48 protein-coding genes, 7 tRNA genes and 1 pseudogene (1 of these 56 cut by a window edge) are annotated in these 56,122 nt (G+C 69.0%); 19 read left to right on the top strand and 37 right to left on the bottom strand.

The genetic code is table 11. The features are described 5' to 3' along the window. Positions 1-85: 85 nt before the first annotated feature. From ACYVIO_RS03290 to ACYVIO_RS03300, 3 genes are all read right to left on the bottom strand, one after another. A complete protein-coding gene (locus tag ACYVIO_RS03290) occupies positions 86-505 on the bottom strand; it encodes a hypothetical protein (protein ID WP_460649136.1) in 420 nt (139 codons plus the stop codon). A 175-nt stretch (positions 506-680) separates the two neighbouring features. Beyond that, positions 681-756: transfer RNA gene (locus ACYVIO_RS03295), tRNA-Thr, on the bottom strand. Positions 757-827: 71 nt separating this feature from the next. Next, positions 828-1,607 (bottom strand): SDR family oxidoreductase, encoded by a 780-nt coding sequence (locus tag ACYVIO_RS03300; RefSeq protein ID WP_460649137.1) that lies wholly within the window; start codon positions 1,605-1,607, stop codon positions 828-830. A 589-nt stretch (positions 1,608-2,196) separates the two neighbouring features. On the opposite strand from ACYVIO_RS03300, the gene ACYVIO_RS03305 reads away from it, so the two are divergent. From ACYVIO_RS03305 to ACYVIO_RS03340, 8 genes are all read left to right on the top strand, one after another. After that, positions 2,197-2,272 (top strand) — tRNA-Pro (locus ACYVIO_RS03305). A gap of 44 nt (positions 2,273-2,316) precedes the next feature. After that, positions 2,317-2,390, top strand: a tRNA-Arg gene (locus ACYVIO_RS03310). 2 nt (positions 2,391-2,392) lie between these two features. After that, positions 2,393-2,466, top strand: a tRNA-His gene (locus tag ACYVIO_RS03315). A gap of 80 nt (positions 2,467-2,546) precedes the next feature. Beyond that, positions 2,547-2,993, top strand: a complete 447-nt coding sequence (locus ACYVIO_RS03320; RefSeq protein WP_425827906.1) for an HNH endonuclease — start codon at positions 2,547-2,549, stop codon at positions 2,991-2,993. Between the two features lie 31 nt (positions 2,994-3,024). Beyond that, a tRNA-Gln gene (locus ACYVIO_RS03325) sits at positions 3,025-3,097 on the top strand. A 101-nt stretch (positions 3,098-3,198) separates the two neighbouring features. Next, positions 3,199-3,290: transfer RNA gene (locus tag ACYVIO_RS03330), tRNA-Ser, on the top strand. A 27-nt stretch (positions 3,291-3,317) separates the two neighbouring features. Further along, on the top strand, positions 3,318-4,511 hold the full coding sequence (locus ACYVIO_RS03335; protein ID WP_460649138.1) for an RtcB family protein: 1,194 nt from the start codon (positions 3,318-3,320) through the stop codon (positions 4,509-4,511). 114 nt (positions 4,512-4,625) lie between these two features. Next, positions 4,626-4,713, top strand: a tRNA-Ser gene (locus tag ACYVIO_RS03340). A gap of 337 nt (positions 4,714-5,050) precedes the next feature. On the opposite strand, the gene ACYVIO_RS03345 is transcribed toward ACYVIO_RS03340, so the two are convergent. The 8 genes from ACYVIO_RS03345 to ACYVIO_RS03380 are packed head-to-tail and all read right to left on the bottom strand — an operon-like array spanning position 5,051 to position 16,342. Further along, on the bottom strand, positions 5,051-5,755 hold the full coding sequence (locus tag ACYVIO_RS03345; protein WP_460649139.1) for a class I SAM-dependent methyltransferase: 705 nt from the start codon (positions 5,753-5,755) through the stop codon (positions 5,051-5,053). A 54-nt stretch (positions 5,756-5,809) separates the two neighbouring features. Continuing rightward, positions 5,810-7,174, bottom strand: coding sequence for an FAD-binding oxidoreductase (locus ACYVIO_RS03350; RefSeq protein WP_460649140.1), 1,365 nt, complete (start codon positions 7,172-7,174; stop codon positions 5,810-5,812). Further along, positions 7,174-8,034 carry a hypothetical protein gene (locus tag ACYVIO_RS03355; RefSeq protein ID WP_460649141.1) on the bottom strand — a complete coding sequence of 287 codons (861 nt, stop codon included), beginning with the start codon at positions 8,032-8,034 and terminating at the stop codon, positions 7,174-7,176. The genes ACYVIO_RS03350 and ACYVIO_RS03355 overlap by 1 nt, the downstream gene beginning before the upstream one ends. Next, the gene (locus ACYVIO_RS03360) at positions 8,031-9,341 is read right to left on the bottom strand and encodes a nickel pincer cofactor-dependent isomerase, group 22 (RefSeq protein ID WP_460649142.1); all 1,311 of its coding nucleotides are present in this window, start codon (positions 9,339-9,341) and stop codon (positions 8,031-8,033) included. The genes ACYVIO_RS03355 and ACYVIO_RS03360 overlap by 4 nt, the downstream gene beginning before the upstream one ends. Continuing rightward, positions 9,341-11,209 carry an IlvD/Edd family dehydratase gene (locus tag ACYVIO_RS03365; RefSeq protein ID WP_460649143.1) on the bottom strand — a complete coding sequence of 623 codons (1,869 nt, stop codon included), beginning with the start codon at positions 11,207-11,209 and terminating at the stop codon, positions 9,341-9,343. Before ACYVIO_RS03365 ends, ACYVIO_RS03360 begins: the two co-directional genes overlap by 1 nt. After that, complete coding sequence (locus tag ACYVIO_RS03370) at positions 11,206-12,660, bottom strand: aldehyde dehydrogenase (NADP(+)) (protein WP_460649144.1); 1,455 nt, start codon at positions 12,658-12,660, stop codon at positions 11,206-11,208. Before ACYVIO_RS03370 ends, ACYVIO_RS03365 begins: the two co-directional genes overlap by 4 nt. Further along, a complete protein-coding gene (locus ACYVIO_RS03375; protein WP_460649145.1) occupies positions 12,657-13,547 on the bottom strand; it encodes a fumarylacetoacetate hydrolase family protein in 891 nt (296 codons plus the stop codon). Before ACYVIO_RS03375 ends, ACYVIO_RS03370 begins: the two co-directional genes overlap by 4 nt. 11 nt (positions 13,548-13,558) lie before the next feature. Beyond that, positions 13,559-16,342 (bottom strand): UxaA family hydrolase, encoded by a 2,784-nt coding sequence (locus tag ACYVIO_RS03380; protein ID WP_460649146.1) that lies wholly within the window; start codon positions 16,340-16,342, stop codon positions 13,559-13,561. Positions 16,343-16,494: 152 nt separating this feature from the next. On the opposite strand from ACYVIO_RS03380, the gene ACYVIO_RS03385 reads away from it, so the two are divergent. Next, positions 16,495-17,178: a GntR family transcriptional regulator gene (locus ACYVIO_RS03385; protein WP_460649147.1), complete on the top strand. Its 684-nt coding sequence runs from the start codon at positions 16,495-16,497 to the stop codon at positions 17,176-17,178. Here the strand turns inward: ACYVIO_RS03385 and ACYVIO_RS03390 are convergent, their stop codons facing one another. From ACYVIO_RS03390 to ACYVIO_RS03455, 14 genes are all read right to left on the bottom strand, one after another. Beyond that, positions 17,179-18,801 (bottom strand): phosphodiester glycosidase family protein, encoded by a 1,623-nt coding sequence (locus tag ACYVIO_RS03390; RefSeq protein WP_460649148.1) that lies wholly within the window; start codon positions 18,799-18,801, stop codon positions 17,179-17,181. Positions 18,802-18,914: 113 nt separating this feature from the next. Next, a complete protein-coding gene (locus ACYVIO_RS03395) occupies positions 18,915-20,105 on the bottom strand; it encodes a Gfo/Idh/MocA family protein (RefSeq protein ID WP_460649149.1) in 1,191 nt (396 codons plus the stop codon). A gap of 73 nt (positions 20,106-20,178) precedes the next feature. Then, complete coding sequence (locus ACYVIO_RS03400) at positions 20,179-20,835, bottom strand: glycerophosphodiester phosphodiesterase (RefSeq protein WP_460649150.1); 657 nt, start codon at positions 20,833-20,835, stop codon at positions 20,179-20,181. A gap of 73 nt (positions 20,836-20,908) precedes the next feature. After that, on the bottom strand, positions 20,909-22,231 hold the full coding sequence (locus ACYVIO_RS03405) for an ABC transporter substrate-binding protein (protein ID WP_460649151.1): 1,323 nt from the start codon (positions 22,229-22,231) through the stop codon (positions 20,909-20,911). Beyond that, positions 22,228-23,043, bottom strand: a complete 816-nt coding sequence (locus tag ACYVIO_RS03410) for a carbohydrate ABC transporter permease (protein WP_460649152.1) — start codon at positions 23,041-23,043, stop codon at positions 22,228-22,230. Before ACYVIO_RS03410 ends, ACYVIO_RS03405 begins: the two co-directional genes overlap by 4 nt. Beyond that, positions 23,040-23,990, bottom strand: coding sequence for a carbohydrate ABC transporter permease (locus ACYVIO_RS03415; protein ID WP_460649153.1), 951 nt, complete (start codon positions 23,988-23,990; stop codon positions 23,040-23,042). The genes ACYVIO_RS03410 and ACYVIO_RS03415 overlap by 4 nt, the downstream gene beginning before the upstream one ends. Next, the gene (locus ACYVIO_RS03420) at positions 23,987-24,787 is read right to left on the bottom strand and encodes an inositol monophosphatase family protein (protein WP_460649154.1); all 801 of its coding nucleotides are present in this window, start codon (positions 24,785-24,787) and stop codon (positions 23,987-23,989) included. The genes ACYVIO_RS03415 and ACYVIO_RS03420 overlap by 4 nt, the downstream gene beginning before the upstream one ends. A gap of 69 nt (positions 24,788-24,856) precedes the next feature. Next, the gene (locus ACYVIO_RS03425) at positions 24,857-25,549 is read right to left on the bottom strand and encodes an MgtC/SapB family protein (RefSeq protein WP_460649155.1); all 693 of its coding nucleotides are present in this window, start codon (positions 25,547-25,549) and stop codon (positions 24,857-24,859) included. Next, positions 25,546-26,532 (bottom strand): 2-hydroxyacid dehydrogenase, encoded by a 987-nt coding sequence (locus tag ACYVIO_RS03430; RefSeq protein ID WP_460649156.1) that lies wholly within the window; start codon positions 26,530-26,532, stop codon positions 25,546-25,548. Before ACYVIO_RS03430 ends, ACYVIO_RS03425 begins: the two co-directional genes overlap by 4 nt. Positions 26,533-26,611: 79 nt before the next feature. Beyond that, positions 26,612-28,063 (bottom strand): FGGY family carbohydrate kinase, encoded by a 1,452-nt coding sequence (locus tag ACYVIO_RS03435; protein ID WP_460649157.1) that lies wholly within the window; start codon positions 28,061-28,063, stop codon positions 26,612-26,614. Between the two features lie 10 nt (positions 28,064-28,073). Next, positions 28,074-28,868 carry a DeoR/GlpR family DNA-binding transcription regulator gene (locus tag ACYVIO_RS03440; protein WP_460649158.1) on the bottom strand — a complete coding sequence of 265 codons (795 nt, stop codon included), beginning with the start codon at positions 28,866-28,868 and terminating at the stop codon, positions 28,074-28,076. A 115-nt stretch (positions 28,869-28,983) separates the two neighbouring features. Beyond that, complete coding sequence (locus tag ACYVIO_RS03445) at positions 28,984-29,601, bottom strand: histidine phosphatase family protein (protein WP_460649159.1); 618 nt, start codon at positions 29,599-29,601, stop codon at positions 28,984-28,986. After that, positions 29,598-31,040: an FGGY-family carbohydrate kinase gene (locus tag ACYVIO_RS03450; RefSeq protein WP_460649160.1), complete on the bottom strand. Its 1,443-nt coding sequence runs from the start codon at positions 31,038-31,040 to the stop codon at positions 29,598-29,600. The genes ACYVIO_RS03445 and ACYVIO_RS03450 overlap by 4 nt, the downstream gene beginning before the upstream one ends. 63 nt (positions 31,041-31,103) lie before the next feature. Beyond that, on the bottom strand, positions 31,104-31,370 hold the full coding sequence (locus tag ACYVIO_RS03455; protein WP_460649161.1) for a hypothetical protein: 267 nt from the start codon (positions 31,368-31,370) through the stop codon (positions 31,104-31,106). Between the two features lie 240 nt (positions 31,371-31,610). Here ACYVIO_RS03455 and ACYVIO_RS03460 point away from each other — a divergent pair, with 240 nt between their 5' ends. After that, positions 31,611-32,459 (top strand): hypothetical protein, encoded by an 849-nt coding sequence (locus ACYVIO_RS03460; protein ID WP_460649162.1) that lies wholly within the window; start codon positions 31,611-31,613, stop codon positions 32,457-32,459. A 61-nt stretch (positions 32,460-32,520) separates the two neighbouring features. Next, complete coding sequence (locus tag ACYVIO_RS03465; RefSeq protein WP_460649163.1) at positions 32,521-33,951, top strand: family 43 glycosylhydrolase; 1,431 nt, start codon at positions 32,521-32,523, stop codon at positions 33,949-33,951. On the opposite strand, the gene ACYVIO_RS03470 is transcribed toward ACYVIO_RS03465, so the two are convergent. The 6 genes from ACYVIO_RS03470 to ACYVIO_RS03495 are packed head-to-tail and all read right to left on the bottom strand — an operon-like array spanning position 33,948 to position 43,294. Further along, a complete protein-coding gene (locus ACYVIO_RS03470; protein ID WP_460649164.1) occupies positions 33,948-34,793 on the bottom strand; it encodes a galactose-binding domain-containing protein in 846 nt (281 codons plus the stop codon). The genes ACYVIO_RS03465 and ACYVIO_RS03470 overlap by 4 nt on opposite strands. Beyond that, complete coding sequence (locus ACYVIO_RS03475) at positions 34,790-36,406, bottom strand: alkaline phosphatase D family protein (RefSeq protein ID WP_460649165.1); 1,617 nt, start codon at positions 36,404-36,406, stop codon at positions 34,790-34,792. Before ACYVIO_RS03475 ends, ACYVIO_RS03470 begins: the two co-directional genes overlap by 4 nt. A gap of 4 nt (positions 36,407-36,410) precedes the next feature. Continuing rightward, positions 36,411-40,241 (bottom strand): hypothetical protein, encoded by a 3,831-nt coding sequence (locus ACYVIO_RS03480; protein WP_460649166.1) that lies wholly within the window; start codon positions 40,239-40,241, stop codon positions 36,411-36,413. A 4-nt stretch (positions 40,242-40,245) separates the two neighbouring features. Continuing rightward, positions 40,246-41,073 carry a carbohydrate ABC transporter permease gene (locus ACYVIO_RS03485; protein WP_344182579.1) on the bottom strand — a complete coding sequence of 276 codons (828 nt, stop codon included), beginning with the start codon at positions 41,071-41,073 and terminating at the stop codon, positions 40,246-40,248. After that, on the bottom strand, positions 41,070-41,999 hold the full coding sequence (locus ACYVIO_RS03490) for a carbohydrate ABC transporter permease (RefSeq protein WP_460649167.1): 930 nt from the start codon (positions 41,997-41,999) through the stop codon (positions 41,070-41,072). Before ACYVIO_RS03490 ends, ACYVIO_RS03485 begins: the two co-directional genes overlap by 4 nt. Then, on the bottom strand, positions 41,996-43,294 hold the full coding sequence (locus ACYVIO_RS03495) for an ABC transporter substrate-binding protein (protein WP_460649168.1): 1,299 nt from the start codon (positions 43,292-43,294) through the stop codon (positions 41,996-41,998). Before ACYVIO_RS03495 ends, ACYVIO_RS03490 begins: the two co-directional genes overlap by 4 nt. A gap of 194 nt (positions 43,295-43,488) precedes the next feature. On the opposite strand from ACYVIO_RS03495, the gene ACYVIO_RS03500 reads away from it, so the two are divergent. The 3 genes from ACYVIO_RS03500 (at position 43,489) to ACYVIO_RS03510 (ending at position 45,570) form a co-directional block, all read left to right on the top strand. Beyond that, on the top strand, positions 43,489-44,100 hold the full coding sequence (locus tag ACYVIO_RS03500; RefSeq protein WP_460649169.1) for a thiaminase II/PqqC family protein: 612 nt from the start codon (positions 43,489-43,491) through the stop codon (positions 44,098-44,100). Continuing rightward, the gene (locus tag ACYVIO_RS03505) at positions 44,097-44,795 is read left to right on the top strand and encodes a hypothetical protein (RefSeq protein ID WP_460649170.1); all 699 of its coding nucleotides are present in this window, start codon (positions 44,097-44,099) and stop codon (positions 44,793-44,795) included. Before ACYVIO_RS03500 ends, ACYVIO_RS03505 begins: the two co-directional genes overlap by 4 nt. 70 nt (positions 44,796-44,865) lie before the next feature. After that, a complete protein-coding gene (locus tag ACYVIO_RS03510) occupies positions 44,866-45,570 on the top strand; it encodes a hypothetical protein (RefSeq protein WP_460649171.1) in 705 nt (234 codons plus the stop codon). On the opposite strand, the gene ACYVIO_RS03515 is transcribed toward ACYVIO_RS03510, so the two are convergent. Beyond that, entirely contained in the window at positions 45,562-45,684 is a 123-nt protein-coding gene (locus ACYVIO_RS03515) for a hypothetical protein (RefSeq protein ID WP_344182591.1), read from the bottom strand. The two genes, ACYVIO_RS03510 and ACYVIO_RS03515, sit on opposite strands and share 9 nt — an antisense overlap. 96 nt (positions 45,685-45,780) lie before the next feature. Further along, a complete protein-coding gene (locus tag ACYVIO_RS03520; protein ID WP_460649172.1) occupies positions 45,781-47,286 on the bottom strand; it encodes a serine/threonine-protein kinase in 1,506 nt (501 codons plus the stop codon). A 106-nt stretch (positions 47,287-47,392) separates the two neighbouring features. Here ACYVIO_RS03520 and ACYVIO_RS03525 point away from each other — a divergent pair, with 106 nt between their 5' ends. From ACYVIO_RS03525 to ACYVIO_RS03545, 5 genes and pseudogenes are all read left to right on the top strand, one after another. Further along, positions 47,393-47,950: an RNA polymerase sigma factor gene (locus tag ACYVIO_RS03525; protein WP_460649173.1), complete on the top strand. Its 558-nt coding sequence runs from the start codon at positions 47,393-47,395 to the stop codon at positions 47,948-47,950. Between the two features lie 203 nt (positions 47,951-48,153). Continuing rightward, complete coding sequence (dhaK, locus tag ACYVIO_RS03530; protein ID WP_460649174.1) at positions 48,154-49,158, top strand: dihydroxyacetone kinase subunit DhaK; 1,005 nt, start codon at positions 48,154-48,156, stop codon at positions 49,156-49,158. 2 nt (positions 49,159-49,160) lie between these two features. Continuing rightward, positions 49,161-49,781 (top strand): dihydroxyacetone kinase subunit DhaL, encoded by a 621-nt coding sequence (gene dhaL, locus ACYVIO_RS03535; protein ID WP_460652056.1) that lies wholly within the window; start codon positions 49,161-49,163, stop codon positions 49,779-49,781. Positions 49,782-49,853: 72 nt separating this feature from the next. Then, positions 49,854-50,264, top strand: a pseudogene (dhaM, locus tag ACYVIO_RS03540) (dihydroxyacetone kinase phosphoryl donor subunit DhaM); the annotation flags it as partial. Between the two features lie 54 nt (positions 50,265-50,318). Then, positions 50,319-52,229 carry an HPr family phosphocarrier protein gene (locus ACYVIO_RS03545; RefSeq protein ID WP_460652057.1) on the top strand — a complete coding sequence of 637 codons (1,911 nt, stop codon included), beginning with the start codon at positions 50,319-50,321 and terminating at the stop codon, positions 52,227-52,229. On the opposite strand, the gene ACYVIO_RS03550 is transcribed toward ACYVIO_RS03545, so the two are convergent. The 4 genes in view from ACYVIO_RS03550 to ACYVIO_RS03565 are tightly spaced (at most 60 nt apart) and all read right to left on the bottom strand, a layout consistent with a single transcriptional unit that may run on beyond the window. After that, a complete protein-coding gene (locus tag ACYVIO_RS03550) occupies positions 52,214-52,870 on the bottom strand; it encodes a cupin domain-containing protein (RefSeq protein ID WP_460649175.1) in 657 nt (218 codons plus the stop codon). The genes ACYVIO_RS03545 and ACYVIO_RS03550 overlap by 16 nt on opposite strands. Before the next feature lie 17 nt (positions 52,871-52,887). Further along, a complete protein-coding gene (locus tag ACYVIO_RS03555) occupies positions 52,888-53,421 on the bottom strand; it encodes a GNAT family N-acetyltransferase (RefSeq protein ID WP_460649176.1) in 534 nt (177 codons plus the stop codon). 60 nt (positions 53,422-53,481) lie between these two features. Continuing rightward, complete coding sequence (locus ACYVIO_RS03560) at positions 53,482-54,105, bottom strand: helix-turn-helix domain-containing protein (RefSeq protein WP_460649177.1); 624 nt, start codon at positions 54,103-54,105, stop codon at positions 53,482-53,484. A 19-nt stretch (positions 54,106-54,124) separates the two neighbouring features. Then, positions 54,125-56,122, bottom strand: the 3' portion of a protein-coding gene (locus ACYVIO_RS03565) for a beta-L-arabinofuranosidase domain-containing protein (protein ID WP_460649178.1). It continues 306 nt past the right edge of the window; only the last 1,998 of its 2,304 coding nucleotides appear in the window; its start codon lies off the right edge, out of view; the stop codon is at positions 54,125-54,127.

The following is a 56,122-nucleotide window of genomic DNA, read 5'->3' on the forward strand; positions in this document are numbered from 1 at the left end:
CGACCTTCCAGCCCGACGCGGTCGAGCTGCATGGATCCGCCGGCAAGCGAATCTTCTGAGGGGCCTTGCGTCCAGCAGGTTCAAGCTAGCCGTGCGGGCGTTCGGGCTCGCTGATCACGACGTCGCCCTGTTCGTCGACGGTGAACTGGAACGTTGGGCGCCAACGCGGCATCTTGCGCTGAATGCTCCGCAGCCGGCCGATGCTGTCAGCGTCCGAGATCCCTGTCGTCGTCGACCAGTCCAACCCGGAGCCGACAACATCGCTGACGAACGCGACCTCGGTCGCCAGCAGGACGCGCCGCCAATCTTCGATCGACAACGGCTCTCCAGCCTTCAGCGCCTCCCGAAGACGTTCAACATCTACGTCGAACTGGTCCCGACCTTCGAACCCCATCCCGATCGCGAGCTGGTCGGTGCATCGAGCGGGACCTCCCCACTCACCAAGCCCTCTCAGAAGGAACCTTCGCTCCTCGGTGGTCAGGCTGACCTGCACGGCATCGGGCATGGCGGCAGTCTCCCATCCTGGTCGTCAGCCAGCCATCTGCACGACCAGAGCCTTCGGGAGGCGACTAGAAGGTGACCGAACAGACCGGGGGCCTCTCGGGGGCCCCGAACCCGACGGCCTCCGGAAATACAAAACCCCCACGGTCGGAGAGTTGCCTCTGACCTGGGGGTTTGTGTGGAGCCGCCTGTCGGAATCGAACCGACGACCTTCTCATTACGAGTGAGACGCTCTGCCGACTGAGCTAAGGCGGCGTGGCCCCGGAGGGCCGAGGAAGAGTGTAGCGGGAAGGGGCGGGGGAAGCCGAATCGGATTGGGGACGCGCTCAGGTCCAGGCGGGGGTGGCGTGCTCGGCGTACGTGCGGAAGGGGGTGGCGGGGCGGCCTGTGAGGCGTTGGACGGTGTCTGTGGGGACCGAGTCGCCTAGGGAGAGTTGGTTGAGGAAGAAGTTGAGGGTTTCCTCCGTGGCGCCTGGGGTGGCTAGGTAGGCCTTGGGGGTGCCGTCGTACTCGATGTGGCGGCCGGTGGTGGTGGAGATGATGGCGCAGGCTTCGGCGAAGGTTAGGGCCTCGGGGCCGGTGACTTCGTAGGTTTGGGTGTGGTGGGCGTCACCTAGTAGCGCTTCTACGGCTACGGCGGCGAGGTCGGTGGCGTCTACGAAGGCTTGGCGCTGGTCGGCCAGTGGGACGACCAGGCGGCCGGCCTGGATGGAGGGGAGGAAGAAGCCTTCGTCGAAGTTCTGGTTGAACCAGTGGGCTCGGACGACGGTCCACTCGACGCCTGAGTTGCGGACGGTCGTCTCGGCGGCGATGAGGCGGTCGTCGCCGATTTCCTCGGGGTGCATGGTCGAGAGGAGGACCAGGCGTTCTACGCCGGCCTCTGTGGCCTGGGTGATGAAGGCTGGGTCGACTGGTACGCCGTCGGGGGCCATCACGTAGATCGCGGTGATGCCGTCGAGGGCGGCGGCCCAGGTGTCTGGACGAGTCCAGTCGAAGACGGCGGGGCCTGCGCGGGAGGCAGCGCGTACGGCGATGTCGCGGGAGCGCAACTGGTCGGCGACGCGGCGTCCGGTCGAACCGGTGGATCCGAGTACGAGAACAGTCATCGGTCCAGGCAAGCACACGGCACCGACAGGTCGGCGGAGCCGGGGGCGGCGGAGCCGGGGTCAGCGGGCGGCGGAGCCGGGGTCGGTGGGGGTCGGCGGAGCCGGGGTCGCGGGGCGCGGGGGCAGGGTCGCGGGGCGCGAGGGCAGGACGCGGGACGCGAGGCGGCACCACATTCGCCGGAACCATCCCCGCGCGAACACCGTCGAAAAGCACGGTGGAATAAATTCGCCGGGAAATGCATTGACGTAGCTACGAGCCATGGGTGAAACTTGTGCCCGCAAGCCAACCACGACCATCAGGGAGTACGAAGTGTTCGGGACGATGCAGAAGATTCAGCGGGGCGTCAGCCCGTTGTTCTGCCTGCGACCCCTGACCTCGAACTCCCACCGCTATGAGCTCAGTGCAGTGCTGAGCCCGGCGTACGGCGGCCCGCCCGACTGATCGACAGCGATCAGCGAGCAGCCGCCCGTCGGGGGAGAACCCGATCAGGGCGGCTTTTTTGTTGCCTGCGACAACCTGCAACAACTTCGCTCCGACCACGGTCGGGGATTCGTATTATTGACAATTTCATCTGCATTCTTTTAATGCCGAGCTGTAGGCCAGTGGCCAGGCCACCTCATTTGGGATGAGGACATCGGGAGTTCGAATCTCTCCAGCTCGACCAGGCGCCCGCGGGAAGCTCTGCTACCGGCCGAGCGGGCGCCCCATACGCCCGTGGCTCAACCGGAGAGAGCACCTGCCTACGAAGCAGGAGGTTGCAGGTTCGAATCCTGCCGGGCGTGCTGTGTCCGAAGCAGAAGCGGGCGATGCACCGGGACGTGACCCCGGAGAAAGCGGGTTCGAGCCCCGCCGGACACCCTGACCGCGCAGTAACGACGTACCGATTCAACCGACCCGGCAACCAACTGTCGGGCACACTGGAGAGAGGAGGAACCACCATGAGCGGTGTCATCGTGCTCAATGCCTCATATGAGCAGCTCCACGTCGTGTCGATCCAGCACGCCATCCGGATGCTCGTCCGGGAGGTCGCAGTCGTCGAGGAAGCGCACGACGGCGCCAGCATCGGTCCGTTCCCCTTGCCGCGTGTCCTGCGTCTGGTCCGGTACGTCGTGACCAAGTGGCGCTACGCGACCGGCCGGTTGCAGTACACCCGGGCCGGAGTCCTGAAGCGGGACAAGTTCACCTGCGCGTACTGCGGCAAGCCCGGCGCGACGACGATGGACCACGTGGTTCCACGGTCGCGCGGTGGTCGCGGCGAATGGCTGAACGCGGTCGCCGCGCACGCGTCGTGCAACGAGAAGAAGGGGTGCCGTACCCCCGAGGAAGCCGGGATGCCGCTGCTGTGGCAGCCCTGGATCCCTTCCCGTGCGGAGATAGCCCTCTGATCCGAGCCCCACTGGTGCCCGGTCGGAGCGGTGCCAGGTGGGCGACGGCGTCCCACCCTCGGTTCTGACCCGAGGTCCCGCAGGTTCGAGCCCTGCCCTGGCAGCTGTACGGCGTACAGATCGCGCCGTCCGGGGATCGCGTCGGCACGCGGGTGACTCTCGCATGGTCGCTTCACCGGGTTCGACACCCGGGATCTCCACGTCAGGCAGGGTAAGCCGAGCTCGGCCTAACGGCAGCCGTCTCGAAAACGGCCGGTCCCTCGACGGGGCGTGAGGGTTCGAGTCCCTCTCCTGCCGCGGACAACGACACGAAGGAGTGGGGAGATGAACATGCAGTACCCGGTCGCGCTGAGTGGGGCGAAGAGCTCCACTCTGATGTGGGCTCAGGAGCACGAGGTCGGCGCGCAGGCGCTGCAGCAGCTGCGGAACATCGCGGCGCTGCCGTGGGTGCACGGCGTCCGGGTGATGCCGGACGTGCACCTCGGCAAGGGGGCGACGGTCGGCTCGGTGATCGCGATGAAGCAGGCGGTGTCACCGGCCGCGGTCGGAGTGGACATCGGCTGTGGCATGGAGGGCGTGCTGACGTCGCTGACCGCCGCTGACCTGCCGGACGACCTGTCGAAGATCCGGAGCCGGATCGAGGCCGCCGTACCGGTCGGGTTCCGAGCCCACGAGTACGCGGTGAGCGTGCGCAAGCTCGGGCTCGACCGCGGCTGGAACACCTTCTGGGGTGCGTTTTCGAGCCTGCACGACGGAGTGCAGGACCGGGAGAAGAAGGCGCAGCAGCAGATGGGTTCGCTCGGTGGAGGCAACCACTTCATCGAGGTCTGCCTGGACGACGACGACCGGGTCTGGCTGATGCTGCACTCGGGGTCGCGCAACATCGGCAAGGAGCTGGCCGAGCGGCACATGCGGATCGCGAAGGCGCTGCCGCACAACGCCGATCTGCCGGATCGCGACCTGGCCGTGTTCCTGTCCGGTACGCCGGAGATGGACGCGTACCGGCGCGACCTGACCTGGGCGCAGGAGTACGCGTCGCGCAACCGCGCGGTGATGCTCGCCCTGGTGATGCAGGCCGTGCGGGAGTCGTTCGACCACCAGCTCACGTTCGAGAAGCCGATCTCGTGCCACCACAACTACGTGGCGGAGGAGACGATCGACGACCTCGAGCTGCTGGTCACCCGCAAGGGCGCGATCCGGGCGGGGCTCGGTGATCTCGGGCTGATCCCGGGGTCGATGGGCACCGGCTCGTACGTCGTCCGCGGGCTCGGTTCGGAGCAGTCCTTCTACTCGGCCTCGCACGGTGCAGGCCGGCGGATGAGCCGGAACGAGGCCAAGCGGCGCTACACGGTCGACGACCTGATCGCCCAGACCGCCGGCGTCGAGTCCCGCAAGGACGCGGGCGTGCTCGACGAGCTGCCGGCGGCGTACAAGGACATCGAGTCGGTCATCGCGGCACAGACCGACCTGGTGGAGGTCGTTGCCCACCTCAAGCAGGTGGTGTGTGTGAAGGGTTAGTCCGTACGACGGACTGTCGCGCTCAGGGGACGCGACAGTCCGACAAGCTCGCCGCCGGAACCGCCGGCGGCACCGGAGAGCCCGGCCGCCGTGGGGGCACGGCGGCCGGGCCGGGGTGAGGTCCGCCTGATGGCAAGGGCAGCGGTTTGCTAAACCGTCGGCCGGTTCGGCCGGTCCGCGAGTTCGAATCTCGCTCTCACCGCTCCAAACAACCAACCGAAAGAGAGGAGGACCGGCCATGGCCGACCTCAGGAACAAGCGACGCAAGATTCCCGGTGGCAGGACCGGTGCTCCGGTTCAGCAGGGTCACGCGCTCCGGCGCATCGATCTCGCCTGTGGGCACACACAGCGCGATCGGATCGCGCACGCAGGCGATCACGTCTGGTGCGAAGCCGACTGCGCGGACTGGGTCCGCGTGGTCGTGGTCCACGAGTAACCAGTACGGCGGCCGACCGCGGCCGCCGCACGACTCCTTGGTGACGGATGCACACCCGGCCCTCCGAAGGCCAGGTACCTGGTTCGACTCCAGGCAGGGAGACCTAGACGACGCCCCGCGCGACGAGGAAGACCGGGTACGACGTCATCGCGGCGCGTGGCGAGTCGGCGTCGATGGCCGGCTCCGGCTCGGCGAAGGTGTCGAGGGTGAAACCGTGCTGGCGCAGGGAGTTCAGGTACGTGGAGAGCGTGCGGTGGTTGGCCCCGACCTGCTGGCGCAGCGTCGACAGCGAGCCGTCCGCCTGCCACCAGCGCTCGTCGTAGTACGAACCGTCACTCGGCCAGGCGCCGGAGACCCCATCCACTCCTGGGAAGCACGGGTGCAGGATGCAGAAGGCGAAGACACCGCCCGGGCGCAGGACTCGCCGCACGGTGGCGAGCGTGCCGCCGAGGTCGTCGATGTCCGACAGCCCGAAGCTGCACAGAACGGCGTCGAAGGTCTTGCCTGCCAGGAGATCAGGCGAGGCGACGTCAGCCTGCAGATACGTGATGCCCAACGGATCCCGAGCCTCGGCCTCGGCCGCCTTGGCGAGCATCGCCGAGGACAGGTCGACGCCGACAACGGAAGCGCCCAGCCGAGCCAGCCCGCGCGACACCCGCCCGTGCCCGCAGGCGATCTCCAGCACCTCGCGGCCGGCCACCGGCCCGAGCAGGTCGAGCAGGTCGACGGTCGTCGGGTCGCTGAGGTCGTCGCTCCAGCCGGCGGCGTAGTAGTCGGCCACTTCGTCGTACCGTGCGGAAGTCGTCATGCTCAAAAACGTACCGGCGCTCGCCCCGAGACTCACCCGGGGCGGCGTTCGCCATCAGAGGAACAGCTTGTCCGGGTTCAGCAGGCCCTGCGGGTCGAAGGCGGCCTTGACGTTGCGCTGCAACTGCAGCCCGACGGGTCCGAGCTCCTGGGCGAGCCATTGGCGCTTCAGCTTGCCGACGCCGTGTTCGCCGGTGATGGTGCCGCCCAACGCCAGTCCCAGGTCCATCACCGCACCGAAGGCCGCCAGAGCGCGAGTTTCAGCAGCCGGATCGGCCTGGTCGAAGATGACGGTGGGGTGCATGTTGCCGTCGCCGATGTGACCGGGACAAGCGATCAGTACGTCGTACTGCTTGCTGATGGCATCGATTCCGTGCAGCAGCGCGACCAGTTGCGAGCGCGGTACGGCGACGTCGTCGATCAGGGACGTGCCGAGCTTCTCGTTCGCGAAGTGCACCAGGCGGCGGGCCTCCAGGAGCATCGCGGACTCTTCCGCGTCCGAGGCGACCGCGACGTCGACGGCGCCGTGGGCGGTGCAGATCTCGGCGATCGCGGCGACGTCCTCGGCGGCGCGCGGGCCGCGGTCGGACTGGGCCAGGAGCAACGATCCGACGTTGGCCGGCAGGCCCATGTCGCGGTAGTCCTGGATCGCCCGCGCGGTGATGCCGTCGATGAACTCGAGCAGCGACGGGCGCAGACCGGAACCCATCACCGCGGCAGCGGCCGCGACGCCCTCCTCGATGGACAAGAACGTCGCGGCCGCCGTCAGAGCAGCCTCGGGCGCCGGCCGCAAGGCCAGCGTCGCCTCGGTGACGATGCCCAACGTGCCTTCCGACCCGACGATGACGTGTGTCAGGTCGTAACCCGCGACGCCCTTCACCGTTCGGCGCCCGGTCCGGATCACCTCGCCGGACGCGAGCACGACCTCCAGCCCGCGGACGAAGTCGCCGGTCACGCCGTACTTCACGCAGCACAGCCCGCCCGCGTTCGTCGCGATGTTGCCGCCGACCGTCGACATCTCCCAAGACGACGGGTCCGGCGGGTAGAACAGCCCCTGCTCGAGCACCGCGCGGGACAGGTCCGCGTTGATCACGCCGGGCTGGACGACGGCGACCTGGTCCTCGACGGAGACCTCGAGCACCTGGTTCATCCGGGCGGTCGACAGCAGGATGCAGCCGTCGATCGCGTTCGCGGCGCCGGACAGGCCGGTCCGCGCGCCCTGCGTCACGATCGGTACGCCGTACTCGCCGGCCGCCCGGACAACCTCCTGCACCTCAGCGGTCGACGACGGCCGGACCAGCACCAGCGGCACGCCGGCCGTGCAGAACGTCGCCGCGTCCTGCCGATGGGTCTCCAGGACGTCGGGGTCGACAACCACCGACTCCACCGCAGACTTGAGCCGGTCGACCAGTTTGTCCATCAGCCTTGCTCCTCCAGCAACCTCAGAATCAACGACGCCCGTCGCACCCGTTCACGACCGAGTGCCTCGGCCGTCGCGGCCAGGTGCGCGCCGACCGGGTAGATGTTCGGCGCGTTCCGCAGCCCCATCTTCAGGTACACCGGCGCAGCAACCCGTACGACGTCCGGTACGTCGTAGAAGCGCACGTGCCCACCCTGGTCATCAGGGACCTCGATGTACATGTCGATCGGCACCGACGTCACCGACCGGATCTCGGCCAGCACCGGCACCGGCAGGTCGGTCGAGACGTTCAGACTCGTTGCCCCGAGCCTCTCGTACAGAGCAGCAGTCGGTGCGTTGGGCAACGGCATCAGAACCGAGGTCTTCAGCACCAGATCCGCAGGCAACGATCCGTCCTGCTTCAACGAGCCGATCAGCTCCAGCACCCCGAGGTCGCCGACCAGCAGGCTGCGCACGCCCAGATCGACCGCCCGGTACGCGTCACACAGCGACGCGGCAACCATGTCGTTGCCCCGCGCAACCCCACCGACCGCGGCCGACACCTTGGCCTGCCCGCCGATGTCCCACGAGCCGCGCGGCCCGAGGAACAGGCACACCTCGACGCCCTCGGCCTCGCCGAGCGCGACCATCTCACGGATCTCGTCGTCGGTCAGCATCATCACGCCGCTGCCCTGCGAGATGCGGTCGACCTGAACCCCGCGCGTGGCAGCCTCCTCGAGCACCGCCCGCATCACGGCCGGACCCTCGCAGCTCGGGATCTCCACCTTGTACGGCGTACCGTCGGCGAACCGCTTGTCCGAGTCGCCGGCCGCGCCGAATCCTCGCTCGGCCAGCAACGCGTGTGCTTCCTGCAGCCTCATACCTCTCCCCAGCTCCCGAGCGAGCCCGACGCGTCGGTCAGGTCCCGCGCTGTCCCGGTGATCTCCAGGTCGAACCGATCGCCTGCCTCCACCAGCAGCGCAGGCGACACCAGCAACTCGTGCGGCGACAACGTGTCCCGGATCCGCGCCAGGCGCAGCTCCGACCAGTCCCGCCGTCCGCTCATCGTCACAGCACCCAGTACGGCGGCCGCGTCGTCCTCCAGCACCATCGGCAACCGCGAACGACGCGCTCCACCGGCACCCGACGTCAGCGCGTTCACGTAGCTCGCGTGCAGATCGATCTGCTCCAGCATCCGGGCCGGGATCACGTCGGCCATGCCGAGCCCGGACGCGTTCCCGTGCGAGGCCTCCGACAGCCGGTGGACGCTGATCGCGGCGATCTGCGGCGAGTCGAACTCCGGGATCCCGTGCACCCAGCACCGGCCGATCACGTTCGTGTCCATGCCGGTGCCGGACTTGTCCTTGCCCATCTCGTCGACCACCAGTACGTCGAGCTGGTCGAACGGGAGCCGGCCCATCAGGCTGCCGGCGCGTTGCAGTAAGGCGTTCTCGGCGGCGGCTCCGATGCCGTCGGCCGGGACGAACTCGACCGCCGCGGTCTTGTCGACGGCGTTCTCGAGGATCGCCAGGCCGCCGATGATCTTGCCTTCAGCAACCACTGTGCGAGCGGCGGCCTCGATCGCGCCGCCGAGTGACGGGATGCCGCCGGCGTGCAGCGCGGCCGCTCCCCGGTGGTTGCCGAGACCGATCGCGAGGATCTTCGCGAGACCGCTCTCGACGGGTCCGTGGAAGTCGGTGTGCGGTTTGACCCGGTTGACCAGCAGTACGCCGTCCGCCGCGGCGGCGAGTGCATCGTGGTGCACAGGGGTGCCGTCGTCGAGCTTGCCGATGACAACGGTCTCCATCGTTGCCTCGACGGGGCAACCAACGGACTCGGGCGTCACGCCGAGGCCGGCCAGCATCTCGCGCTGGCCGTCCGCGGTCGCGCCGCCGTGCGAGCCCATCGCCGGTACGACGAACGGCTCGGCACCGGCCGCCCGCAACCAGTCCACAGCAGCCTTCACCACCGGAACCAGGTCTTTGATTCCCCGGCTCCCCGCAGTCACGGCAATCCGCGCACCAGGCTGGATCTCGGTCGGCATGTCGTCCAGAGCCACCCGCGCCGCGCCGTACGGATCTGTTTCCAACGGCAGATCAGGCATCAACCGCCGGACGGGCGTGACCTGAGGAAGAGTGCCCTCAGGTCGCAGCCCACGGATGGCTTCGAACGGTCCCCAACTGTTCATCAGTGGCTCTGGCGGGCGACGGCGGAGCCGGTTTTGCCGATCAGGAAGTCCAGGTCGCAGCCCTGGTTGGCCTGGGTGACGTGTTCGACGTACAGCTTCGCCCAACCGCGACCGGTCGGCGCCGCAGGCGGTTGCCAGTCGGCTCGGCGCTTGGCGAGCTCCTCGTCCGACACGTCCAGGTGCAGCCGGCGCGCAGGCACGTCGAGCTCGATCCAGTCGCCCGTGCGGACCAGAGCCAGCGGCCCACCGACAGCCGCCTCAGGCGTGACGTGCAGGACCACAGTCCCGTACGCCGTACCGCTCATCCGCGCGTCCGAGATCCGCACCATGTCGTCGACGCCGATCTCCGCCAGCTTGCGCGGGATCGTCATGTTGCCGACCTCCGGCATGCCCGGGTAGCCACGCGGCCCGGAGTTCTGCAGCACCAGCACGGTGTCCTCGTCGACATCCAGATCCGGGTCGTCGACCGCCTTGTCGTACTCCTCGATGCTGCTGAACACCAACGCCTTGCCACGGTGCTGCAGCAACCGCTCCGACGCCGCCGACTGCTTGACGACGGCACCGTCCGGCGCGAGATTCCCCTTCAGTACGGCGGTTCCCGCGCCGCTGCCGAGCGGGTTGCCGACCGGGCGGATCACCGGATGCGCGGGCTCGCCTTCCTGCCCGCTCCAGTCGGTGCGCTCCGCGCGGGCGACGTTCTCGCCGATGCTCTTGCCGGTCACGGTGATCGCGTCGGCCTTGAGCAGCGGCAGGATCTCCTTCATCACCGCGGGCAGGCCGCCGGCGTAGTAGAAGTCCTCCATCAGGTACTTGCCCGACGGCTGCAGGTCCACCAGCCACGGGACGCCGCGCGCCCACTCGTCCATGTCGTCCAGCGTCAGCTCGACGCCGACGCGGCCGGCGATCGCCAGCAGGTGGATGACCGCGTTGGTCGAACCGCCGATCGCGGCATTCGCCCGTACGGCGTTCGCGAAGGCGTCGCGGGTGAGGATGTCGCTCGGCTTCAGGTCCTCGTGGACCATCTGGACGATGCGCTGGCCGGCCTGCTGGGCGATCGAGTACCGGCGGGAGTCGACGGCCGGGATCGCTGCGGAACCGGTGAGCTGCAGGCCGAGTGCCTCGGCCATGCAGGCCATCGTGGACGCCGTACCCATCGTCATGCAGTGGCCGTTGCTGCGGGACATGCCGGACTCGGCGGCGGCGTAGTCCTCCTCGGACATGCGGCCGGCGTTGCGGTCCTGGGTGAAGCGCCAGACCGCCGTACCGGAGCCGATGTCGCAGCCGCGGAACTTGCCGTTCAGCATCGGGCCGCCGGTCACCACGAGGGTCGGCAGGTCGACGCTCGCGGCGCCCATGATCGAGCCCGGCGTGGTCTTGTCGCAGCCGGTCAGCAGGATCGCACCGTCGATCGGGTTGCCGCGCAGGGACTCCTCGACGTCCATGCTGAGCAGGTTGCGGAACAGCATCGCGGTCGGGCGGAGCATGGTCTCGCCGAGCGACATCACCGGGAACTCCAACGGGAACCCGCCGGCCTGCCAGACTCCACGCTTCACCGACTCCGCGAGGCGGCGGAGGTGAGCGTTGCAGGGCGTCAGCTCGGACCAGGTGTTGCAGATCCCGATGACCGGACGCCCGTCGAACACCTCGTCCGAGAACCCCTGAGCCCGCATCCAGGATCGGTGAATGAACCCGTTCCGGTCCTTCTCCCCGAACCAGTGATCAAAACTCCGCCGACCGGTGTGGCCATCAGGACCACCAGGCTCTTCCCCAGCAGGTCTTCCAGTCTTTTCCGGAGTGGGCTCACCAGCAACATCAACACTTGGGGGATCGATGTCGTTGGGGTCGTTGGTCGGGGGTAGGTCGGTCATCGAGAAACCTCCGCGGTTGTCACGGTCCCGTTCACTCGGCGGCTGATGCCGGCCGGGTTGTTGTCCTGGAGTACGGCGGGGAGAACTGCGTCAGGCGTGTCCTGGTACGCGACCGGGCGCTGGAAGCGGCGGGCGGCGGTGACGCCGACGCTGGTGTGGATCGAGCCGACGGTCGACGGGAACGGGCCGCCGTGGTGCTGGGCCCAGGAGACGGCGACGCCGGTCGGCCAGCCGTTCCACAGCACGCGGCCTGCGCGGGCTGTGAGCAGCGGGAGGAGACGGGCTGCCAGTTCGGCATCTGCGTCCTCGGCGTGCAGCGTGGCGGTCAGGTTGCCGCCGAAGGCCTCGATGCCCGCGACCAACTCATCCACCGACGCGTACTCGACGACGATCGAGACCGGCCCGAAGCACTCCTCGAGGATCTCGTCCGATCGCGCGAGCAGCTCACCGACAGTGGTCTGCAGCAACGTCGCGCCGCCGCCCTCGCTCCACACCCGGAGCCCGTCGACCTTGCGCAGCCGGTCGAGCCCGGACGAGAACCCCTCGGCGATCCGCTCGTTCAGCATGGTCGCCGCAGCAACTCCGCCGGTTGCCTCGACGAGCTGCTCCTGCAGCCCGTGCCCGGCCGGCAGGAACAGCAGTCCCGGCTTCGTGCAGAACTGCCCGACGCCGAGCGTGTACGACCCGACGTACCCGCTCGCAATGTCCTTGCCCCGAGCATCGATCGCGGCCTGGGTGACGAAAACCGGGTTCAGGCTCCCGAGCTCTCCGTAGAACGGGATCGGCTCCGGCCGCGTGACCGCGATCTCGTGCAGCGCCTTGCCCGCCGGCACCGACCCGGTGAACCCAGCGGCCGTGATCCGCGCGTCCTTCAGCGCCGTCACGCCCACGTCGTACCCCTGGATCAATCCCAAAGTTCCAGCAGGTGCACCAGCAGCGGTCAGCGCCTCGATCATCACCTCGGCCGTCCGCACCGACAGCTCGGGATGCCCCGGGTGTGCCTTCACGATCACCGGGGACCCCGCGGCCAGCGCCGACGCCGTGTCCCCACCGCACACACTGAACGCGAACGGGAAGTTGCTCGCAGCAAACACCAGTACCGGCCCGAGCGGCACCAGCACCCGCCGCAGGTCAGGCCGCGGCACCGGCTTGGCGGCCGCGTCAGCGGTGTCGATGATCACCTCGAGCAACGAGCCCTCTTCGAGCGCGTCGGCGAACATCCGCAGCTGCCCGCTGCTCCGCCCGACCTCACCCTTCAAGCGGGCCTCGGGCAACGACGTCTCACGCTGCGCGATCGGCACCAGCTCGTCGGACGCGGCGTCCAGCGCATCGGCGACCGCACGAATCCACCCGGCCCGTACGGCGGGCGCCGACGCCGCCAGCGGCGCCGCGGCCTCGGCGGCGTCCGCCAGGGCCTGCTCGAGCTCAGCGGGAGTGGTGTCGCGGGTCATCGGTTCTCCTCCAGAGATTCGGTAGCCAGGTAAGCGAACGGTTCACGTCCGACAACCACCGTATTCGTCAGCGTCCCGACGTCGCTGATCGCGATCTCGACGACATCGCCGGCCTGCAGCGCGAAGTCGAGCTCGGGCACGATTCCGGTCCCGGTGGCGAGGATCACGCCGTCCGGGAAGTCGTTCGGGACGAACAGCACGTCGATCAGGTCCTGCAGGCCACGGATCAGCTGCGCGGTCGACGTCGTACCGGTGAACACCTCGTCGTCGCCGCGCCGGATCACCAGGTCGATGGTCAGGTCCTTCGGGTCGTCGACCTCCCAGGCCGGGCGGATCCCGGTCGCCAGCGCGCAGCCGCCGGCGAAGATCTTGGCCTGCGGGATGTAGAGCGGGTTCACGCCCTCGATCGAGCGCGAGCTCATGTCGTTGCAGACGGTGAACCCGACGATCTCGCCGTGCGCGTTGGCGACGATCGCCAGCTCCGGCTCCGGGACGTCGTGGCCGGAGTCGACCCGGATGCCGATCTGCTCGCCGTCGGTGACGAGCCGCCAGGCGGGCGACTTGAGGAACAGCTCGGGGCGCTCGGCCGAGTACACCCGGTCGTAGACGTCCTCCTGGCTGCTCTCCTCCATGCGGGCGCCGCGCGAACGCTCGTACGTGACGCCCGCGCACCAGACCTCGCCGCGGCCGTCCAGCGGCGGGAGCAGCTTCACGCTGCCGACCGGGACCGCGTCCCCGGTCTTCGCCATCGCCGCGCGGAATTCCTCGGCGGTCAGCCGGAGCAGTTCGGCCAGGTCGGTGACGCCGAGAACCGGTGCCACCGTGTCACCGGTTCGGACGCCGGCCTGCGGACGGCCGCCGGGAGACTGGAATCGGACCACGTGCATGGATTCACCTTTCACATCGACGTCCCGAGCAGACCGCGGGTGATCTGGAAACCTACGTTGCCTGAGGCAACTGCCTTGGGAACCTGCCGGCGGCTCGCGACGGCGGCGATCGCCTCCAGGCCGGTCTTCGCCTGGTCGGCGGCGTCACCGGCCGCGACGGCGTCGAGGTCGTCGCCGTACTTCGCGACGGTCTCGGGGTCGCTGCTGAACTCGACGACGGGGACGAAGCGCTGCGCGGACAAGGTGCCGCCGGCCACGTGCGCGAGGATCTGCTGGACGCCACCCGCGCCGAAGCCGGTCGCGGTCTCCATCCAGTCCGTTCCCGGCATCCGCATGACGTGCCAGCCCGGTACGACGAACCGCTGACCGTGCGCGACGGTCGATCCGACCACGTCCGCGGACCCGAACGCCGCCGCCCGAAACACCTTGCTCTCAAGTAGTCCGCCCCGAGAGGACAACACGACCGATCCCCCCGAGCCGACGATCTCTCCACCAATCAATGCAAGAGCCTCAGCAGTCGCGTCACTCAACGCCCCACGAGCCTCCAGCCCGACGGTCAGCGCACCGACATCCCCGTCGACCTCAGCAGGCGCCGGCAGGTCGAAGCTCCCGAACCACTCGCGCACCCGCTCGCCGACCGCGTCGAGCCCACCGTCGGCCTGGATGCTCGCCCAGCCGAACCGCGAAGGATCCGCGCCGGCCTCGACGAGCTTGGACCGGAAGTAGTCGTTGTGCGTCTTCTCGCAGCCGTGCTCGAGGAGGAGCGCCATCCGGGTGTTCGGGTGCAACAGGTAGCCGAGCATCGTACGGGCGAAGGTCTCCTCGGAGGCACCGCCGGAGCTTCCGCAGCCTTCGGTGTGCGGCAGGGCGACCATCCGAGTGACGGAGTCGCCGGCCCACTTCTCCAGCTCCGCCTGCGCGGAGAGCCGGAGCGCGATCATCCCGGAACACAAACTGGTCGGAAGGATGAGGCCTACCGCCTCCGGCAGCAGCCGGTCGTCCACCGACAGCAGCCGCACCCCGCCCGCGCCTGCGGCGCGGGCGGGGGAAGGGGTAAGGGGGCCGGTCGCCCCCGACGCCTGCCCTGCGCCTTCGGCGCGGGCGGCGGAGGCGGGTGCCAGCGGCTGACCCGGGAGGAGGGCGTCGCGGTCTTCTGCGGGGAGATCCTCCAGGTTCCGGGTCATGCGGCCGTCGGTGGTGATGGAGATTCCTTCGACGGGGCCTGACTGGCGCCAGTTGCGCCAGATGGAGACCTGGCTGTGGCCGGCGCGTTCTCCTGCGCTGCGCTCGCCGGAGGCGACGCGGACGGTGAGGTCGAAGGTGTCCGTGGTGAGTTCGTCCATCGGCGTACCGGTGAGGTAGCGGCCGGCGTCGACGTCCATCTCGGCCTGCAGGTGTTCGTACCGGGTGGTCGTGGTGACGAACTTGAGGGTCGGGACGAACGGGAAGTTGGTGATCGAGCCGTTGCCGGTGGTGAAGAAGATCAGGTTGCAGCCGCTGGCGATCTGGCCGGCGACGGACTCCAGGTCGTTGCCGGGGCTGTTCATGAAGATGTACCCGGTGCCGGGCAGCGGTTCGGCGTAGTCGATGACGTGGTCGAGCCGGACCTCGCGCGGCAGCTTGCGGGCGGCGCCGATCGACTTGAGCACGATGTTGTAGAGCCCGCGGTACATGTTGCCGCCGGACGGGTTGCCCTCGGCGGTGTGCCCGTGCCAGCCGACCCGGTCCTTGAACGACTGCACGAGCTCCAGGAAGCGCCGCGCAGTCCCCAGGTCGCGGACGTTCTTCAGCACGTACCCCTCGGCGCCGATCAGCTCATCGGTCTCCGCCAGTACGGCGGCGCCGCCGTGCCGGATCAGCTCGGCGCCGACGTTGCCCGCGAGCGGGTTCGCCGAGATCCCCGAGAAGGCGTCCGACCCGCCGCACTGCAGCGCGATCAGCAGATCGGCCAGCGGGACCTCGACCCGCTGCTGCGCGTCGACCACCGGCAACCACGGCTCGATCAGCTTGCCCGCCGCGGTCAGATCAGCCTCGAACCCACGAGCGCGCGTGAAGTACGCATGCGGCACCTGAAGCGATGGGTATCCCTGCGCGGCGACGAACTCCCGGATCGCCTGCCCCGAGACGACGTCCTCCTCGGTGTCCACGATCAGCACCGCACCGACGTTCGGGTTCAGCGCGAAGCCGGCCAGCGTCGCGAGCAGGAAGTGCAGGTTGTTCGGCGTACCGTCCTCGCCGCCCTCGGTGTGCGCGACCGGTACGACGCCATCGCCCGCCGCCGCGCCGTCGAAGCGTCGGGCCAGCTCGGTGACGAAGCCGCTCGATCGCGAGCTGGTCGCCATCACGACGACGTGGTTCCGCGTGCCGGCCGGGCCCTGCTCGCGCGGGTAGCCGAGGAAGGTGCCGGGCTGCTCGACCGAGGTGACCTGGCTGCCGAAGGTGAGTGCGTTCTCGTCCAGTTCGTACGGGTCGAGCGGCTCGTTGCTCGCGGAGGGCTCGTCCGGCAGGCCCTCGACACCGCGCGCGCTGACGGCAGCCAGGCTCGGCGGCGTACAGACGTAGTCCCCGACCTGGAGGTCACGCAGGGCACGGGCGAACGGCGTCTGCCAGGACGTGATCGCCTCACCCGCGCGGACCGGCCGTACGACGATCCGGTGGCCTTCGAGCACGGTGTGCGGCAGCGTCACCGGCGTCCCGTCGAAGTCGATCACCGTCCCGGCCTCGAGCCGGCGGGAGCAGATCGCCGCGTTGTCCGCCGGTTCCGGCAGGACCCCGATCTCGTCGAACCTCAGCATCGCCTCTCCCAAAACCATGGGTGCTGACTCTGTCATTGGTCTCGCTTCGCTAGCAGGCGGACCTGAAATCGTGCATGATGCATGATTACGACCGTAACCCTGCCTAATCGACGAGGCTGGGTCAAGGGCGGGACCACCCTGTGGAGAGGCCGATGACGGACATCCTGGAGCCGCACGACCGGCGGCTGCTGCGCCGGCAGATGCTGGCGGACGACGTCTACGAGGCGATCAAGACGATGCTGATGGACCACACCATCCGGCCCGGCGGGCGGATCTCGATCGACGGGCTCGCCCGGGAGTTCCAGGTCTCGTCGACGCCGGTCCGGGAGGCACTGGCGCGACTGGAGTCGGAGGGGCTCGCCGACAAGGAGCCGCTCAAGGGGTACCGGGCGACGCCGCTGCTGACGCTCGAGGAGTTCGAGGACCTGTACTCGTTCCGGCGGCTGGTGGAGCCTTGGGCTGCCCGTCGCGCCGCGGAGCTGATCGACGACACCGGCCGTGAGCGGCTCGCCGCCGAGCTGTCGACCGCCGTCGAGCCGACGTCGGTCGACTACGCCGGGTACAAGTCGCTCACCGCGCACGACAACCGGTTCCACACGCTGATCGCCGAGCTGTCCGGCAGCGACCAGGTCCGCCTCGCCTTCGAACGGACCCACTGCCACCTGCACATCTTCCGGCTGCACTACGACCGCGACACCGGGCCCGAGGTGCTCGTCGAGCACCGCGATCTCGTCGAGGCGATCTGCTCCGGCGACCCAGCCGTCGCCGAAGCGTCGATGACGCAGCACCTGATCAACTCGATGTCGATCCGGCTGCGCGGGATCTACGACCAGTAACTACCGCGGGGTGATCACCAGGGCATCACCAACCGGGCGCTCCCCGGTGGCGTCCGACGGCGTGTTCAACACCTTGCCATTGGCGACCATCGTGGTGGATCCTCCGCCGTCCAGGTTGATCGCGTCCCGCAGCCCGAACGACTTGGCGACCGCGGCCGCCTCACCGATCCCCAAGCCCAGGCTGCCGACGCCACGACCGTCGGCCGTGATCAGCACCGTGCGGCCCTGGTTGTCGACGCCCGCGATCGTGCGCGGGTTCCGCTTGTGGACCCAGCCGTAGTAGAAGCTCGGGTTGTCGGCCGGCGCCATCCCGTCCGCCTTGACCGTCCCCGTCACCCGGCCGTTGTGGACGAGCTCGGGCCCGCCGTTGACGATCGTCGTACGCCGGTCCAACCGCACATCGTGGCCGCGAGCATCGACCAGCGAGGCCTTGATCTCCAGCCGCTTGCCGACCTTCGCCGCCGCGAGCAGTCCCGCGACCTGCTGTCCGGTCGCCTGCACGGTCCGCCCACCCTCCGGGATCGCGCCACCGCGCGTCGCCGTACGGATCGCCGTCACGACGCCGCGACGGTCCACGATCGCCTCCGCGCCCGGTCCGCTCGGCGTCGCAACGCCGTACGACGCGTCGTACGCGATCAGCTCGTCGGCATCCGTGCAGGTGACGTCGTGCAGCGGCTTGGCCGTCGGGAGATCGTCGGTGGTGCCACCGCAGTTGCGGATCAGACCGGGGACCCGGTTGAGCCCGTCGAGCGGGAGCGGTCGCCCGAGCCCGCGGACTTCACCGTGCCACCGGTAGCGCTCGACCGACGTACCCCGAGCGCCGATCACCAGCGCGGGCCGCCCAGCCGTCGGCTCACTCACCAGGCGGCCGTCGTACACGGCAACCCCAGCGGGATCACCCGGCGCACCCGCCTTGGGGTCGAGCACGAAGAACCCGGCGTTCACCGCGGCCGTCGCACCGGTCAGCGTCGCCAGCGTGCTGGTCGTCTCGCGTGCTTCCAGATCCAACCCGTACGACGCATCGAGCGTCCCCCGGAACTTCTTCGGGTCGATCGTCAGCACCTGGACCTTCCACGGCCCGGTCGACCCACTGATGTCGTCGGGCTCGCCGTCCCACCCGGTGTAGATGCTCGACCCGCTCAACCCGGCGGCGATCACCTTCGTCCGCACCACATCGGCCTCGGCCTTGGTCGGGAACGACCCCAGCCGAACCCGCCACCCGAGGCTCCCTCCCCCGGCATCGGCCAGTCGAGGCGTCGGCACGTCCTCCACCCGCGCATCCAACCCGGCCGCCTTCAGCTTCGCGGACGCCGCGTCAGCCCCAGCCTTGTCCGACAGCGCGGTCGCCGGCGCATCGGGATCCGGCGAGCTGGACGGGATCGCCACCTCGACAGTCCAGAACGAGCCAGCCCCCGCCTGCCCACGGGTGATCTCGGTCAACGTGACACCGGGTAGCAGCGTGCTACTCACCCGCGACTCAGGCAGGTCAGCGGGCCCCAGCGGCAGACGAGCGGACGGACCGCCGGAGGAATGGTCCGGGGGCGCGGCGACGGCGAGTCCACCGGCGGCCAGCGAGAGGACTAGGAGGGCGGAGCCGGACAGGGCGGTACGGCGAAGGGTCATACGTAGTTCCTATGTCAACCGCCAACCACCCGCAAGCGCTCCCGGTGAAGAACATACGGCCAGCGAAAGAGCAGAAGGCCTCGACCAGGTGGTCGAGGCCTTCTGCTGAGTGGTCAGGCCGGTGCGTCGCCGTGGTCGGGGATCTCCAGCTGGACGCCGCCCTGCAGTGCCGACTGGTGGGCGTAGATGCCCGGCAGCGTGAAGCGCGCCGCGACCCACGCGTTGACCGGCGGGATCGCCTTGTCGACGACCGCGCGGACGAAGTCGTCGGCCAGGAAGTGGTGCGACCCCTCGTGACCGTTATGGAGCCCGGCGAACTCGGCAGGCAGCCGGGTCCGGTCGTGCACTGGCGACAGCCCGGACAGGAACGCGTCCCGCAGCGCCGGGTCCACGTTGTCGAGATCCTCGGCGTTGCCGCTCGGCTTGGTCTCCATCAGCTGGCTGATGTCCTCGACGCCCTCCTTGGTCTGCCAGACCGTGGTGGTGGCGAGCTGCTCGAAGCTGCCCTCCGTGCCGAAGACGCGCAGCCGCGACTCGCGGATGTGCGACGGGTACCCGACGCGGCGCATCTCGTTCGTCCGCATCACACCGCCGTCGGCGAGCGTGAACAGCGCGGTCGCGTTGGAGAAGTCGTTGTCGAACTGGCTCACCGACTTGTCGAACACCCCGTCGCCGCGGTCGTCCTTCACGCCCACGCAGGACACGTGCGTCGCGTGCTGCCCGGTCACCGACAGAACGTTGCCGACGGCATGCGTCGGGTAGAGCATGGGCGGGAACGACGCGGTCTTCTTCCAGTCCTCACCACCGGAGTACTGGTACGCCGCGTAGAACCCGAGGTCCATGTCGTGCACGTAGTCGCCCTCGGAGTAGAAGACCCGGCCGAAGTCACCCTTGGCGAGCCGGTCCCGGCAGTACACCGACGACGGGTAGTAGTAGCTGGTCTCGCCCATCATGTAGGTCAGGCCGGTCTCCTTGACCAGCTCGATGATGCGGGCGATCTGGTCGGCCTCGATCGCCATCGGGACCGTCGAGTAGACGTGCTTGCCGGCCTCGAGCGCCTTGATCGCCATCTCGCCGTGCAGCCACCGCTGGGTGAAGATCGCCACCGCGTCGACGTCCGAGGCGAGCATGTCCTCGAACGACTGGTAGGTGACCTCCACACCCTGCTTCGCGGCCATCTCGGCCGTCCGCTCCGGCAGTACGTCGGTCAGCGAGACCGCCGTGACGTCCGGGTGCGCGGTCCACAACCGCAGGAACGAGGGGGCGAACTGGCCGGCTCCGACCACACCGATGCTGATGCTCATGGATCAAGGCAATCACACATTTTTGTTCCACGAAAGAACATATCCGCACGTTGAAATGTGTGATCCAGCCCACTCAGCGCCGGACGACTGCCATCAGCCGATCGGGGTGGTCGGTGGTGATCCCGTCGACCCCGAGCTCGACCGCCCGAGCGAAGACCTCGGCATCCGGCACCGGCCAAGCGGTCACCTCGAGCCCTTCGCGATGCAGCTCGGCGACACCCTCCACGGTCAGCCCGGTGATCCCGCACAACGCCCAGGTGGCCTCCGCGGCCCGGGTCAGCGCCAGGACGTCGGCGACGTCCGGCGTCCGCCCGAAGATCAGCCCGGTCACCGCCGACGGCATCGCCCGGCGTACGGCGAGCAGAATCTCCGCGTTCGACGAGGTCACCATGGTCCGCTCGGCCAACGACGGATCGGCCTGCAGCGACTCGACCAGCAGCGGTACGGCGCGCGCGGCCTTCACCTCGGCCTGGATCCGTACGTCGATCGCCGCGATCGTCTCGGCCCAGGTCGGCACCTGCTCACCGAGACCCGCGTCCAGCTTCCGCAGGTCGTCGAAGGTCAGCTCCTCGACCGGCCCGGTCCCGTTGGTGGTCCGGTCGACGGTCGCGTCGTGCAGCACGATCAACGCGTCGTCCGAGGTCACCCGCAGGTCGAGCTCGATCTCGTCGCACCCGTACCCGACGGCACGGCGGAACGAGCGCACCGTGTTCTCCGGTTCGGATCCCATCACTCCACGATGGCCGGTGACGATCACAGGAAGGTCCCCCTCGAGCGGTAGTTCACGGTCCGGTAGTAGTTGCTCACAGCACCTTCTCCTCGTACAGCCGGGACACTTCCTCGCCGATCGCCTCGAGCCGCCGGGCGACCGACGCGAACACCTTCTTCGGTGCCGCGTTGTCGGCGTAGATCTGTTGCAGGCCGGTGTAGATCGCGACGTTCGCGTTCCGCCCGTAGAGCCGGATCGCGTCCTGCGGCCGGGCGTTCACCAGCTGCGCGATCGCGACGCCGTAGTTCGGTTCGTCGGCGACCAGCTTCTTCAGCGCCGGATCCTCGCGGGCCTTGTCGACCACCGGGAGGTACCCGCTCTGCGTGGTCCACCAGGCCGAGTTCTCCGGCGTCGCGAGGAACTGCAGAAAAGCAGCGGCCGCCTGCTTGCGCTCGGCCGACGCGTTCCGGAACATCCCGATCCCGCCACCACCGGTCGCCAGGCCGGCCGCGACCTCGGACGGGATGAACCCCGCGCCGACCTTGAACTTCGCCTTGCTCATCGCGCTCTTGAGGCCACCGGTCGAGTCCTGGCACATCGCGACCAGTCCGCCCGCGAAGTCCGTCATCGGGCTGCTGGCCATGTACCCGTGGCCGTCCTCGTGGATCAACTGCCGCTGGAACTCGCCGGCCGCGATCGCGCCGTCCTGGTCGATCGCGACGTCGAGCCCGTTGGAGTACGCGCCGCCGAACTGCCACACGTTGCCCTGGAACTGCCAGTCGCCGTCGACCTTCGCCAGCGCGAGCGTCCGCATCGGCCGGCCCTTGGCGTCGACCTTCGCGAGCGTGTCACCCCACGACCGCAGCTCGCTCCAGGTCCGCGGCGCCCGGTCGGGCAGTCCGGCCTTCGCGAAGACGTCACGGTTGTAGTAGAGGATCGGCGTACTGCGGGCGAACGGGACGCACCAGCTCTGGCCCTTCACGACGTACTCGTTGAACAGCTTCTGGTGGAAGACCGCCGGGCCGAACCCGTCGGTGAAGTAGCCGTTCAGCGGCTCCAGCGCGTCGTTCAGGAAGAACCGTTCCCAGGTGACGTCGGACAGCACGGCCAGGTCCGGCGTCTGCCGCGCGATCAGTCCGGCCGCGACCTTCTGCGCGACGTCGTCGTAGCTGCCCTGGAACTGCGCCTCGACGTACACGTCCTTCTGCGACTCGTTGAACTTGGCAACGAGGGTGTCGACCGCCTTGCCGTTCGCACCGCCGTACGACGACCAGAACACGACCCTGGTCCGCCCGGCGTACTGCTTCGGTACGGCGCCCGCCGGCTGCTGGTACTCGGCGTCCGGCGACCGGTAGCCGCACCCGGCCAGCGACGCCGTCGCGGCCAGGCCGAGAAACGCCCTGCGACGCATGGTCATCCCTTCAACGCTCCTTGGGTGATGCCGCCGACGATGTAGCGCTGGGCGAACAGGAAGATCAGCAGCATCGGCGCGAGCACGAGCAGCGTGCCGGCCATGATGGTTCCCCAGTTGGCCAGGCCTTCCTCGTCCTTCAGGATCAGCAGGCCGACCGGCAGCGTGCGCATGTTGGCGGTGTTGGTGACGATCAGCGGCCAGACGAAGTTGTTCCACTCCTCGACCGCGGTGATCACCACGACGGTGACGAGCATCGGCCGCGACATCGGCAACACGACCCGCCACAGCGTCCGCAGGTGACCGGCGCCGTCGACCGCGGCCGCGTCGGTGACCTCACCGGGCAGCGTGAGGAAGTGCTGGCGCATCAGGAACGTCGCGAACGCCGAGCCGATGCCGGGGATGATCAGCCCGGCGTACGTGTTGATCCAGCCGAGCGACGCGACCGTCAGGTAGTTCGGCAGCAGCGTCACGTGACCGGGCACCATCATCGCGCCGAGGATCAGCAGGAACAGCACCTTCTTGAACGGGAAGCGCAGGTAGGCGAACGCGTACGCCGTCAGCACGGCGTTGGCCACCTTGAGGATCGTGCCGATCACCGTGATCACCGTCGAGTTGATGAAGAACCGGTCGAACGGCGCGGCCTCCCAGGCCAGCTTGAAGTTGTCCCAGGTGAAGTCGTCGGGCCACCAGGCCGGCGGCCACTGGTAGATCTCGGCCGGCTGCTTCACGGCGGCGGAGATCAACCAGTACAGGGGTCCCAGGAAGATCGCCGCGACGCCGAGCAGGACGACGTACTGCACTGCACGGACCTTCATCGGTAGTGCACCCGCCTTTCCATCACACGGGCCTGGATCGCGGTGACCACCAGCAGGATGACGAACATGATGATCGACAACGTCGCGGCCCGGCCGGCGTTGAACGCCTGGAAGCCCTCGTTGTAGATCGACCAGCTCAGCGTCGTGGTGGCGTCGCCCGGACCGCCACCGGTCATCACGGCGATCACGTCGAAGGCCTGGAAGGTGCCGATCACGGTGGTGATCAGCAGGAAGAACGTGATCGGCGCCAGCAGCGGCAGCTTGATCGCCCAGAACCGGGTCCAGGTGCCGGCGCCGTCGATCGCGGCGGCCTCGTCGAGCTCCTTCGGCAGCCCTTGCAGACCGGCCAGATAGATCAGCGCGGTGAAGCCGACGCTCTTCCACAGGTAGACGATGACGAGGCCGGGCAGTGCCCAGTCGGAGTTGTTCATCCAGTCCGGCGGTTCGGCGCCGAACGGCTCGATCACCGCGCGCATCAGGCCGTAGCTGGGGTCGAAGACGAACAGCCAGATCGTCGCGACCGCCGCGCCGGACAGGATGTGCGGCGCGAACGAGATCGTCCGGACCAGGCCGCGGCCCTTCAGCGGCTGGTTGAACAGCACCGCCAGCGCGAGGCCGATGACCAGGCTGCCGGCCACGATCAGTCCGGTGAACGCGACCGTGACACCGAGCGTCTTGTGGAACGCGGGGTCGGTCAGCGTGTTCGCGTAGTTGGCCAGGCCGACGAAGGTCGGCCGGGCCGCGATCATGTTCCAGTCGGTCAGGCTGAGGAACGCGTTGTAGAGGATCGGCCAGTACGCGAAGACCGCGATGACCAGGAGGTTCGGCGCCACCAGGAGCGCGAACAGCCCGTACTCGCGACGCCTTCGCCGCCGGCGTTCGTCGATTCCGGCGGGCGCTCTCACCTCGTCCGGATGTGCCCGCGCCGGCAGGTCCACCACTGTCATGCCACTCGTCTCCTCACCCTGCTCAACACCCCGGCCAAGGTTTCGGCCAGGTCGGGCGGGGCTGCGAGCAACCCGCCCGGCAACGACGTGCCCGGTCCGCCGATCGTGCGCGCACCGGCCTCTCGTGCGATCAATCCACCAGCCGCCACGTCCCACGGCTGGATCACGTGTTCGTAGTACGCGTCCGCCGTACCGTCGGCGACCGAGCACAGGTCCAGCGCTGCCGATCCACCCCGCCGAAGATCCCGTACGGCGGGCAGCAGTTGCCGCAGGTACTCGGCCTGCTCCGCGCGACGCTCCGCCAGGTACGAGAAACCGGTCGCGACCAGCGCCTCGGCCAGCTTCCGACCCTCGTGGATCTTCAGGTACTTCCCGTCGCGCGAAGCCCCCGCACCCCGCACGGCCGACCAGGTGATGCCGGTCATCGGCTGGTGGACCACGCCGACGAGCGCGCCACGAGCGTCCTGGACCGCGATGCTCACGCACCAGTCCGGCCGCCCGTACAGGTAGTTGACCGTCCCGTCGAGCGGGTCGATCACCCAGGTCAGTCCGGTCGTGGACTTCTCGCGAGCGCCTTCCTCACCGAGCAGTCCGTCCCCTGGACGAGCGCTCAGCAGGCCGTCCACAATCAGTTGCTCGGACGCCCTATCGGCAGCGCTGACCGGGTCTGTGCCCGAGCTCTTGGTCTGTGCGCTCTCCAGCGACACCTGGTCCTGCCGGGACAGCAGTTCCGCACCGGCCGCATGGGCCAGACGCGTTGCCAAGCCGAGCAGGTCGCGGGGGTCGGGGTGGGACATGTCTGGGAAATTATCACCGAATGATGGTTTCAAACAGTCCTACGATGTGATTTTCTCACCGAATTCACATCAATCGTCGTCAACGCGCAGTCTGACCGCGGTCACACCTTCCAACTCCCCGAGCGCGACCACAAGGTCCTGCAGCGGCGGACGTCCCCGGAACCGCATCGCCGCCCGGACCTGCTGCACGCCGTCCTCACGCCGTACGTCGGTCCCGAGGATCGACGCCTCGAAGCCCATCGCGGTCGCGGTGTGCAGGATCGCCCGCAGGACACCGGCGCCGTCCAGGTACCGCACGGTGACGGTCCGATTCCGGTCCGGGGACGGCAGGAAGCGGGCAATGTGGCCGAAGGCACCGACCGCGATCAGGTGCAGCACGGTCGCCGCGCCCGCGAGCACCGGCATCCCTGCTCCACAAGCCATTCCGATCGCCGCGGTCATCCAGATCGTCGCGGCCGTGGTCAGGCCGCGGACCACGTCGCGGCGCATGAAGATCACGCCGGCGCCGAGGAAGCCGACGCCGGAGACCACCTGCGCCGCGATCCTGGACGGATCCAGATTGACGTCCGTCCCCAGCACGGTGGAGAAGCCGAACCCGGAGACCAGGGTGAACAGCGCGGCGCCGGTGCCGACCAGGGTGTGCGTGCGCATGCCAGCGCTCTTCTGCTGCAACTGCCGTTCGAGGCCGATGAGCATCGACAGCCCGAACGCGATCAGGAGCAGCAGCAACTCGGTGCCGGTGCTGCCGGAGACGAACTTCATCTCAGAAAGTCTGCAACAGCCTGGGCGGCCAGAGAAGCAGCCCGGTGAGCGGTCTGGCGGGTCGCACCGGCCAGGTGCGGGGTCATGACGATGTTCGGGGCCGTCAGCAACCGTGAGCCTTCGGGCAGCGGCTCGGTCGGGAAGACGTCGAACGCCGCGGCACCGAGCTGGCCTGTCTCCAGGGCGTCGACGGTCGCGTCGTAGTCCAGCAGGCCACCGCGGGCAGAGTTCACCAGTACGGCGCCGCGCGGCATCCGCGCGATCTGGTCCGCACCGATCATGCCGCGAGTGTCGTCGTTCAGCCGGGCGTGCAGGCTGACCACGTCCGACCGCTTCAGCAGCTCGTCCAGCTCGACCACCTCGATGCCTTCCGGCGGCGAGGCCGCGTCGAGGATCGGGTCGGCGACCAGGACGTGGGCGCCGAAGGCCAGCATCACGCGGGCGACGCGGCTGCCGATCGCGCCGTACCCGATCAGGCCGACCGTCGATCCGTCCAGCTCGCCGCCGCACTCGTCGTACGCGTAGAGGTCGCTGCGCCACTCGCCTTGCTCCAGCGTGCGCTGCAACTGGGGAAGCTTGCGCAGGGCCCCCATCATCAGGGCGATCGCGTGCTCGGCAGCGGCGCCTGCGTTGCGGCCGGGGGTGGAGGCGACCTGCACGCCGCGCTGGTTGGCCGCGGGCACGTTCACGTTGACCGGGCCGCCCCGGCAGCAGACCAGGTACCGCAGGTCGGGCGCGGCCTCGAGCACGCGCTCGGTGAACGGGCCCATCTGCGTCACGACCAGCTCGATGCCGGGCAGCGCCTCGATCAGCGCGTCCTCGACGTCACTCGCCTCGTCCACCTCGGCCACCCGCCCGTACGGCGTGAGCGGCCAGGGCAGGGTCAGTTCGCTGAACTCGAAGGTGACGCCGGGCAGGGCGGACAGCTTCTCGGCGAGCAGCTCGTTGCGGACGAAATGGTCGCCGGCCAGCAAGGTCTTCATCGAACTCCTGAATTCGTCGGGCGGTGGTCCGGGCGGGCGGCGGTGACGCCGCGGCTCCGGAGGTCGTCGGGCGGTGGCCCTAGGCCTGGTTTCCGGACGTCGTCGGCCGGTAGGTCGGTGCGGGATCGGCCCAGCGGGGGCGAGCGGCCTCGATCCGGCGCAGGTAGTGCGCGTAGCCCTCGGCGTAGAAGGCCGCGCGGCCGGGATCGGGATCGATCTGACGGGTCTCGGCGATCCACTCGTCGCCGACGTCGCCGAGCACGCGCTTGGCCGCGATCACCGCGCCGCGCGCTGCGACCTGGGAGGCCTCGGTGGTGTGCAGCGGGGCGTTGAGTACGTCGGCCAGGATCTGGGTCCACTCGGTACTGCGGGCGCCACCACCGCAGACGGTCGCCTTGCCGGTCCAGCCTGCCGCGTCGAGGCAGTGGCGAGCGGCGTACGCGATGCCCTCGCAGGTCGCGCGGAGCAGGTCGCCCTGGGTGGTCGAGAGCGAGATGCCGTCGAAGGTGCCGCGCGCGTCGGTGGCGACGAAGGGCGCGCGCTCGCCGGCTTCGGAGAGGTACGGGAGGACGGTGACACCGCTGGCGCCTGGCTGGCTGTCGGTGAGGAGCTGCTGCAGTTGCACGGTCGTCGCACCGACGAGTTTCAGCACCTGGTCGAGGGCCGCCGTGCCGACCATCGCCGGCATCGCTCGCAGCCAGACGCCGGGGGTCCAGGTGCCGAGGAAGAGGCCGGCTGGTTCGCCGTCCACCGGAAGATCCCTCGTGACGACCTGACAGGCCAACGTCGTACCGACGGTCAGCAAGGCGTCGCCGACCTCGGTCACGCCGGCGCCGATCGCCGCTGCGGGGAGGTCGTACGGGCCGGAGGAGACTCGGGTGCCCTTCGCGAGGCCGAGGCTGTTGTCCTGCAGCTCGCCGACCGGTTTCCCGACGGGCGCGAGCAGGTGCTGCCAGTCCGTCAGTCCGCAGGCCGCCAACGCCTCGGCGTCGTACTCGCCGGTCCTCGGATCGAGGAAGGGCGCTGACGCATCGGAGACATCGGTGGCTCGTACGCCGGTGAGCCGTTGCATCACCACGTCCTTGCAGTACGCCGCGGTTGCTGCTTTGGCGAGCGTTTCAGGCTCCTCGGCGAGGACGGCAGCCAGCAGAGGACCCGAAGCCCCGGGGAACATCCTGTTGCCCGACCGCCGGAAGACCTGCTCGGCCACTCCGCTCTCGGTCCATTCGCCAAGGATCGAGCTGCTCCGAGCATCAAGCCAGGAGATCGCAGGTCTGACGGGGTGGCCGGAGTCGTCGACCAGCCACAACCCATCTCCCTGTCCTGTAACGGCTACGAGGTCGGCCTCACCTGACAGCTCCTGGATCACCTCGTTGACTGAGGCAACTATTTCGTCGGTGTCGTGCTCGAAGCGGCCGGGGCCTGGGCGGACCAGGCGGGTCGGCCTGGAGGCCTCGGCCACTTGCTTGCCGTGGTCGTCGAAGGCGACGGCCTTGGTGACTGTCGTTCCGACGTCGACACCGATGTCCATGGGCGGTCTCCTACAGAGGGGCTACTTCGACATGTGCGCCCTGGTCGCGCAGCGCGTGGACCAGGTCCTCGGGGGTCTTCTCGTCGACGACGACCACGTCGAAGTCGGTCAGCGGTGCGAGCCGGTGCAGCGCGGTGCGCTGGAGCTTGCCGTGGTCGACCAGCAGCACCTTCGTCCGGGCGGAACGGAGCATCGCCTGCTTGACCAGCACGATCTCCTGCTCCTGGTGGTACGCGTGCGTCGGCGAGACCGCGGAAACACTGCAGAACAGCAGATCGGTGTGCAGCGCGCCGACCGCCTCCGCGCACGGCAGCCCGCCGAACGAGTCGTGGGTCGCGGAGTAGATCCCGCCGAGTGCGAGCAGCGTGACGTCGCGCAGTTGCGTGAGCCGCGTGATCGCCGGCAGGAAGTTCGTTGCCACGGTCAACGGAGTGATGTCCTCCAGCAGCTCGACCAGCGCCAGCGCGCTGGTCGAGTCGTCGAGCATCACCGACATGCCGGGCTCGATCATCGTCCGGGCGTGCCGGGCGATCGCCGTCTTCTCCGCCGACGCGGTCGTCAGCCGGTACGCGACGTTGCTCTCGAACACACTCGTCGGCTGCGCGCTGACCCCACCGCGGTACTTGCGGACGACGCCCTGCCGCTCCAGCTCGTCGAGGTCGCGGTGCACGGTCATCACGCTCACCCCGAACGCCTCGACCAGGTCGTTCGCGGACACCGAGCCGTGCTGCACGACGTACGCCGCGATCTCGGCCTGGCGGCGCGCCGGCCGGCTCAGTTCGGTGCTGTCGTCGACATCGGTCATTGGCCCTCCCGGCCTGGACTGAGGAGTGTAGGGAGCGAAGCGACCGAAGCGACGAGGGAAGGCCGGGAGCCAAAGGCCAATGACCTGCCCGGCCGGAGGCCGGCCAATCGTAGAGTCATGCGGGGATCTCCGTTCGGACTGCGGGGACGTTGAAAGCCTCGAGACCCACTGTGCCGTCCTGCTGCCGCAAGCGCACCAGCGCCGCGGGACCGAGTGCCGGTAGCAGTCTGCGGTAGTCCCTGACCGGCAGGCCGAGCACCCGGCAGACGAGCAGCCGGATCAGCGTGTTGTGGGCGACGACGAGGACCTTTCCGCCCGCGTGCCGCTGGACGATCTCGTCGAAGCCGCGCCGCACCCGCTCGGCGGCGTCGGCGACGTTTTCCCCACCAGGGAAGGGATTCGCGACGGGGTCCAGCGTGAAGGCGCCCGAGACTGCCGGAGGCAGCTCGCTCAGCATCTTGCCCTCGGCCGACCCGAAGTCGACCTCACGCAGCCGCGCGTCGGTCGTCGGTTCGAGCCCGAGCGCCTCGGCCGTCGGTGCGATGGTCTGCCGGGCGCGGAGCATCGGCGACGACCAGAGCGCGTCCGGCTGGAAGTCCTCGGCCCAGGTCTTGAGGAGCTCCGCCTGCTGCAGACCGACCGAGTCGATCGGCAGGTCGGTCGAGCCGGTGTACCGGTTGCCGTGGTGCCACTCGGTGCGCCCGTGGCGGGCGAGGACGACGGTCGTTCTCATCGCAGGTACCCCCGTCGGTCCAGCTCGGCCACGAACCCGCCGTACAGGTCGGTGAGTCGTTCGCTCGGCCGCGGCTCGATCACGCGACCGATCCGGACCATCCGCCGCGCGGTCTCCGCCACCGTCGTACCGCCGGACGCCGCGAGCACGGCCATTCCGTACGCCGGGTCGGCGGCCTCCGGCAGTTCGACCGGTACGCCGAGGACGTCGGCTCGGAGCTGGTTCCAGTGCTCGCTGCGGACCGCGCCACCGGTGAGCGCGACGGATCGCGGCGACTCGGCGCCGAGCTTGGTCAGGTGCTCGAACGCGAGCCGCTCGATGAACGCGACGCCCTGCAGTACGCCGACGTAGCGGTGGAGATCGTCGCCGACCTCGCCCAGCTCGAACCCGACCGCCTCGGGGGCGACGAACGGGAATCGCTCGCCGGGCTTGGTGAGCGGGTAGATCGTCGCGTCGACCGGGCCGTCGAGCTGGGTCGACGCGCGGTCGAGGGCGTCGAGGTCCGCGCCGGGCAGCATCGTGGTGAGCGCGCCGGCTCCGGTGTTGGACGCACCGCCGGGGAGCCAGCCGTCGCCGTCGGGATGGCGGTGGCTGTAGACGGCGCCGGTCGGGTCGTTGATGAGGTCCTTGGTGACGCCTTTGAGGACGAGGGTCGTGCCGAGGACGGAGTTCCAGGCGCCGGGAGTGAGGGCGCCGGCGGCGATCTGTGCGGCGCAACCGTCGGTCATGCCGGCGACGATCGGGGTGCCGGTGGGGATGCCGGTGAGCTGGGCTTTTGCGGCTGAGACGGTGCCGATGGTCGTTCCGGGGAGGACTACTTGAGGAAGCAGGTCGACGGACAAGCCGAGCTTCTCGAACGCGCCGACCGGCCAACTGCCGGGCGCGGCAGCGCCGTCGGCTCCGGGGGCGCCAGTGCTCCTACTCCCCCCAACATCAACCAGGTCGTAGCCGGTTTTCAATGCGTGGCTGGTGTCTGTGGCGACCGGGTGGCCGGCTAGATCTGCTGCCACTACGTCCGCGCTGTGGGCGACCAACTGGTCGACTTGAGGGTCGAGCCAGAGGATCTTCGGGAGCGCCCAGGTCGGCTGCATCGCTGAGCCCCAGCGGTCCGGATCAGCGGCGACGATTCGCGGCAGGTAGTCGGCGGCGCGGGCGTCGTCGTACATGAGGGCCGGTGACGCGGGACGGCCGTCGCGGTCGGTCAGCAGGACCGTGCCGGAGGTGGAGCAGATCGCGAGTCCCTCGACCTCGCCGTACGGCGAGACCTCCGCGAGCACCTGCTCGACAGTGGTGATCCACTCGCGCGGGTCCTGCTCGTGCCAGACCTCGCCGCGGCGACTGGTCAGCGGACGCGCCGCTCGCGCGAGCACCTCCCCCGTGGCTTCGACCAGCACGGCTCGCACGCTCTGCGTGCCGAGGTCAATGCCGATCCACGCCACAGTTCCGCCTCCCAGTGTTAGTTACGTTGGTAACATAACACCAAGAAGCGGTAAGAGCTCCTGTCAGCTGTGCATCAGCAGCAACGACGGGTGCGCGGTCGCCACCTCGAGGCGACCCGCGTCGACCGCGCCGAAGGCCCCGATCGGGCCGCTCGCCGGCCGGCCGTGCCGGTTGGTCCAGAAACCCCAGCCCGCTGGAGCGTCCGGCCACTCCGGGTCCGGCTCCCAGCCAACGGGTGGGCGCCAGCTGTCACTCGGTGGCTCAGGCCAGTCGGGTGGTGTGTTGAATCGATGCACGGGCGGCCCTTCCGGATTCCCCAGGAGACTCATCGGCGAGAAGTGTCTGACTCCTCAACGAACTTGTCGTCCGAACGTCACGCCTAAATCTTCGTAAAGTTTATGGCCCTGGGCCCCATTCCGACACCCCAACAGGTAGTGACGAACCGCCACTCTGCGTGCCGTTGCCGACAGCCACCAATCGTCACCGTCCGCAGCCGTCATCACCGAGGGTTGACATCCCCGGCCGGCCGACGGACCTTGATCTCAGTCGATCGGCGTCGTGGGGGGACCATGGATACTGATCAGAGCGTTGTACTGCCGCACCGGTTCACCGGCCGGACCAACGGCGCGACCCTGCTGAAGCTGCGCTGCGCCCGGGCACGCCCCGGCCGCCAGTTCGGTGCCGACGCCGTCGCCCAGCTCACCACGGACGGCCTGCTCGGCCACGTCCTCTGGAGCACAGCCTGTACGGCGACCGACGTGTCGATGGCCAACTTCCAGCAGCTCCGCGGCAGCGGACTGTTCCTTGTCCAGGTCAGCCTCAGCGGCGTCGCCGGTGAGGCAGCCCGGGTCCGCGAGCTCGTGCTCGCCGTCCAGGTCCTGCGCAGCCTGGGGATCCTGGTCGAGTACGACCTGGACCTGTTCGCCGGTACGCCGCGGTTCGCCGGCGTCCGGGACAAGGTCGCGATGCTGCGAGCGATGGTCGGCGACGGCTCCACCCCGGCGTACTTCACGACGGCCGCGATCGTGGGCGACTGCTCTCCCTGGCTTGCGGGCTACAGGCAACGACTCGACCCGGCGGTTCAGCCCTGGCTCGGCGCGGGCGGGCTCTCGCAGCAGCTGTCCGAGGCCTGGGCCGAGATCCTGCTCGCCGAACGACTCCTGCTCGGCCTGCGCGGCGGCGCCGCGCATCGGATCGCCCTGCAGCGGCTGACGCTGCGCAGCAACACCGAGCTGCTCAACCTCGTCGCGACCAGCGCCCGCGAGTTCGAGATGTCCGGCGGCACCCGGTTGCTCGACGACGAGCTGGTCGGTCCGCGCGCGGAACTGCTCACCCAGACAATGCTTGCCCTGCGCAACCGTTTCTGGACCGCCAACGAGCACGTCGTACCGGAGGCCACCGCCGCCTACGGTGGGTGACCACTGTTCGATCTGAGCGTGAAGGGTTCCGCTCCCAGTTCCAACGTTGTAACAATGGTCCATGAGGATCGCCCACCTTGTCCTTGCCGCCCTGATGCTGACCACCGCCGCCCTACCAGCCGCCGCTGCCGAACCGCCCGAATCACCTGCCAGTCCGGAGAAAGTGATGGCGCAGACCTTCCGCAACCCGGTCAACCGCGGCGCCGACCCGTCGCTGATCTACTACAACGGCCAGTACCACGTCGCGACCACGACCGGTGACCACATCGGCATCTGGTCGTCGCCCAGCCTGGCCACGCTGCTGGTCGCACCGGAGAAGGTCGTCTACCGCGACAGCGACCCGAGCCGGAACACCCAGATGTGGGCGCCGGCGTTCCGCCACGTCGGGAACCGCTGGTACGTCTACTACACCGCCTCCGACGGCGTCGACGCGAACCACAGGATGTACGTGCTCGAGTCGGCCGGCGACGACCCGCTCGGCCCGTACACGTTCAAGGCGAAGATCGCGGACTTCGGCGAGTACGCGATCGACGGCGAGCCGATCACGCACAACGGGCAGCAGTACTTCGTCTGGACCGGCCCGGGCCGCGGCCAGGGCGGACCGGCGCAGCTCTACATCGTGCGGATGAGCAACCCGTGGACGGCGACCGGCAACCGGGTCGCGATCCCCGCCGACGGCGGCTGCACCGAGGTCCGCGAGGGCCCGACCCCGCTGTACCGCAACGGACGGACGTGGCTCACCTACTCGACCTGCGACACCGGCAAACCCGACTACCAGCTGTGGATGAAGAGCATCGCGAACGGCGCCGACCCGATGGTCGCGGCGAACTGGGTCCAGCGCCCGGGCCCGATCTTCTCCCGCAACGACGCGAACGGCGTCTGGGGTCCCGGCCACCACTCGTTCTTCACGTCGCCGGACGGCACCGAGGACTGGATCGCCTACCACGGCAAGAACACGAGCGCCTACACGTACTCGTTCCGCACCGCGCGGGCGCAGAAGATCACCTGGAACGCCGACGGCTCACCGAACCTCGGCAGCCCGCTCGCCGCCGGCGCGACCCAGCAACTCCCGTCCGGCGATCCCGGCGCGACCACCTCGGTGATCAACGACACCGACACCGGCACCGGCCAGAACCAGGTCGAGTACGCCGGGACGTGGAACTCCGGCTCCGGCTGCGGCAACCAGTGCTTCTGGGGCAACGACCACTGGACCGGCATCGCAGGAGCGTCCGCGTCGATCCGCTTCACCGGTACGAAGGTCGCGCTGCTCAGCGTCGTCGACGTCGGCAACGGCATCGCTGCCATTTCGATCGACGGCGGACCTGAACAGCGCGTCGACTACTACAGCTCCCTTCGCGTCGGCGAACAGCTCACCTACGTCAGCCCCACGCTGTCTCCCGGCCCGCACACCCTCAAGCTCCGCGTCACCGGCGAGAAGAACCCGGCCTCCACCAGCACCCAGGTCAGCGTGGACCGCATCGAGGTCTACTAGCTCGCATAGAGCTCCAGTTCCACGATGCGCGAATAGGTCAGACCCTCGTTGCTCGCCAGGCAGAGAATCCGTACGGCGGTAGCGGTGACGGGGGTGAAGGTGGTGCTGGTCAGCCCGGCCTTGTTGTCGCGGACTTCCGCGACGGTCTGCCAACTGCCGTCGACCTGTGCCTGCACGTCCCAGTCCTTCAGTCCGTAGCCGGCGGCCGGGTACTTCTTCGAGTCGAGTGTGTAGAGCTCGGCCCGGCCGACCGACTGCGGCTGGTCGAACGTGACCTGCAGCCAGTCCGGGAAAGTGCCACGGCTCGCGTCGTTCCAGCCCGTACTGATTCCCCAGTGCTCCTGATCGCGGTCGCCGTCGACAGCACCGCAGGCCGGGTAGACCGGCACGTGCTCGGTGGAAGCGGAGACCGGTACGTAGCGCGCGAGGTTGCCGGTGGTGTCGACCGGAGGCTGTCCGATCTCGACCGGCAGGCTGAGCTTCTGGTCGCCCGCCGTCACCTGCACGGTGTAGTTGCCCGGCGCGGCGCCCTTCGGTGCGGTCACGTCGACCGGCACCTTGAGCGTGTAGCCCGGCGGCAGGTAACTGGACACGATCTGCCGGGACACGTTCAGCGGCGCGGGTGCGGTGATGAACGCGTCGGCGTACACGGCGGTCTTGCCGGTGTTACCGAAGCGCAGCTCGAAGGTCTGCTTCGCGCACGGCACCGGCGACACGGTCAGGCTCGGTACGTCGGTGCCGAGACTCAATCCGCGTTGGGTGGAAGGGCCTGCTGCCGCAGGGCCGGTCGCCACGAGGCCGGCCAGTACGGCGCCGATCGCGATCATCGCGCGGATCCTCATCGGACCGTCCCCTCCTGGCCGACGGTGTTCAGACCGGGGTTGCCGGCCTCCACCACGAACGATCGCACCGTCGAGATCGGCGCACCGGGCCGGTCGATGTAGGGCACCACTCTGCAGTCCACCCGCAGCTCCTTCTCGTCGAAGCGCAGCACCGAGTAGCCGCGGCGTTCGTCCACGAACTTCAGGTGCGGGTTGCCGTCCAGGAACTTCTGCCCGTTGGCCGACACCGGTACGCCGTTACCGCCGCTGCTGAACGAGGTCGGCACCAGCTCGACCCCGAACGTCTGCGAGGACGGATCGGCGTAGTTCCGCTTCATGTCCATCGCGTAGCCGGCGTGCACGTCGCCGGTGAGCACGACCGGGTTGCGGTGCCGGTTGGCCGCTAGCCCGTCGAGCAGCACCTTTTGCTCGGCGCCGTACCCGTCCCAGGCGTCCATGTTGTAGAGGTCGCCCGCGGTCGGGTCCAGATCCATCCGGCTCAGGATCACCTGGTTGGCCAGCACGTTCCAGGTCGCCGGGGAGCGGTTCAGCCCGTCCAGCGCCCACCTGGTCTGCTGCTGACCGGCCATCACCCGGGCCGGGTCGCGCCTGGCCTCGGAGTCGACCTTCCAGCCGTCGCCCGCGGCCTGGTCGGACCGGTACTGCCGGGTGTCCATCACCGTCAGCCGGGCGAGGCGGCCGAAGTCGAAGCGGCGGTAGAGCATGTAGTTCGGGCCCTGCGGAGCGGGACCGCGCAACGGCAGGTGTTCCCAGTACGCGCGGTACGCGTTCGCCCGGCGTACGAGGAAGTCCTCGATCGGGGCATTGCTCTTGGAGACCGCGCCGGCGTAGTTGTCCTGGACCTCGTGGTCGTCCCAGGTGGTGATCCACGGCGCGGTCAGGTGGGCGGCCTGGAGATCGGGATCGGCCTTGTAGAGCGCGTACTGCAGGCGGTACCGGTCGAGCGTGTCCGCCTCGGTCCGGAACTGGCTCGGCACCGGATCGGTGACGTTGCGCAGCCCGCCGTTCGCGGCGATGCCGAACTCGTAGATGTAGTCGCCGAGAAAGACCACGGCGTCGAGGTCCTCGGACGCGAGATGCCGCTGGGCCGTGTAGTAGCCGTCGGTCCAGGCCTGGCAGGAACTGACGCCGAGGGTGAGCCGGCCGCCTCGCTGGCCGGGCGCGTTCGCCGTACGGGTTCGGGCGGTTTGGCTGAGATAGCCGTCGCAGCGGAAGCGGTACCAGTAGTGCCTTCCAGGCTGCAGGCCCCGGACGTCGACGTGCACGCTGTGCGCGAACTCGGGCCTCGCTGTCGCACGCCCGGACCGGACGATCTGACGGAACTGTTCGTCGGTCGCGACCTGCCAGTCGACACCGACTTCCTTGTACGGCGCGCCGCCGAGCGGTTCGAACGGCTTCGGTGCCAGCCGGGTCCAGATCACCACCGCGTCCGGCAGCGGATCGCCGGAGGCGACGCCGAGCGTGAAGGGGTTGCCGGTGAGCCCACTGGTTCCACCGGTGCCGGCCGCGCTGCCCGGCAGGTTGGTCCCGAACGCCACCGCGGTCGCGGCGCCGGTCAGGGTGAGGAATCGGCGGCGGGCCAGGCCCACCGCGGGTCTGAGATCTTCGGTCACTTGATCAGCGCTCCTTTGGGTGCCTCACGCGGACGGGCCCGAACAGGCCGGACGTCCGTTGTCCCCCGAAGACGAAATGGGTCGGGCTGACCGCGTCCAGGTACGGCGCGACCGTGCCGAACACCTCGATGTCGAGCGTGTGCTCACCGGTCAGCCCGGCCAGCTCGAACACGTACGGCGCACAGAACCGGACCCCCGCGCTCTTGCCGTCGACCAGGACCTCGGCGGTACCCCGCACCCGCCCCAGGTCGAGCTGGACCGCGCCGGTCGCCGTGATCTTGCGGCGGTAGCGGACTCCTCCGCTGTACTCGGCGAGGCCGTGGTCCTCCCAGTCGCCCAGGCCGATCCGGCCGGGTCCGACGATCGCGCGGATCGGCCCGGCGAGGGCCGCACCGGCCTCGAAACCTGGCTCGGTCCGCAGCGTCAGCTGGCCTGTCCTCGCGCCTGCTGGGATCTTGGCGACGAGGTGTCCTGTCCCGGCGGTGAGCTCGTGGCCGTCGACGGTGAGCACCGCTCGGCAGTTCAGGTCGAGCTCGAGTCGCAGAGTGCCGGGCGGCAGGTCGAAGCGCAGGTACTCGGTCCGCTGCGGATCGTCGCGCGGTACGGCGAAGGTGATCGGCTCGACCACCGAGGCGTCCGTGCCGTCGAGCCAAGCCGCCGCGGGTAAGGGATGCGGTCGGCGGTGCAGGTAGAGGTCGGCCAACGCCCGGTGCCGCTGCCTGCGCCGGACGACCGTCATCGGGCCGGCACTGCTGTCGACCGCACCACTTGGAGCGACGACCTGACCGCTCCAGTTGTGGTCTGACACCACCAGACCATCGACCAGGATCGGTGTGGACTGGCTCAGCTCGATCGCGATCTCGTTCTCACCCGGCCGCAGGGCGCTGCCGACGTCGTACCGGCGAACTCTCGGCGTCGGCCGCTCGTACGGCAGGAACCCACCCTGCCGACCGACCTCGACGCCATTGACGAACAGCCGGGCCGAACCACTCGCGGTGAGCGTCAGCTCCGACTCCCCCGCCGGTACGACGCTGGTGCTGAGCCGGATCGCCGTACCGAGTGCCGGTGGCTCGGCGAGAGCGATCCACTCCGGACGCCGGTACGCCGCGAGGTCGCGGACGAACGCCAGGTTCGCGCGCAGGGGCAACTCCTGGTCAGGAGTCAGCCGAAGCTCCACCGAGTGCCGCCCGGCGGAGAGACGGACGGCCGCGGTGGCAAAGTGCCCGCCCGCGTCATCGATCGCGACGGACACCCCGTCGATCAGCAACTCCTTCGCTGCAGGAGTGCCGACCACGATCGTGGTGGTGAGTTCATCCGCCAGCGTGAACGCTGCGGTGAAGGTCACCGTCCGGCCGGCCTCAACCACACCGAAATCAAGGAAATCCTCAGGAACATGCCCCTTCGGGCCGAGGGAGTCTTTGTGGATCCGGTCCTTGTGGATGCCGAGGCGCTCGGAGTACTCGAACGGTGCGCCGTCGATCAGCCCGTGCGGCCCGAACGTCGCGTGCGCCGGCTTCCACTGGTCATCGCCTTCGACCTGGTGCAGGAGACCCCAACGCTCGACGACGACCTCGTCGCCCTGAGCTGAGGCGGGCCAGGCGAAGTCGCCCCAGCTGTTGTCCAGCGTCGGGATCAGGGTCACCTCCCAGTCACCTTCCAGGTGTTGCTCGGACCAGTCGACGGCAGGAGTCGGCGCGACTACTTGGTTGCCGTCAGCGAAGACGATCAGGGCAGCAGGGCCTGCGTCGAACGGCACGATCACCTCGGTGACGTCACCGACCACCTGGAAAGGAAGGGGTTCCGGCTCACCACCGAACGGCGAGCACAACAACGGCGCCCCAGGCGCATCGCGGACCCGCAGCGTCGTCTCGCGAAGGTACCGCCCCGAGTCGAAGTCATACCCGACCGTCGCCCAGTCATGGCTGATCCCGCGCTCGACCGCCCGCCCGTCGCCGACCCGCGTCGCACTCCACTCAGTCGCGGTGACGAAGACGACCAACGCGTCGTCCACCTCACGGACCAGCGTCGGCACCCCGGCCTCAACCCTGCGCGGCAACCGCGCCAACGCCTCCGGGACCTCACCCGCGGTCTCCACCAACAACGCCTCGCCGAGATCAAACCGCTCCCGCAGGGGCGCGACAGCCTTGTCGCTCCCAGCCACCGCCCGCCCCGGAAGCGCGCCCACAGCAACCAACAACCCACCAGCAGCAACGAACTCGTCAAGCCGCGCAGCCACCGCCGCTTCGAGAACCGTTGCCGCTGGCAACACCACAGCGGCGTACTGCTCGTCCGCGACGCACAACCGACCATCCGCGCCGACCTCCGCAGCAGCCAGCGAGTCGTCGTCGATCACATCCGCATCCAGCCGCGCCCGATCCAGGACGCCGAGCTTCGGCGCGAACCAGGTCGCGTCACCGATCAGCTCCCGGTACACCTCCTGAGCCCGTACGGCGTCCACGCCCGGTCCGTCCATCGTCAGCCCGGCCTGCGCCGTCGCGTTGGGGAACAGCACCGCGATATCGCAGACGTGCCGGCCCATCGACAGCGCGGCGCACAACCTCGCGACCGCATCGGCGAAGTGCTTGTGGTGACGCCAGTACGGCTGCCGCCAGTCGGTCGACGGCGGCGCCCACTCCCACCACCCGGCTCGGGTCGTGTAGTACACGGCGTGCGGGTTGTAGAGCGTCGCGCCGGTGCGCAGCCAGGGCAGCAACCAGTCGAAGGTCTCCTCGAGCGTTCCGCCCCAACCGGTCGAGTGGAACGCCTCGATCCACGTCCGCGGCCGGTCGTAGAGGTGAGCGAGCGACGAGTGGAACCGGGCGTCGCCGTGGTGGTCGGACCCGGGTGCGCTGAACCAGCGATGCGTTCGCGCGTAGTCGGCGTACAGCTGAACGCCTTCGACCGGGAGGCCGGCGCGGGCCGGGTCCTGCTGGTCGCAGCCGACCGTCAGCCCGTACTTCTCGTGCCAGTCGAACAGGGGCTTGAAGAACGCCTCCTCGGCCAGCGCGGCGCGGAGAGCGTGGTAGTCGCGTCGTACGCGATCCGCGTCCGGCAGGTCGGATCCCCACAACGCGGCCAGGCGATCACGTACGTCGTACCCGTACCTGGCGACGAACTCGTCGGCGAAGGTCGCCGACCAGGTCGGCATCGACGGCAGCTCGTCCTGGAACGACCCGACCACGACTGTGCCGAGCAACGGCCCGAGGCGACGAGCGAACTCGCCATGGACCTGGTCCAGCAACGCCGCACAGGCCTCACCGCTCAGGTAGTCGAACCCGTGATCGGTCTCGTAGAACAACGACAACCGGGACTCCATCGGCGCCTGGCACTCGACCTGGCCGTCGGCGGCCGTGACCGCTTGGCTAGGCCCGCCGTCGAGCGGTTCGAGCACCGCAGCGATCGGACGACCGCCCGAAGGGCACTGCAGCACGAGCCGGCCCGTCCCGGTGATGGTTGCCCGCTGCAACCTGCGTCCGGCGTACGACGGACGCCCGGCGACCAGCCGCGCCTGCAGATCGGCGCCGGAGAAGCCGAGCTGGTCGTAGAACCACAGCGAGACCCCGAGCTCCTCGGCGTCCGCGCAGACGCCGAGGAAGATCTCCCACCAGGCCTCGGACAGGAACGGCGGATCGTCGGCGTCGCAGCCGTGGTCGGAGCCGGCGGGAGCGAGGTTGAGGACGACAAGTTGGTACACCCCGCCCTCGACGAAACGCTCGAGCTGCCAGCGCAGGCGCGCCGGATCGAGTTTCTCCCCGCTCCACCACCAGATGGGAACGGGCGAGAACGCCTTGGGAGGTTCGGACAGGACAGCCGCCAGGCGATCTGGCAGGGGCATCGGCTCAACCCTTCAGTCCGCTGGAGAAACCGCGGATGACGTAGCGCTGGAGGACCAGGAAGACGACCAGGATCGGCAGCGCGGCGAGCACCAGGCCGGCCGCGACGAGTCCGTAGTCGGAGGTGTACTCGTTGACGAAGGCAAAGACCTTGACCGGGACGGTCTCCCGGCCCGAGCCGCCGAGGTACAGCAGCGGGGTGAAGAAGTCGTTCCAGACGTGCACCGCGTTGAGGATCAGCACGGTGCCGGTGATCGGCCGCAGCAGCGGGAAGATCACGTGCACGAAGGCCTGCAGGTGCGAGGCGCCGTCGATCAGCGCCGCATTGGTGTAGTCGGCGGGCAGCGAACGGATGAAGCCCGTGTAGAGGAACACCGTGAAGGGCAGCTGGATCCCGGTGTAGAACAGGATCATGCCCTGGTAGGTGCCGATCAGGCCGAGGTCGTTGACCAGTTGGTAGAGCGGGATCATGCCGAGCTGGAACGGCAGGATGATCCCGACCAGGAACAGGATGTACAGGCCGTAGCTCAGCCGTCCGGCCCGCCGGGCCAGGAAGTACGCCGCCAGCGAGCCGAGCACGATCAGCGCGAGCACGCTGCTCACGGTGATCAGCGTGCTGTTGAACAGCGCGGCCCCGAGCGTCGCCGACTGCCAGGCGGTCCCGAAGCTGTCCACCGACGGCGGGTTCGGCGGTGACAGCGGCGCGTTCGCGATCTGGCCCGGGTCCTTGAACGCCAGCGTCACCAGCGCGTAGACGGGGAACAGGAAGGCGACCGCGGCCGCCACCATGACGATCTCCAGGACGAAGGTCCGTGGGCGGTATCCGGTCCTCATGCGGCGGTCTCCCGGGAACGCAGGTAGGCGATCTGGACGAACGAGACCGCGGCGACGAAGATCGCCAGCACCAGCGCGACGGCGGTGCTGTAGCCGAACTTCCCGTACACGAAGGCCTGCTTGTACAGCACGGTCGACAGGGTGTCGGTCGCGTAGCCCGGCCCGCCGTTCGTCATCGCGATGATCTGGGTGAACAGCGTCAGGCCGCCGACGGTCGACAGCATCACGTTGATCGTCACCGCGGGCGCGAGCAGCGGCCAGGTGATGTGCCGGAACCGCGCGACCGTGCCCGCGCCGTCGACCATCGCCGACTCGTGCAGCTCCTTCGGCACGCCTTCGAGGCCGGCCAGGAAGATCACCATCGAGTACCCGGCGCACTGCCAGATCACGGTGAAGGCCACCGACCAGATCGCGATCGACGGGTCGCCCAGCCAGTCCTGCCGCAATGCCCCGAGGCCGACCGCGTTCAGCGCCGCGTTCAGGCCGGCGTCCGGCGCCGGGTTGTAGACGTACTTCCAGAGGAAGGACACCATCACCGGGCTGACCACGACCGGGGCGAAGAAGATCACCCGCAGCACCATCCGGCTCTTGATCGTGGTGTGCACGCCGAGCGCGAGCAGCAGCCCGATCCCGTTCTGCACCACCACGATCGCCAGCGTCAGCAGCAGCGTGTTGCGCAGCGCACCGAGCGCCTGGTCGTCGTGCAGCAGCTCCCGGAAGTTCGCCAGCCCGACGAACGACCGCTGCTCGCCGACGCCCGACCAGTCGGTGAAGGCCGATCCGGCGCCGACGATGCTCGGGTAGAGCATCACCAGCGCGTAGACCAGCAGCGCCGGTACGGCGAACAGCCAGGGCGGCGCGATGCCGCTCCCCCGGCGTACGCGCTTGACCGCGGCCGACGGCGTCACCAGGGTCTGCGCCGTCATGCGGTCTTCCGGTAGGCCTCGTCCATCTTCTTCAGCGCGCCGGCGACGGTGTTCCGGCCACCGAGCAGCTCCTGTACGACGGCGAAGTGCGTCGGCTGGACCTCGGCGTTGGGCCAGCGCTGGTCCATGAACGGGACCGCCTTGTTGCCGGACAGGTAGGGCAGGAACGGTGTCAGCACCGGATCCACCTTCGCCTCTCCGTCGGAGTACAGCGGCACGCAGGCGACGGCCTCCGACCAGGCGTTGATGATGTCGGGCTGACCGCAGAACTCGATGAACTTGCGTGCCTGGTCGGCCTGCTTGCTCTTCGCGCTGACCGCCAGGCCGACCACGATGCCGCCGGGGATCCAGTTGTCGGCGACCGTGTCGGTGGCCGGGAACGGGAACATGCCCAGGTCGTCCGGCGACGGCGCTGCCTCGCGGTAGGCCTGCAGCACGGCCGAGACCTGGACCGCCATCGCGGCCTTGCCGGTGCCGACCATCGAGGTCGCCTGCTCGTACGTCGTACCGTTCGGGTTGTCGTTGAAGTAGCCGCGCTTCTGCAGCTCGAGGTACTTGTCCATCGCGTCGGCCCAGCCGGAATCGGCGAACGACGCGGAGCCCGCGATCATCTTGTCGTCGAAGTCGGGCTGCTTGGCGTAGACCGTGCCCGGGACCAGCGCGTAGTTGACCAACTGCGTCACCCACGGGGTCTGAGCACCGAGCGCAAGCGGGATGATCCCCTTCTTCTTCAGCGTTTCGCAGACCGTGAGCAGCTCGCTCCAGGTCGTCGGCACCTCCACACCCGCGGTGGCGAACGCCTTCTTGTTGTAGATCGCGCCGAGCACGCTGGTGCCGGGCGAGAAGATGTAGGTCTTGCCGTCCTGCTGGTACGCGCCCTTGAATCCGGTGGGGATCTTCTGGGTCCACGCTTGGTCGCTCAGATCGGCCAGCAGGTTGGCCTTGCTGAGCTGGACCATCGACATCGCGCTGCCGTTGCCCGGGTAGACCGCGTGCATGTCCGGGGCGTTGCCCGCCGCCAACTGAGCGCGTAGCGCGGTCTGGAGCTGGTCGGCCGGCGAGAACGACAGGTTGAAGTCGAACGAGCTGTTCGCCTTCTTGTACTCGTCGAGCGCCTTGCGCAGCCCCGCCTCCTGGCTGCCGGCGCCGATCACCTTCAGGCCGCCGCCGCTCGCACCGCCGCCGCCGGTGTTGGTGCTGCCGCAGGCGGCCAGGGCGCCGGCGCCCAGCGCGCCGCCCATCAACTGCAGGAGCCGCCTGCGGCTGACCGGCGTACGGATGACCTCGGGTGCCATGGTTCCTCCAGAGTTTCGGGCAGCACGCAGTGCCGTGAGTTATCACGGTTGTCTGGGAATAGATCGTGAAAAAGTGTTATCTTCGTCTCTGCGGCACGGTACGAAGCGCGCAGTTGGCATGTCAAGGGTTCGGACGTCACCGGTTGAAAGGATTCAGTACGGCGCACCGACCACGAGCCTGAGAAGATGGCCGGGTGCCCGAGACCACCCGTACCCTGCTGACCGGGCAGGCCAGCGCCTGGCAGCGCATCCTGGACCACCCGTTCGTCGCCGAGACCTCCGCCGGATCGTTGCCAACAGCAACATTCGACCGGTGGCTGGCCGAGGACCACTACTTCGTCCGGTCCTTCCAGGACTACCTGCGCGAGCTGTCCGCCATCGCTCCCGACGACCAGGCCCGCGGCGTGCTCGCCGACGGGATCGCTGCCCTGGTTCCGGAACTCGCCCTGTTCGAGAAGGCCGCCGCCGAGCGCGGACTCGACCTCACCGTCGAGCCGTCGCTGCTGAACGTCGGCTACTCGGCGTACCTGCTGAGCACCGTGCGCGAAGGCTGGCCGGTCGCGATCACCGTCCTGTACGCCGTGGAGAAGGCCTACTACGACGCGTGGGCCTCGGTTCGCGACACGACCGGCCCGGACACGCAGTACGCCGGCTTCATCGCGAACTGGTCGTCGCCGGAGTTCGCGGCGTACGTCGAACAGCTCGGCGCCCTGGTCGACCGCGAGGACCTGACGCGTGCGATGGAGCTCGGCTTCGACCGCGTCGCCCGCTTCGAGATCGCGTTCTGGGACCTGGTGCACGGGTGAAGACAGCGGTCCTCGCGAGCGGCGTCATCGTGCTCGGCCTGATCGGCGCGGCCGGCGGCTACCTCGTCGGCGACCTCACCCAGCCGACCACCGCGAGCGCCAACAACGAGTACCCCACCGACGGCGACTCGCCCCCGGCCGACTTCATCGTCAAGACGCCGGTACCGAATCATGTGCCCGCTTTCAAGGCCACCGGACTGCGCTACCGCGAACACACCTTCACGGTCCGGCAGGAGCCGTCGCCGAAGGTCGAGGTGTCGATCGACATGCCTCGCGGCTGGCAGCTCACCAGCTCGCCGAAGACACCGGGCGAGGTGAAGTTCCTCGATTCACTGAAGCAGCGTGCGGTGCGGGTCGAGTCCGGGTTCCCGCCGGACCTGACCACCGCCGACCAGCGGGAGAAACTGATCCCCGGACTGGTCTCCAGCCAGCCGCCCGAGAACGACCTGAAGATCCTCGAGAACTACGACTCCACGGTGACCGGCGACGACGGCAGCACCCGGGAAGTCTCGACGCTGATCTACACCTACATCCCGACCGAGACCCTGCGGTACGTGATCGTTCGCTGGGTCGCCACCGGCGGCGACTCGCAGGCGACCGTCGAGATGAGCGTCACCGGGCTGCCGCAGGATGCCGCCGGACTGAAGGCTGTGCTGGCCGAGGCCAGCGAGTCGGTAACAGTTGGGGGCTACTGAGCGGCTGGGCGAACCTTTCTCCGGTTTACGGTGTCCAAGTGCCATCGGGGGCGGAATCGGGAGAGGAGGGATGCCCGTGGCCGGGCGATTTGTGGGTGCTGTGCTGGTGAGTGCCGGGCTGGTCGTGATCACGCTGGCCGGCGCGGCCAGTGGGTACGGGATCGGGCATCTGACCGAGCCGAAGGACCAGCCGACCGGGTCGGCGGCTCCGTTGCGTCCGAGCGCCGAGGTCACGCCGACTCCGACCGAGCCGCTGAACATCGCGGTGAAGGATCCGACGCCCGGCTTGAAGAAGAGCGAGCTGCGGTACAAGGAGCGGGAGTTCGTCGCGGAGAAGATCGTCCGGTCGCAGATGACGCTCGACGTGCCGAAGAACTGGCACATGACGATTTCCGCCGACCCGCCGGACGAGGCCCGGTTCACCGATCCGACCGGACGGCGGTTCGTCCGGGTCCAGGCCGGGTTCACCATCGAGCGGCCACCGGCGGTGTCGATGGCCGAGCGGATCGGGCAGCTCGAGGGCACGCCGTACCGGCAGGACCTGAAGATCGTGAGCGATCAGGTCGCCGAGGACGGGCGGTCGGCGACGCTGACCTACACCTACATCCCGGAGAAGACCCTGCGGTACGTCGTGGTGCGGTGGGTCGCGCTCGACGACTCGGGCAACTGTGCCGTCGAGATCGGCGCGGCCGGGCTGATCCAGGACAAGGACGGACTCCTGGCGGCGATGGAGCGGGCGACCGAGACGGTCACGCGCTCCGACTCGTCACTGTGAGGCTTCGCGCGGCCAGATGGTGCGGAAGACGATGGAGCGGAACCGGTAGAACCGGCGACGGCTCGACTGGACCAGGGCTGGCGACGGCATCAGCCGGTCGATCACATCCCGCACGGGGACTCCTCAGCGGCGCGGTGGAACATGGGGGCCGCAGCAGAGTAGGCGTCCGGGCGCACACAGTGAAATCCCCCTGACACCAAAGTTTACGAATCAGTTGCGTTGGACGGTGCTCTGCCCGCTCAGCTCGCCCATCGTGCGCGGCTCGACGTACCGCTGATAACTGAACCCGGCAGCGCCACCGACCAGCAACGCGACCACCGCGGCGGCCATCCAGCGGCCCTTACGCCGCGGGGGCTTGGCAGCTCTGGCCGCCGCCTTGGCTTCCTTGGCGGCTTCCGCGGCTCGCGCTTTCTCGGCGGCCTTGGCAGCCTTCCGCTCCTTGCGCGAGGTGCCGGTCTTGTCGGAAGCAACTACTTGCTCATCCGTTGCCCCGATCGAAGCCACCGGCAAGATCCCCGCCGACCCGGCGGAAGCCGCGCTCCCGCCCGCCACGGACCCGGTCCCGCCCGACCCGGCGGAAGCCGCACTCCCGCCCGCCACGGACCCGGTCCCGCCCGCCACCGCCCCGGCCGTCGCCGCCCCGGTCGCCGACGCCTTGTCTTCAAGTACCGGCGCGGACTCAGGTGTCCCCTGCGCCGCAAGCTGCTCCGGCTTCAGCAATGTCGGCGCGTTCTCGTCGCTCAGCGCGGTCGGCTCGGGGTCGTCAACGACCTGCCCGGGCGACCGCAGCTCCGTCGGCGCCTCCGACGGCGGCCGCTCGGTCGCAGCGTCCACCCCCGCCCAGCTCACCGAGATCGTCTCCGTCGCCATCCCGGAGACCGACGGCGGCACGAACCCGTGCGTCGTCTCGTCCAGCGCCCCGACCAGCTCTCGCGTGAAGCTCGCGACATCCGGCCAGCGGTTCGCCCGATCAGGATCCAGCGCGCGCACGATCGCGTCGTCGATCTTGTCCGGTACGTCGAACCCGAGGCTGCTCGGCGGCGCCGGCGCATTGACCCGCCCGGCCGCCCCCAGCCCGTCGACCTGGTGCGGCGACCGACCCGTCAACGCGGCGTACGCGACCGCACCCAGCGAGTACTGATCAGCCCGCTCGTCGAGCCGCTCGCCCATCGCCTGCTCGGGCGCGACGTACGACGGCGTACCGCCCGGCATCGTGATCCGTGAGACCTCGTCCAGCGACTTGCCCAGGCCGAGGTCCGAGAGCACCGCCCGCTCGCCCTCGTCCGTACTGCGGAACAGCACGTTGGCGGGCTTCACGTCACGGTGCAGCAGCCCGCGCCGATGCAGCGCCTGCAGCCCGCGCCCAACCTGTACGACGACCCCGACAGCGTCCGCCGGCGCCAGCGGCGCCTTCTTCAGCCGGTCCGCGAGCGTCCCGCGGTCGGCGTACGTCAGCACCAGGAACGGCCGCCCGTCCTCCAGCTCACCGACGTCGTGCACCTGGACGACGTGCTCGGACTCGACCCGGCGCAGGAAGCGCCCCTCCTCGAGGAACCGCCGCCGCACGGCGTCGTCGTGGGCCCAGTTCTCGGCCAGCACCTTGACCGCGACCTCGGCGTCCAGCTGCTCGTCGTGAGCCAGCCACACCGTCGCGAAACCGCCTGAGCCCAGGCGTCGGCGCACGACGTACCGGCCTAGTCTGGATGGGACCCCCATACAAGGCATTATGGATCACTGGGAGTTCCCTGGTCCCGGCCGCGTTGACAACCCTGTTGACAACCTCCGGGACACCACCTGGCGGAATCGAACAGACAAGGCGCTGATGAGCGATACCAGTCCGACCGACGATCTCGGGATCCTGGCCGAACGGGCCCAGGGCGGCGACAAGAACGCGATGGACGACCTGCTCCGGCTGGTCCATCCGCGGGTCCTGCGGATCTGCCGCAGCGTGCTGCCGTACTCCGCGGACGCCGAGGACGCCGCCCAGGAGGCGCTGCTCAACATCGCCACCAAGATCAACACCTACTCGGGGCGCAGCAGCTTCTCCACCTGGGTGCACTCGGTCGCGGCGAACTCGGCCCGCTCGACGTACCGCAAGCTGAAGCGGACCGCGCAGGCCGCGCACAACCCGGAGACGATGGACCGCCCGGACCCGCGCACCACGAGCGTGATCGCCGGCACCCGCCTGGACCTCCTCGAGGCCCTGGAGACGCTGGAGAAGTCCCGCCCCCAGATGGTCACGCCGCTGGTCCTGCGCGACGTCTACGGCCTGTCGTACGAGGAGATCGCGGCCGAGGTCGGCGCTCCCCTGGGCACCGTCAAGTCCCGCATCCACGACGCCCGCGAGGTCGTCCGCCCCCTCCTGCGTCCCAAGGACTAGCCCCAAGGTCTGCCCAAAAGAGCACCACCACCACATTCACCACAGCAAGTACCAGCGCGCGCTCAGGTGATCAACCCTGTCCAGGGTCGCCCTCAGAGGCTCACGACCTGGAACCACGCGTGCACATCCAGCTTTTAACGTTCAACCCCGAAGCACCAGCCAGGCCCTCCCACGAGTAGGCAGGTGTGTGCTCAGATGGGTCCATGAAGAAGCTCATCAACGACCCTGCCGATGTTGTGAGTGAAGCGTTGCGCGGGATTGCTCTCGCGCATCCCGACCATGTCCGGGTCGACCACGAGAACCGGATCGTCTACCGCAAGGACGCACCGCGCAGCGGGAAGGTCGGACTGATCTCCGGTGGTGGGTCGGGGCACGAGCCGATGCACGGCGGGTTCGTCGGGCTGGGCATGCTGGACGCGGCCTGCGCGGGTGAGGTGTTCACCTCCCCGGTGCCGGACCAGATGATGGCCGCGACCAAGGAGGTCGACGGCGGCGCCGGCGTCCTGCACATCGTGAAGAACTACACCGGCGACGTGATGAACTTCGAGATGGCCGCCGAACTGGCCGCTGCCGAAGCCGGTACCGAGGTCCTGTCCGTGGTCACCGACGACGACGTCGCCGTACAGGACAGCCTCTACACCGCCGGCCGCCGTGGTGTCGGCGTGACCGTCCTGCTGGAGAAGATCGTCGGCGCGGCCGCCGAGGAGGGCCGCCCGCTGCAGGAGGTCGCCGACCTGGCCAAGAAGGTCAACGCCCAGGGCCGCAGCATGGGCATGGCGCTCACCTCGTGCACTGTCCCGGCCGCGGGCAAGCCGACGTTCGAGCTGGCCGAGAACGAGATGGAGGTCGGCATCGGCATCCACGGCGAGCCCGGCCGGAAGCGGTTGCCGCTGGCCCCCGCCAAGGACGTCGCCGCGCTGCTGGTCGACCCGGTGCTGCAGGATCTCCCGTACCAGCAGGGCGACTCGGTGATTGCCTTCGTCAACGGTATGGGCGGGACACCGCTGATCGAGCTGTACGTGATGTACAACGAGGTCCGTCAGCTGCTCGACGCAGCCGGGATCACCGTCGCCCGCTCGCTGGTCGGCAACTACATCACCTCGCTGGAGATGGCCGGCTGCTCGGTCACGCTGCTCAAGGTGGACGACGAGCTGGTACGGCTCTGGGACGCCCCCGTGAACACCCCCGGCCTACGCTGGGGCGCGTGAGCATGGGTGTCGATGAATTCACGAACTGGCTACGGGACCTCGCGGGAACGCTGCACGACAACGCGGCGTACCTGACCGAGCTCGACTCGGCGATCGGCGACGCGGACCACGGCAGCAACATGGACCGCGGCTTCTCCGCAGTCGTCGCGGTGCTCGACGAGACCACCTTCGACTCGGTCGACGAGCTACTGAAGAAGGCCGGGATGACGCTGGTCAGCAAGGTCGGCGGCGCGAGCGGACCGCTGTACGGAACGTTCTTCCTGCGCTTCGGTACGGCGCTGGCCGGCGTCGAGGTGTCGCCGGCCACGGTCGGTGAGGCCTTGAAGGCCGGCGTCGGCGGAATCCTTGCCCGCGGCAAGGCCGAGGTCGGCGACAAGACCATGTACGACGCGTGGGCGCCGGCGCTGTCGGCGTACGACGAAGCTGTTGCCGGCGGCTCGGACCTGCGCGGCGCGCTGGTCGCTGCCGCGGAGGCGGCGGCCAAGGGCCGCGACGAGACGGTGCCGCTGGTCGCCCGGAAGGGCCGCGCAAGCTACCTGGGTGAACGCAGCGTCGGCCACCAGGACCCAGGCGCCACCAGCACCACGCTGCTGCTGGAGTCGGCCGCACGCACACTCGGATGAACCACACCTGGCACTCGTGGGTGGTGAGGGGCGTGGGCATCGGCTCCCACTCCGGGGTGAGGTGAGGGTGGCTTGATCGGGATCGTTGTGGTCTCGCACAGCCGCGCCTTGGCCGACGCGGCTGTCGGGCTGGCGTCGGAGATGGTTGCTGCTGACAACCGTCCGGTGATCGCGGTGGCGGCCGGGCTGGACGAGACTACCTTCGGCACGGATGCCGCGGCGGTCGCGGAGGCGATCGGTACGGTGGACGGGCCGGACGGCGTACTGGTGCTGCTCGACCTCGGCAGCGCGGTTCTCAGTGCTGAAATGGCGTTGGAGTTCGTTGATCCGGAGACAGCTGAGCGGGTGAAGTTGTCGAGTGCGCCGCTGGTCGAGGGATTGGTGGCTGCGGTTGTCACGGCATCGACCGGAGCGTCGTTGGACGCGGTTGCCGCTGAAGCTGGTCGAGGGTTGGCCGGCAAACAGGATCACCTGGGCGAGCCTGCACCTGAAGAATCTGCAGAGGTCCCCGCCGGTCAGCTCACACTGGAAGTTGTCCTGCGCATCGAGCACGGGCTGCACGCGCGCCCGGCGGCGAAGCTGGTCGGTGTGGTCGGCCAGTTCGACGCTCAGGTGACGGTCCGCGATCTGGAAACCGATCGGGGTCCGGTCGATGCCGGCAGCCTCAGCCGGGTCGCGACCTTGAACGCGCAGCAGAACCACCGCCTGGAGTTCGCAGCCGGCGGCCCACAGGCGGCCGAGGCTCTGGAGGCGATCCAGGCGCTCGCCGACCGCGACTTCGACGACGTACCGCCGAGCACTGAAGTGGTCCAAGGAACAAGTGGTTCCGGGCTGGACGTCGCGGTCGGACCCGCGGCGGTGATCGACGCCGAGGTCGACCTCAGTGGCTACGTCTCCGGCGACAACGAGCGCGACAGGCTCGAACAGGCTCTGCACCGGGCGGAGCAACAGCTGAGTGTCCTGAAGGACAAGGCACCTGCCGACCAGGCCGGCATCTTCGGCGCGCAGGCTGCCCTGCTTCGCGATCCCGCCGTACTGCAAGTAGTTGCTGGAAGCACCAACGCGGCGACCGCCTGGAAGCAGGCGCTGGACGAGCTGGCCGCGAGCTTCGACGGGCTCGACGACGCCTATCAGCGCGAGCGCGCTCAGGACGTGCGGAGCGTGCGGGACCGAGTACTGCGTGCGCTGACCGGTGCCGCAGAGGCTGCGGAGCCTGCGCCCGGCAGCATTCTTGTCGTCTCTGAGTTGGACGCGGCGACCGCGGCTGTGGTCGATGCGTCCGTGGCGGGCATCGCCGTACGGGCTGCTGGGACGACCGGGCACGGGGTGATCGTTGCGCGGTCGCGCGGGATCCCTTTGATCACAGGGATCGGGGATGTTGTGGTCGCCGATGGTGTGATGGTCGGCTTCGATGCGCGCACCAGGTCGTTTGTGGTCGAGCCCGATCGGCAGGCCTTCGAGGTGACCATCAGAGAGCGCGAGGACGAGCGCGATGCCGCCCTCAGCGCGGTCGACGAGCCGGCGACGACGATCGACGGGCGCACGATCCCCGTGATGGTGAACGTCGGATCCGTGCAGGACGCCCGGGACGCACGCGGTGCCGACGGGTCGGGCCTCGTGCGGACCGAAGTGCTGTTCGGCGACCGGCGGACCGCGCCGACCGCGGCTGAGCAGGCGGCGGCGTACCGGGAGATCGCCGCCGCACTGAACGGCAAGCCGATCACGATCCGCACCTGGGACGTCGGCGGCGACAAACCGCTGCGCTTCCTCCCGCAGGCAGCCGAGGCGAACCCGTTCCTCGGCGACCGTGGAATCCGCACCTTCCGGCACGCCGGGCCGGAACGGGCCGAGCAACCGACGCGGCCCGAGACGCCCGGGCGGCACGAGCTGCTCAAGACACAGCTCGAAGCGATCCGTGAGGTTGCGGCTGAGACTCCGGTGCAGGTGATGTTCCCCATGGTGACGACCGCCGAGGAGGTCGCCTGGGCGTTGCAGCAGCTTGGCCCGCGGCCGAATGGGCTGAAGGTCGGCATCATGGTCGAGGTCCCGGCGGCCGCGCTGCGGATCGAGACGCTGGCCGTGGGGCTCGACTTCGTGAGCATCGGCACCAACGACCTGACGCAGTACACGACAGCGGCCGACCGGACGAACACGGCCGTCGCATCGCTTGCCGACGGCCTCGATCCCGCCGTACTGCGGCTGATCGACCGCGTGGTGCGCCAGGTCCCGCTAGGCGTGCACGTCGCGGTCTGCGGAGACCTGGCCAGCGATCCGCTCGCTGCGACGCTTCTGGTCGGCCTCGGCGTACAGGAGCTCAGTGCGGTTGGGCCGCAGGTCGCGCTGGTGAAGGCGAAGCTCCGTCAGATCAGCGCGGTCGACGCAGCGATGGCTGCGGCGACCGCACTGACCCTGGACAGCGCAGCGGCCGTCCGTCAGCGGCTGAAGTAGCGCAGCTCAACCAGGTTGTAGCCGGAGGTCCTGGTGGGCTTGGCAGGGAGCGTGTACGACTCCCCCGGCTCCAGGTAGACCAGACCGGTCAGCGGCTCGGTCGCCAGGTCCAGGTCGACCACCAGCGCCGGGTAGGCGCCGGTCTGCCAGGTGTAGGACTCCCCGGCGTCCGGCGTGACGTGCTGGACCCGTACATCGTCCTCGTCCACCACGACCTTCGCCGGGACCTCGCCGACCTCGGCGAAGCTACTGTCCACGGCAACACCTGCTGGTACGTCGTACGGCGTACCAGAGGTCTCCTCACCCAGATCGAGCACCTCGATCAGGCGGTTGCGGTACGCCGCGTCGCCGTGGTTGGTGAGCATGTGCACCGGCGACACCGGCCGGTAGACCGAACCGCCGACTGTCTCGCTCAGCTGCCGGGCCGGGCTGCCGTCGAGCCAGTCCATGTGGCAAGGCGAGGTGGACAGGCAGAGCACGACGTACGGGTTGTGGTGCAGGTGCCAGCCCTGCGCCTCGCCCGGGTCGAGCGCGACCTCCCAGACCCGGACCCGGGGGTTCTCCAGCAGCACCCGGGTGCCGATCTCGCCGAGCACGACCTCGGTGCCGTCGGGGGCTTTCGCCGTGGTTCCAGCGGTCATGGTGGTGGGTTCTCCGATCAGTCGACGGATCGTTCCATCGCGACGCCGCCCAGGACGACGCCGTCAGGCATGGTCAGCTCCTCCGCACCGAGCTCGGTGAAGCCGAAGGACTTGTACAGCGGTACGCCGGGCAGAGTCGCCATCAGCGCGAGCCTCGTGAACCCCTCCGCCCTCGCGGCATCCACACAGGCGGTCAGGATCGCGCGACCGAGCCCCCGGCGGGTCCAGTCGCCGCGGACGAACATCGCCCGGATCCGCGCCGGCTCGGTCGCCGGGTCGAGCAGCCGCGCGTCCGCACCGGCGTCGGTCCCGTTGTAGAGCTTGTTGCGCCGGCTCCATCCGCCACACGCGACGACCTCACCCGCGGCCTCGTGGACGTAGTACGTGCCGTCCTCGATCAACGCCAGGTCCAGCACGGCGATGTGCACCGCCGCACTCGCCGTCTGCCGCTCGTCGTAGTACGCCGGGAACAACTCGACCGTGGAAGCCCGCATCAACTCCGCGATCGCAGGAGCATCCGCCGGCACAGCCAGCCGCAGAACAGGGGTCACGGGGCCAGGCTATTTCAGGCCGCCGGGGGCGAACCACGCGAGCCCCTCAGTGTGCACCTCTCAGTGGACGCCGCGGTGGGCTCGGATCGCGCCGGCGGTGAAGATGGCGCCGGCGGTGGCGGGGACCAACGCGAGCGACTGGTGGCCGAGCAGGAGGAGGATCAGCGCTGCGTCGAGCAGGACCACGGCGGCAGCCCCTTGGAGAACGACGTGGATCCACCACCGCGCTGTGCCGGGCTCAGCGGGGACGACTTTGAGAGGTTCCAGCTGTGAACCGTGCAGCTTGGCGACGCGGCGCCGGTGGGCCTCGCGAGGGCCTCGCCAGGGGTCTTTCGGGACGAAACTGGACAGGCGCAGGCGCAGCTGCAGGGCCTCCTGGCGCCGGCGGACTCGTTCCTGGCGGTGTTCCCGCGTACGGCGTTCGTCGGCAGCGTGCAGATGGATGCTCGGGTCGATCGGCCCTCCGAGAAGCAGCTGGTCGTTCCACCGCGAGCGCGCGACCCCGGCCGCTGTCAGCTGGTGCTCCCCGCCGCGCTCCTCGACCAGACCCCGCCGGACCAGCCCGTCGAGCAGCTCACCGAGCTCGCCCTCAGGCACACCGGTCCGCCGCGCCAGGTCCTCGCGGGTCCGCGGCTCACGGGCCAGCAGCCGCAGGAGTTGCGGCGTACGGATGTCCTCGCTCATGCGTCCCCCCCAGGACGGATCACGTGATGGCTAGGTGAAGCATGCCTGCTGAGAAGGTCGGCTGGAGGGTTGCCTCGATGCGGACGACTTGGGCGTGGATCGGTGGGAACGTCGCGGTGTTGAGGCGGTCGGGGGCGATCTCGTACGTCGCTTCGATCGGGCGCCAGGTGTCGCCGTCCAACCACAGGGCTCGCCAGGAGGTGGGGATCCGGCATTGACCGGTGGCGGTGTCGTCGTACCAGTACGCCTCGATGGCCGACAGGTCGCGCGGCGTCCGCAGGTCGTACTGGATCCACTCGGTGGTCCCCCGCCGGTCCCACCAGGTGAAGCGCGGGATGGTGGTGTCGGCGGACGACGCCGGAAGGCGCCCGTCGTGCGGCGCCTCCAACGAGTCGCCGTTGTTGACGTGCGACGCGGTGATCCGGGTCCGGTAGACCCATTCCTTGCCCTCGGCATCGATCTGCGGGAACGACGTCACCCGCAGCCGCGCGGCACCCATCGGGATCAGCGCGATCTGCTCGACCGGTTCCGTCGTCGCGGCCGGGCTCGGCTGCAGCAGGCCGACGACGTCCTCGGTGTCGGTCTCCCACTGCGGGATCCGTTGCGCGGTCGTCGTCAGCGCGATCGGTACGCCGTCCTGCGTGAACGGATCCTGACCGGCCTCCCGCCGTACGAGCTCGAACGTCGGGTCGACCGGGAGCCCGTAGTTCCACGGCGACTCGGGGTAGACCGCGAGCTCCGGCCACTCGTCGGTGCCGCCGATCCGTTCGTACCGTTCAGCGATCGCGAGCGAGTACGTCAGCGGTCCACGATCGACCGTGACGGAGTTGTGGTTGTCCGCCCAGACCCGCGTGCTGACCCGCATCGGCAACGTCAACGTCACCTTGTCGCCGTCGCTCCAGGTCTGGTCCAGCTTGACGCAGTTGCCCTCAGCCCTTACTCCGTTGACCTCGGACCCTTCGGCCCAGCCGGGAATCCTTACGTACAAGGGAAACTCGACCGGGTCAGCAGTATGCACGGTCAGCGTAACGGTCTCACCGAACGGATAGTCGGTGTCCTGGACAACAGTCACCACCGTCCCGTCGCCGACCTTCGCCGTCACCTTGCTCGCGGCAAACATCGACGCCGCCAGCCCGTTGTCGGTTGTGGCCAGCCACAGCTCCTGCGCGTAGTACGGCCAGGCCATGCCGTAGTTGTGCGGGCAGCACCGGTACTGGTGTACGCCGTACTTGAAGGCCTGCATCGCAAAGGGATTCTCGAACTGCCCGTGCTTGACCCGGTCATCGAGCTGCACGCTGTTCGCGCAGGTGATGTAGTGCATGACCTGCTGCAGCGGGTCGTACGACGCCGGCAGCGAGTTGAACGCGAGCTTCTCGCACCGATCCGTCCAGACCGTGTCCCCGGTGAAGCGGGTCAGCATCTCGAAGCTGTGCATCAGCTCCGCGATCCCGCACGTCTCGAACCCCTGCCGCGGATCGCCGAACCCGGGCCGCGAGTTCTCGTCCCCCGCGAACCCACCGCCGGGGAACTGCCCGTAGAGCTCCATGATCGTCGCGTAGTTCCGGTACGTCGCGTCGGCATACGCCGGATCCGTTGCCAGCAGCCCGTACTGCAGCGGCTCGCGGAACCCCTGCGCGAGGTTGACGTTGTGCCAGTTCGGGATGCCGCTCACGTAGTCGGCCGACCCGGCGTGCATCTTGTGCACCAGCTCGAGCAGCCAGGCGTCGCCGGTCCGGTTGTAGAGCCAGTACGCGCTGTCGATGTTGTCGCCCCAGCGGAACGCGCCCCACGAACGGTTGAACACCTCCGCAGGCTGCGTGTTCTGGAACGCCAGGTACCGGCTCATGAACGGGATCACCCGCTCGTCGCCGGTGAACTCGAACCAGGACCGCAGTGCACCGAGCAGCGGCATCCCCGGCCAGAAGTCCGGGCCGCCCTCGAGCGAGGTCCGCAGCCGCTCTGGGCCGAACCAGCCGTCGGCCGCCTGAGTCCCGAGGATCCCGTTGATCCAGCGCTC

It is taken from the genome of Kribbella endophytica (genome assembly GCF_054781295.1).

Excerpts from the sequence above, each read along its gene's own strand:
- ACYVIO_RS03455 (WP_460649161.1), bottom strand. The coding sequence starts at position 31,370 with ATGAGTCTCCTGGGGAATCCGGAAGGGCCGCCCGTGCATCGATTCAAC.
- ACYVIO_RS03350 (WP_460649140.1), bottom strand. The coding sequence starts at position 7,174 with ATGGACAAACTGGTCGACCGGCTCAAGTCTGCGGTGGAGTCGGTGGTT.
- ACYVIO_RS03415 (WP_460649153.1), bottom strand. The coding sequence starts at position 23,990 with ATGACAGTGGTGGACCTGCCGGCGCGGGCACATCCGGACGAGGTGAGA.
- ACYVIO_RS03460 (WP_460649162.1), top strand. The coding sequence starts at position 31,611 with ATGGATACTGATCAGAGCGTTGTACTGCCGCACCGGTTCACCGGCCGG.
- ACYVIO_RS03470 (WP_460649164.1), bottom strand. The coding sequence starts at position 34,793 with ATGAGGATCCGCGCGATGATCGCGATCGGCGCCGTACTGGCCGGCCTC.
- ACYVIO_RS03360 (WP_460649142.1), bottom strand. The coding sequence starts at position 9,341 with ATGAACAGTTGGGGACCGTTCGAAGCCATCCGTGGGCTGCGACCTGAG.
- ACYVIO_RS03375 (WP_460649145.1), bottom strand. The coding sequence starts at position 13,547 with ATGCACGTGGTCCGATTCCAGTCTCCCGGCGGCCGTCCGCAGGCCGGC.
- ACYVIO_RS03520 (WP_460649172.1), bottom strand. The coding sequence starts at position 47,286 with ATGGGGGTCCCATCCAGACTAGGCCGGTACGTCGTGCGCCGACGCCTG.
- ACYVIO_RS03420 (WP_460649154.1), bottom strand. The coding sequence starts at position 24,787 with ATGTCCCACCCCGACCCCCGCGACCTGCTCGGCTTGGCAACGCGTCTG.
- ACYVIO_RS03320 (WP_425827906.1), top strand. The coding sequence starts at position 2,547 with ATGAGCGGTGTCATCGTGCTCAATGCCTCATATGAGCAGCTCCACGTC.
- ACYVIO_RS03495 (WP_460649168.1), bottom strand. The coding sequence starts at position 43,294 with ATGGCACCCGAGGTCATCCGTACGCCGGTCAGCCGCAGGCGGCTCCTG.
- ACYVIO_RS03425 (WP_460649155.1), bottom strand. The coding sequence starts at position 25,549 with ATGAAGTTCGTCTCCGGCAGCACCGGCACCGAGTTGCTGCTGCTCCTG.
- ACYVIO_RS03490 (WP_460649167.1), bottom strand. The coding sequence starts at position 41,999 with ATGACGGCGCAGACCCTGGTGACGCCGTCGGCCGCGGTCAAGCGCGTA.
- ACYVIO_RS03345 (WP_460649139.1), bottom strand. The coding sequence starts at position 5,755 with ATGACGACTTCCGCACGGTACGACGAAGTGGCCGACTACTACGCCGCC.
- ACYVIO_RS03550 (WP_460649175.1), bottom strand. The coding sequence starts at position 52,870 with ATGACCGCTGGAACCACGGCGAAAGCCCCCGACGGCACCGAGGTCGTG.
- ACYVIO_RS03465 (WP_460649163.1), top strand. The coding sequence starts at position 32,521 with ATGAGGATCGCCCACCTTGTCCTTGCCGCCCTGATGCTGACCACCGCC.
- ACYVIO_RS03430 (WP_460649156.1), bottom strand. The coding sequence starts at position 26,532 with ATGAAGACCTTGCTGGCCGGCGACCATTTCGTCCGCAACGAGCTGCTC.
- ACYVIO_RS03525 (WP_460649173.1), top strand. The coding sequence starts at position 47,393 with ATGAGCGATACCAGTCCGACCGACGATCTCGGGATCCTGGCCGAACGG.
- ACYVIO_RS03560 (WP_460649177.1), bottom strand. The coding sequence starts at position 54,105 with ATGAGCGAGGACATCCGTACGCCGCAACTCCTGCGGCTGCTGGCCCGT.
- ACYVIO_RS03380 (WP_460649146.1), bottom strand. The coding sequence starts at position 16,342 with ATGCTGAGGTTCGACGAGATCGGGGTCCTGCCGGAACCGGCGGACAAC.
- ACYVIO_RS03405 (WP_460649151.1), bottom strand. The coding sequence starts at position 22,231 with ATGACCATGCGTCGCAGGGCGTTTCTCGGCCTGGCCGCGACGGCGTCG.
- ACYVIO_RS03485 (WP_344182579.1), bottom strand. The coding sequence starts at position 41,073 with ATGAGGACCGGATACCGCCCACGGACCTTCGTCCTGGAGATCGTCATG.
- dhaL (WP_460652056.1), top strand. The coding sequence starts at position 49,161 with ATGGGTGTCGATGAATTCACGAACTGGCTACGGGACCTCGCGGGAACG.
- ACYVIO_RS03480 (WP_460649166.1), bottom strand. The coding sequence starts at position 40,241 with ATGCCCCTGCCAGATCGCCTGGCGGCTGTCCTGTCCGAACCTCCCAAG.
- ACYVIO_RS03410 (WP_460649152.1), bottom strand. The coding sequence starts at position 23,043 with ATGAAGGTCCGTGCAGTGCAGTACGTCGTCCTGCTCGGCGTCGCGGCG.
- ACYVIO_RS03510 (WP_460649171.1), top strand. The coding sequence starts at position 44,866 with ATGCCCGTGGCCGGGCGATTTGTGGGTGCTGTGCTGGTGAGTGCCGGG.
- ACYVIO_RS03390 (WP_460649148.1), bottom strand. The coding sequence starts at position 18,801 with ATGACCCTTCGCCGTACCGCCCTGTCCGGCTCCGCCCTCCTAGTCCTC.
- ACYVIO_RS03440 (WP_460649158.1), bottom strand. The coding sequence starts at position 28,868 with ATGACCGATGTCGACGACAGCACCGAACTGAGCCGGCCGGCGCGCCGC.
- ACYVIO_RS03385 (WP_460649147.1), top strand. The coding sequence starts at position 16,495 with ATGACGGACATCCTGGAGCCGCACGACCGGCGGCTGCTGCGCCGGCAG.
- ACYVIO_RS03335 (WP_460649138.1), top strand. The coding sequence starts at position 3,318 with ATGAACATGCAGTACCCGGTCGCGCTGAGTGGGGCGAAGAGCTCCACT.
- ACYVIO_RS03400 (WP_460649150.1), bottom strand. The coding sequence starts at position 20,835 with ATGGGATCCGAACCGGAGAACACGGTGCGCTCGTTCCGCCGTGCCGTC.
- ACYVIO_RS03290 (WP_460649136.1), bottom strand. The coding sequence starts at position 505 with ATGCCCGATGCCGTGCAGGTCAGCCTGACCACCGAGGAGCGAAGGTTC.
- ACYVIO_RS03445 (WP_460649159.1), bottom strand. The coding sequence starts at position 29,601 with ATGAGAACGACCGTCGTCCTCGCCCGCCACGGGCGCACCGAGTGGCAC.
- ACYVIO_RS03365 (WP_460649143.1), bottom strand. The coding sequence starts at position 11,209 with ATGACCGACCTACCCCCGACCAACGACCCCAACGACATCGATCCCCCA.
- dhaK (WP_460649174.1), top strand. The coding sequence starts at position 48,154 with ATGAAGAAGCTCATCAACGACCCTGCCGATGTTGTGAGTGAAGCGTTG.
- ACYVIO_RS03300 (WP_460649137.1), bottom strand. The coding sequence starts at position 1,607 with ATGACTGTTCTCGTACTCGGATCCACCGGTTCGACCGGACGCCGCGTC.
- ACYVIO_RS03370 (WP_460649144.1), bottom strand. The coding sequence starts at position 12,660 with ATGACCCGCGACACCACTCCCGCTGAGCTCGAGCAGGCCCTGGCGGAC.
- ACYVIO_RS03355 (WP_460649141.1), bottom strand. The coding sequence starts at position 8,034 with ATGAGGCTGCAGGAAGCACACGCGTTGCTGGCCGAGCGAGGATTCGGC.
- ACYVIO_RS03395 (WP_460649149.1), bottom strand. The coding sequence starts at position 20,105 with ATGAGCATCAGCATCGGTGTGGTCGGAGCCGGCCAGTTCGCCCCCTCG.
- ACYVIO_RS03435 (WP_460649157.1), bottom strand. The coding sequence starts at position 28,063 with ATGGACATCGGTGTCGACGTCGGAACGACAGTCACCAAGGCCGTCGCC.